At 69.7% G+C, this 55,895-nt stretch carries 40 protein-coding genes and 5 pseudogenes; 23 read left to right on the top strand and 22 right to left on the bottom strand.

Annotated elements, in window-relative coordinates; translation table 11 throughout:
• Positions 1-102 precede the first annotated feature (102 nt).
• Positions 103-993, top strand: a complete 891-nt coding sequence (locus tag ACWGR4_RS28870) for an IS5 family transposase (RefSeq protein WP_452134264.1) — start codon at positions 103-105, stop codon at positions 991-993.
• 341 nt (positions 994-1,334) lie between these two features.
• Positions 1,335-3,173, top strand: a complete 1,839-nt coding sequence (locus tag ACWGR4_RS28865; RefSeq protein WP_452133387.1) for an NHL domain-containing protein — start codon at positions 1,335-1,337, stop codon at positions 3,171-3,173.
• A gap of 476 nt (positions 3,174-3,649) precedes the next feature.
• Here the strand turns inward: ACWGR4_RS28865 and ACWGR4_RS28860 are convergent, their stop codons facing one another.
• Positions 3,650-4,099 carry a DUF5959 family protein gene (locus ACWGR4_RS28860; RefSeq protein ID WP_452133399.1) on the bottom strand — a complete coding sequence of 150 codons (450 nt, stop codon included), beginning with the start codon at positions 4,097-4,099 and terminating at the stop codon, positions 3,650-3,652.
• A 339-nt stretch (positions 4,100-4,438) separates the two neighbouring features.
• A pseudogene (locus ACWGR4_RS28855) lies at positions 4,439-4,768 on the bottom strand (DUF6193 family natural product biosynthesis protein); the annotation flags it as partial.
• Positions 4,769-5,138: 370 nt separating this feature from the next.
• On the opposite strand from ACWGR4_RS28855, the gene ACWGR4_RS28850 reads away from it, so the two are divergent.
• Positions 5,139-5,498, top strand: coding sequence for a hypothetical protein (locus tag ACWGR4_RS28850; protein WP_452133388.1), 360 nt, complete (start codon positions 5,139-5,141; stop codon positions 5,496-5,498).
• A gap of 261 nt (positions 5,499-5,759) precedes the next feature.
• Here the strand turns inward: ACWGR4_RS28850 and ACWGR4_RS28845 are convergent, their stop codons facing one another.
• Positions 5,760-6,524: a class I SAM-dependent methyltransferase gene (locus ACWGR4_RS28845; protein ID WP_391589345.1), complete on the bottom strand. Its 765-nt coding sequence runs from the start codon at positions 6,522-6,524 to the stop codon at positions 5,760-5,762.
• Between the two features lie 963 nt (positions 6,525-7,487).
• On the opposite strand from ACWGR4_RS28845, the gene ACWGR4_RS28840 reads away from it, so the two are divergent.
• From ACWGR4_RS28840 to ACWGR4_RS28830, 3 genes are all read left to right on the top strand, one after another.
• A complete protein-coding gene (locus ACWGR4_RS28840; RefSeq protein WP_452133389.1) occupies positions 7,488-8,012 on the top strand; it encodes a DUF6193 family natural product biosynthesis protein in 525 nt (174 codons plus the stop codon).
• 640 nt (positions 8,013-8,652) lie between these two features.
• Positions 8,653-9,294 (top strand): hypothetical protein, encoded by a 642-nt coding sequence (locus ACWGR4_RS28835; protein WP_452133390.1) that lies wholly within the window; start codon positions 8,653-8,655, stop codon positions 9,292-9,294.
• A 584-nt stretch (positions 9,295-9,878) separates the two neighbouring features.
• Positions 9,879-10,328 carry a hypothetical protein gene (locus ACWGR4_RS28830; protein ID WP_395799850.1) on the top strand — a complete coding sequence of 150 codons (450 nt, stop codon included), beginning with the start codon at positions 9,879-9,881 and terminating at the stop codon, positions 10,326-10,328.
• Positions 10,329-10,374: 46 nt separating this feature from the next.
• Here ACWGR4_RS28830 and ACWGR4_RS28825 read toward each other — a convergent pair whose 3' ends face one another.
• From ACWGR4_RS28825 to ACWGR4_RS28810, 4 genes are all read right to left on the bottom strand, one after another.
• A complete protein-coding gene (locus ACWGR4_RS28825) occupies positions 10,375-10,647 on the bottom strand; it encodes a hypothetical protein (RefSeq protein ID WP_452133391.1) in 273 nt (90 codons plus the stop codon).
• A 117-nt stretch (positions 10,648-10,764) separates the two neighbouring features.
• Complete coding sequence (locus ACWGR4_RS28820) at positions 10,765-11,028, bottom strand: hypothetical protein (RefSeq protein ID WP_452133392.1); 264 nt, start codon at positions 11,026-11,028, stop codon at positions 10,765-10,767.
• A 1,645-nt stretch (positions 11,029-12,673) separates the two neighbouring features.
• Positions 12,674-13,495, bottom strand: coding sequence for a replication-relaxation family protein (locus tag ACWGR4_RS28815; protein WP_452133393.1), 822 nt, complete (start codon positions 13,493-13,495; stop codon positions 12,674-12,676).
• Between the two features lie 304 nt (positions 13,496-13,799).
• On the bottom strand, positions 13,800-14,828 hold the full coding sequence (locus ACWGR4_RS28810; RefSeq protein WP_452133394.1) for a tetratricopeptide repeat protein: 1,029 nt from the start codon (positions 14,826-14,828) through the stop codon (positions 13,800-13,802).
• A gap of 619 nt (positions 14,829-15,447) precedes the next feature.
• Here ACWGR4_RS28810 and ACWGR4_RS28805 point away from each other — a divergent pair.
• The 6 genes from ACWGR4_RS28805 (at position 15,448) to ACWGR4_RS28780 (ending at position 18,966) form a co-directional block, all read left to right on the top strand.
• Positions 15,448-15,648: a hypothetical protein gene (locus tag ACWGR4_RS28805; protein WP_452133395.1), complete on the top strand. Its 201-nt coding sequence runs from the start codon at positions 15,448-15,450 to the stop codon at positions 15,646-15,648.
• A complete protein-coding gene (locus ACWGR4_RS28800) occupies positions 15,641-16,147 on the top strand; it encodes a hypothetical protein (RefSeq protein WP_452133396.1) in 507 nt (168 codons plus the stop codon). The genes ACWGR4_RS28805 and ACWGR4_RS28800 overlap by 8 nt, the downstream gene beginning before the upstream one ends.
• Positions 16,148-16,177: 30 nt before the next feature.
• Positions 16,178-16,624, top strand: a complete 447-nt coding sequence (locus ACWGR4_RS28795) for a hypothetical protein (protein ID WP_452133397.1) — start codon at positions 16,178-16,180, stop codon at positions 16,622-16,624.
• Positions 16,621-17,463: a hypothetical protein gene (locus ACWGR4_RS28790; protein ID WP_452133398.1), complete on the top strand. Its 843-nt coding sequence runs from the start codon at positions 16,621-16,623 to the stop codon at positions 17,461-17,463. The genes ACWGR4_RS28795 and ACWGR4_RS28790 overlap by 4 nt, the downstream gene beginning before the upstream one ends.
• Before the next feature lie 97 nt (positions 17,464-17,560).
• Entirely contained in the window at positions 17,561-17,914 is a 354-nt protein-coding gene (locus ACWGR4_RS28785) for a hypothetical protein (protein ID WP_452134263.1), read from the top strand.
• A 323-nt stretch (positions 17,915-18,237) separates the two neighbouring features.
• Positions 18,238-18,966 carry a hypothetical protein gene (locus ACWGR4_RS28780; protein WP_452131673.1) on the top strand — a complete coding sequence of 243 codons (729 nt, stop codon included), beginning with the start codon at positions 18,238-18,240 and terminating at the stop codon, positions 18,964-18,966.
• Between the two features lie 146 nt (positions 18,967-19,112).
• Here ACWGR4_RS28780 and ACWGR4_RS28775 read toward each other — a convergent pair whose 3' ends face one another.
• Positions 19,113-19,676, bottom strand: a complete 564-nt coding sequence (locus ACWGR4_RS28775; protein ID WP_452131672.1) for a helicase associated domain-containing protein — start codon at positions 19,674-19,676, stop codon at positions 19,113-19,115.
• Between the two features lie 915 nt (positions 19,677-20,591).
• Between ACWGR4_RS28775 and ACWGR4_RS28770 the strand changes: the two genes are divergently transcribed.
• Positions 20,592-20,966, top strand: coding sequence for a hypothetical protein (locus ACWGR4_RS28770; RefSeq protein ID WP_452131671.1), 375 nt, complete (start codon positions 20,592-20,594; stop codon positions 20,964-20,966).
• Positions 20,966-21,298, top strand: a complete 333-nt coding sequence (locus tag ACWGR4_RS28765) for a hypothetical protein (RefSeq protein WP_452131670.1) — start codon at positions 20,966-20,968, stop codon at positions 21,296-21,298. Before ACWGR4_RS28770 ends, ACWGR4_RS28765 begins: the two co-directional genes overlap by 1 nt.
• A 1,061-nt stretch (positions 21,299-22,359) precedes the next feature.
• Here the strand turns inward: ACWGR4_RS28765 and ACWGR4_RS28760 are convergent.
• Positions 22,360-22,467: pseudogene (locus ACWGR4_RS28760) on the bottom strand (helicase associated domain-containing protein); the annotation flags it as partial.
• Between the two features lie 1,271 nt (positions 22,468-23,738).
• On the opposite strand from ACWGR4_RS28760, the gene ACWGR4_RS28755 reads away from it, so the two are divergent.
• Together ACWGR4_RS28755 and ACWGR4_RS28750 are read left to right on the top strand one after the other, a co-directional pair.
• Positions 23,739-23,963, top strand: a complete 225-nt coding sequence (locus ACWGR4_RS28755) for a hypothetical protein (RefSeq protein WP_452131669.1) — start codon at positions 23,739-23,741, stop codon at positions 23,961-23,963.
• Between the two features lie 258 nt (positions 23,964-24,221).
• Positions 24,222-24,548 (top strand): hypothetical protein, encoded by a 327-nt coding sequence (locus ACWGR4_RS28750; protein WP_452131668.1) that lies wholly within the window; start codon positions 24,222-24,224, stop codon positions 24,546-24,548.
• A gap of 103 nt (positions 24,549-24,651) precedes the next feature.
• Here the strand turns inward: ACWGR4_RS28750 and ACWGR4_RS28745 are convergent, their stop codons facing one another.
• Positions 24,652-25,038 (bottom strand): hypothetical protein, encoded by a 387-nt coding sequence (locus tag ACWGR4_RS28745; RefSeq protein WP_452131667.1) that lies wholly within the window; start codon positions 25,036-25,038, stop codon positions 24,652-24,654.
• 173 nt (positions 25,039-25,211) lie between these two features.
• Here ACWGR4_RS28745 and ACWGR4_RS28740 point away from each other — a divergent pair, with 173 nt between their 5' ends.
• From ACWGR4_RS28740 to ACWGR4_RS28730, 3 genes are all read left to right on the top strand, one after another.
• Positions 25,212-25,703, top strand: coding sequence for a hypothetical protein (locus tag ACWGR4_RS28740; protein ID WP_452131666.1), 492 nt, complete (start codon positions 25,212-25,214; stop codon positions 25,701-25,703).
• 64 nt (positions 25,704-25,767) lie between these two features.
• Positions 25,768-25,968, top strand: coding sequence for a helix-turn-helix domain-containing protein (locus ACWGR4_RS28735; protein ID WP_452131665.1), 201 nt, complete (start codon positions 25,768-25,770; stop codon positions 25,966-25,968).
• A gap of 574 nt (positions 25,969-26,542) precedes the next feature.
• The gene (locus ACWGR4_RS28730; protein WP_452131664.1) at positions 26,543-27,331 is read left to right on the top strand and encodes a hypothetical protein; all 789 of its coding nucleotides are present in this window, start codon (positions 26,543-26,545) and stop codon (positions 27,329-27,331) included.
• A gap of 480 nt (positions 27,332-27,811) precedes the next feature.
• Here ACWGR4_RS28730 and ACWGR4_RS28725 read toward each other — a convergent pair whose 3' ends face one another.
• Both ACWGR4_RS28725 and ACWGR4_RS28720 read right to left on the bottom strand, forming a co-directional pair.
• Positions 27,812-28,177: a hypothetical protein gene (locus tag ACWGR4_RS28725; protein ID WP_452131663.1), complete on the bottom strand. Its 366-nt coding sequence runs from the start codon at positions 28,175-28,177 to the stop codon at positions 27,812-27,814.
• Complete coding sequence (locus ACWGR4_RS28720) at positions 28,174-28,437, bottom strand: hypothetical protein (RefSeq protein WP_331769276.1); 264 nt, start codon at positions 28,435-28,437, stop codon at positions 28,174-28,176. Before ACWGR4_RS28720 ends, ACWGR4_RS28725 begins: the two co-directional genes overlap by 4 nt.
• Positions 28,438-29,266: 829 nt before the next feature.
• Between ACWGR4_RS28720 and ACWGR4_RS28715 the strand changes: the two are divergent.
• A pseudogene (locus ACWGR4_RS28715) lies at positions 29,267-29,449 on the top strand (helix-turn-helix domain-containing protein); the annotation flags it as partial.
• Positions 29,450-29,684: 235 nt separating this feature from the next.
• Here the strand turns inward: ACWGR4_RS28715 and ACWGR4_RS28710 are convergent.
• On the bottom strand, positions 29,685-34,700 hold the full coding sequence (locus ACWGR4_RS28710; RefSeq protein WP_452131662.1) for a hypothetical protein: 5,016 nt from the start codon (positions 34,698-34,700) through the stop codon (positions 29,685-29,687).
• A 358-nt stretch (positions 34,701-35,058) separates the two neighbouring features.
• Between ACWGR4_RS28710 and ACWGR4_RS28705 the strand changes: the two genes are divergently transcribed.
• Positions 35,059-42,069 carry an RHS repeat-associated core domain-containing protein gene (locus tag ACWGR4_RS28705; RefSeq protein WP_452131661.1) on the top strand — a complete coding sequence of 2,337 codons (7,011 nt, stop codon included), beginning with the start codon at positions 35,059-35,061 and terminating at the stop codon, positions 42,067-42,069.
• 1,131 nt (positions 42,070-43,200) lie between these two features.
• Complete coding sequence (locus ACWGR4_RS28700; RefSeq protein ID WP_452131660.1) at positions 43,201-43,671, top strand: hypothetical protein; 471 nt, start codon at positions 43,201-43,203, stop codon at positions 43,669-43,671.
• Between the two features lie 600 nt (positions 43,672-44,271).
• Here ACWGR4_RS28700 and ACWGR4_RS28695 read toward each other — a convergent pair.
• From ACWGR4_RS28695 to ACWGR4_RS28680, 4 genes and pseudogenes are all read right to left on the bottom strand, one after another.
• The gene (locus ACWGR4_RS28695; protein ID WP_452131659.1) at positions 44,272-44,472 is read right to left on the bottom strand and encodes a hypothetical protein; all 201 of its coding nucleotides are present in this window, start codon (positions 44,470-44,472) and stop codon (positions 44,272-44,274) included.
• 41 nt (positions 44,473-44,513) lie between these two features.
• Positions 44,514-45,239: pseudogene (locus ACWGR4_RS28690) on the bottom strand (TniQ family protein); the annotation flags it as partial.
• 143 nt (positions 45,240-45,382) lie between these two features.
• Positions 45,383-46,391: pseudogene (locus tag ACWGR4_RS28685) on the bottom strand (TniB family NTP-binding protein).
• A 211-nt stretch (positions 46,392-46,602) separates the two neighbouring features.
• Complete coding sequence (locus tag ACWGR4_RS28680) at positions 46,603-46,953, bottom strand: helicase associated domain-containing protein (protein ID WP_452131658.1); 351 nt, start codon at positions 46,951-46,953, stop codon at positions 46,603-46,605.
• Positions 46,954-47,351: 398 nt separating this feature from the next.
• Between ACWGR4_RS28680 and ACWGR4_RS28675 the strand changes: the two genes are divergently transcribed.
• A complete protein-coding gene (locus ACWGR4_RS28675) occupies positions 47,352-48,257 on the top strand; it encodes a serine hydrolase (RefSeq protein WP_452131657.1) in 906 nt (301 codons plus the stop codon).
• 290 nt (positions 48,258-48,547) lie between these two features.
• Here the strand turns inward: ACWGR4_RS28675 and ACWGR4_RS28670 are convergent, their stop codons facing one another.
• From ACWGR4_RS28670 to ACWGR4_RS28650, 5 genes are all read right to left on the bottom strand, one after another.
• Positions 48,548-49,189 (bottom strand): ATP/GTP-binding protein, encoded by a 642-nt coding sequence (locus ACWGR4_RS28670; protein ID WP_452131675.1) that lies wholly within the window; start codon positions 49,187-49,189, stop codon positions 48,548-48,550.
• A gap of 617 nt (positions 49,190-49,806) precedes the next feature.
• A complete protein-coding gene (locus ACWGR4_RS28665; protein WP_452131656.1) occupies positions 49,807-50,535 on the bottom strand; it encodes a hypothetical protein in 729 nt (242 codons plus the stop codon).
• A gap of 269 nt (positions 50,536-50,804) precedes the next feature.
• A complete protein-coding gene (locus ACWGR4_RS28660) occupies positions 50,805-51,422 on the bottom strand; it encodes a hypothetical protein (protein ID WP_452131655.1) in 618 nt (205 codons plus the stop codon).
• Positions 51,423-51,678: 256 nt separating this feature from the next.
• On the bottom strand, positions 51,679-54,792 hold the full coding sequence (locus ACWGR4_RS28655; RefSeq protein WP_452134262.1) for a Helicase associated domain protein: 3,114 nt from the start codon (positions 54,790-54,792) through the stop codon (positions 51,679-51,681).
• 226 nt (positions 54,793-55,018) lie between these two features.
• Positions 55,019-55,474 (bottom strand): hypothetical protein, encoded by a 456-nt coding sequence (locus ACWGR4_RS28650; RefSeq protein ID WP_452129835.1) that lies wholly within the window; start codon positions 55,472-55,474, stop codon positions 55,019-55,021.
• Between the last annotated feature and the right edge of the window lie 421 nt (positions 55,475-55,895).

Genomic DNA, 55,895 nt, shown 5'->3' with positions numbered 1-55,895 from the left:
GATGCCCTCAACCAGGCCATCCGACTGTTGAGCCTGCGGCACCGGGCCCGGGCCGGGGGGGGGGTGGCGCCCCCCGGGCGGCCCCCCCCCCCCGACAAGGCCATGCGCACCAGACCCGGACTGCGGGAGGCGGCGCGGATGCGGCGGCGGCGCTACCCCTCCGACACGACCGATGCCGAATGGGCCGTGCTGGAGGCGTTGTTGCCGGTGGCCGCCTGCCGGACCCCGCGTGGAGGGCGTCCCGAGAAGCACCATCGCCGCGACATCGTCGACGCGATCCGCTACGTCACCGACAACGGGATCAAGTGGAGGTCGCTGCCGGCGGACTACCCGCCGTTCCAGACCGTGTTCGGATTCTTCACCCGGTGGGCGGCCGCCGGGGTGGTCACCCACATCCGCGATCAACTCCGACGCCGTCTGCGGATCCGGGCGGGCAGGAGCCCCCGCCCGGCGGCGGTGATCCTGGACTCCCAGTCCGTCAAGGCGTCCGAGACCGTCCCCGATGCGACACGGGGCTGGGACCCGGGCAAGAGAATCAACGGCCGCAAACGCCACATCGCCGTCGACGACCTCGGCCTCCCGGTCTCGATCCTGGTCACCGGCGCGGACGTCCGCGACGCCGACGCCGCCCGCGACCTCCTGCTGCGGCTGCGGCTGACCAATCCCGGCATCGTCGTCGCCTGGGCCGACTCCGCATACGCCGGCCCGCTCGCCGACTGGGCCGCCACCCTCGGCATCACCCTCGAGGTCGTCCCGCGACCGAGGAACGCGAAGGGCTTCGTCGTGCTGCGCAAACGCTGGGTGGTCGAACGTACGAATTCGTGGACGCTGCGGGCCCGTCGCAACGTCCGGGACCACGAGACCCTGCCCACCCACAGCGAGGCCCACATCGGTTGGGCGGCCATCGCCGTGATGACCAAGCGCCTCACCCGCAAGGGCGCCACTGCCATCCGCACCACCCCCTCCTGGCGAAAGCACGAACGCGCGGCCTGACCCCCGGATCCGCGAGCTCGGGACGACCTCCCCCGCGACCGGGACTCGTTCGTTCGAGGACGGTCTCGCGCCGATCCGCGCAGCCGCGTGGCAAGCGCGTCGTCGTCCGGCCCGTGCCCCGGAGTTCGGCTTCGTCGTCGGGCCGCCGGTACTCGCCCGGCACCGTGTCTCGCTCGTTCCGTGGCCTGCAATCGCCCTGCCCACAGGGGTGGTTGGCGTATATCGTCGCGAAGGACGACGAATCCGCGTACCTCGGCGTCCGTTCGCCGCCTCGCGTCGGTACCGCGAAGCGGTCGGGTTCTGTGATCTCCGGTCTTCCTCACGACAAGGGAGCAGCAGTCATGGCGAACGCGAGCACTTCAGGAACCGGCCCGCAGGCTGCGGGCCTCGCGCGGGGCACCATCACCACGGTGGTGGGCACCGGGCAGCGGGGATCCATTCTCGGCGACAAGCCCGCCACGCAGACGGCGATCGAATCGCCGTTCAGTCTGACGGTGGACCGGGACGGCAACGTGTATGTCGCCGACAGTTCTCTTCACCGGGTGTACAAGGTGTCCCCCGGGGGTGCCATCGCCGTGGTCGCCGGGAACGGTACCGCCGGGTACCCGCCCGACGGCGGGGCCGCCACCGCCGCCCGGCTCAACTTCCCTCTCGGCCTGGCGGTCGACGACGCCGGCAACCTGTACATCGCCGACCAGACCAGCCATATGGTCCGCAAGGTGGGTACGACGGGCATCCTCACCACCGTCGACAACCCCGGGAGCAACCGCCCGAGCGATGTGGCGGTGGACGCGGACGGCAACCTCTACATCACCGAGTACGGCATCAACTCCGTCACCAGGGTGGACGCCAAGGGCGTGGTCACCACCATCGCGGGCGGCGTGAAGCCCGGACCCTCGGGTGACGGCGGACCCGCCACCGCCGCCTGGATCCCCTATCCCATGGGTGTGGCGGTGGACGGCGGCGGAAACGTGTACATCGCGGAGTACGGCGGACACCGCGTGCGCAAGGTCGATCCGAGCGGCGTCATCACCACCGTCGCCGGCACCGGCATGGCGGGGAACGGCGGTGACGGCGGCCCGGCCACCGCCGCCTCGCTCAACGAGCCCAAGGGCCTGGCGGTCGACGACGCCGGCAACCTGTACATCGCCGACTCCTGCAACCACCGGATCCGCAGGATCGATCCGAGCGGCGTCATCACCACCGTCGCCGGCACGGGCACCGCGGGGTACGGGGGCGACGGGGGGCCCGCGACGTCCGCCCGGCTCAGCTACCCGTTCGGGGTCGCCCTGGACCGGGCGGGCAACCTCTACATCGCGGACACCAACAACTATCGCATCCGCGCGGTGGCGTCCGTGGCGACCATGGCCCCGCCGACGGCGGATCTGTACGGCGAGGTCGTCGCCCCCGCCTCCGTGACCCCCGGCGAGGAGTTCGACCTCGGCGTCCGGGTCAAGAACCACGGCCCCCGCCCCGCGGCCCGCGAGGACATCACCGTCGTCCTCACCCTCGCCGACCCCCTGCGCGGCCCCTCGGGCACCACCGCCCGGCACGTGACCCTCACCTTCACCGGGGAACGACTCCGGCCCGAACAGAGCTACCTCGACGCCACCACCCACGTCACCGCCCCCGCCGACACACCCCCCGGCACCTACACCTGCACCGTGGAGATCCGCTACGCCGGCGACCCCGACCTGTCCAACAACACCTACACCCTGCCCGTCACCGTCGTCGCGGCAACGCGCCCCGAGGACACCCCCCTGCGCGTCGTCCAGGTGAACGTGCCCCGGGCCGCCCCCGACCGGTTCACCCTCCTCAACCTGGAGATCCGCGCCCTGGGCAACCGGCCCGCGGGCACCGCCCCCGGCCCCGTCGAACACCGCCTCACCGCCCCCACCGGCTTCGTCTTCACCGGCGGCGCCTCCCACGGCTGGTACTACGACCGCAACACCATCACCGGAGGCCACGACACCCGCCTCGAGGACGACGGCAGGACCCTCGTCTTCTCCTTCGACCCCTACTACGACCCGTACGCCGGCACCGAGACCACCCACCGCCACGGACTGATCCTCACCATCGGCATCCACGCCCTGCCCGACGCACGACCCGGCACCCACGACGACGGGAGCATCGCCATCGGCGACCTGCCGCCCGTACCGTTGACCGCCACGATCGACTGAGCCGACACCGCGGATCGGGAGGCGGCACGGGCCCGGCCCCCGATGCCGCCGTGCGGGCCCGGTTCTCCCGAAGCCGCCGCGGCACGACGGGTGGCCGTCCGCGGCGACCCGTCGGCGCGTGCGTCCGGTCCTCGGGAGTCCTCCGCCCGTGCCGGCGATCCGCAGTCGCCTTCGTCGTGCAACCGCGACGGAGGCGGTGCCGGTGCGGACCCGGGTGAACCCGTACGGACACGTCGAGACCGACACGGGCCCGCGCCCGGGGATCGGAGCCCTCGCCGAGGTGCCCGAACCGCGGGCGGCGCCCGTCACCGGCGATGCCCCGGCACGCGAATGGCGTCCCTCTCCTCGCATCGGCGACGGGAGCGGCCGGACGCGACGTCCGTGCCGGTCCCGGCCGGGCGACGGTGTCCGGTGGCCCGGCCCGACCCGCAACCGCGGGCGTTCCGTCGCGGGGCGCGGGGCGCGTGTGGTCACGTCTACGGGCCGCCGTGGGGGAAACCGAAATCGGCGCGGTTGGCGTCCCAGCGTTTCATGGACTCGGTGATCCACGCCTGGCCCTCGAGGAGCGGCACCGACACGAACACGCCGGTGTCGGTGCCGTCGTGGATCTCGACGCGGGATGCCTCGCCGATGACGAATCGCAGCCGGGCGGTGTCGGACGAGCGGGGCCAGTCCGCGGTGAACGCCTGCTCGGGTTCGGGGTCCTTCTCCCCCTCGTAATAGGTGATGGCGCGCAGGATCAGGCGCCAGGCCTCGGTGTCCCTCCGGTCGAATCGTGTTTCGACCGTGCAGTCGACGAAGCCGCCGGCGACGGCGAACTGCGCGTCGTAGTGCGAGTCGGTGGCGCGTATGCGAACGGTGACGCCCGAGGCCGGCTCGGCCAGCGGGATCCACGCGACGGCGTCGGGCCGTGTGTTCGTGTCCATGGTCGGCAACCTACCGGCGCGACGCGTGCCCGAGGACGGGTTCGGCGAGCCCGCCTCCCACCGCCCCACCGACACATCGGAGGCGCCCGATCCCGGCGAAAGACCCGAAACCAAGGCACACTCCGCCTCACCGTGAAGCAAGACGTCGAACAACACCTCGCCCCCGGGACCCCCGAGACCACCCACGACAGCCTGGCCCCGCCGCCCAACTGCCCACTCGCTTCGAAGCCTTCCCCCACACGGTGAGCGCCCTTTGAGGCAGATCAAAGACAACCTCTCAGGGCTGACGGACTGGTTCGTGGCCTCGTGGAGGGCAAGTTCCTCGGGAGTTCCGACGAAGGCGGGGCCACAGCCGGGAGGGAGGCGTTCGACTACCATCGTGACGGCCTGCTCCGGCGTCGCCGCCGGTCCCACGAACTCACCGCGTAGGGGGCCGGAGACCCGGTAGCCGCCTCCTGTCGCGGGCTGGATGTAGGGGATGTCCCACGTCCATCGCTGCTCTGTGCAGCGGCTGAAGTGCAGCTCTCCCATTCCTGTCCAGGGGAACAACCGACGCAGGTGGGGTTCGGCGTAGGCCGCTTCGAGCAGTGCCGGGCGGATCCGCCCGTCGGCGCGAACCTTCTGCCAACCTGCTTCGACGAGCGCCCGGCTCGGAGGGGTTGTGTCCATGGCGACATCATCCCGGTCCTTGATCGGAACCGGTTCCGACAAGCTTGGCAACTCATCGCAGGTTCCTAGAAGCCTGACCATTTGGTTCCAATCAGCGTGTCCCGCGAGCCTCGAACCGCCAAGTGACCATGTCATCGCGGTTCCAACTACCGTGTCCCGGCACAGGTGAGCCGGGACACGGTGGTGGGAACCCGATTGTCCCGTCCGTGATGATCTGGACCCAGTCTCAGTTGATCTGGTCCGATTCGCTCGTCGTCTCGGATGATCTGGTTCGCCAGATCGTTCTCGGGCAACCCGATCCGATTCGCTCGTGGTTTCCGAAGATTCGGTCGGTTGCGCTGCTGTCGGTAGGGGATGGCAGGTTGCGTCGATGAGCTACGACCTTGCTGTGTGGGAGGGCGAGCGGCCGGCGGACAACGCCGCTGCGGCCAGGTGCTTTGTCGATCTGTACGACCGGTACATGGACACGGAGGGGCCCGCCGTTCCCCCGGTGGATTGCATCACGGCCTTCGTCGCCGCGCTGTTGGAACGGTGGCCGGATCCCACGGAGATCGACGACGATGACTCGCCCTGGTCGGCGGGGCCGCTGATCGGCGCTGCCTGCGGCCCGCTGATCTACGTCCCGATGAGCTGGAGCAGGGCCGAGGAGACATCCGCCTACGCAGCGGAGGTTGCCGCGTCGCTGGGTCTCAACTGCTTCGACCCGCAGGCGCGGCAACTCCGGCCCTGACAACGGCGCGGGAGCGATCAAACTTCGGCAGTGGCCGGGCTGGCGGGCGCCCCCAGGTCTGGTGCCCGCTCGAAACACGGCCGACCCGATCATTCGTGAACGCAGACGAACGAGACGCCCGTCGATCGATCTCCGGATTCACCCGTTACGGAGTTCGGCTTCGGCGCTGAGTGTTCTCATCCGACCTGGCAACCCCGCAGCTCAGCACGAGATCCACAGACAAGCTCAACGAGACAGGACAGCTGGTCAGAGGAGCCGAGCTCACCGAAGGCCGAAGACAGCAACGTCGTAGCGCTCGGTGACGGATAGGGGCTGGTCGAGTGGCTCGCTCTCGGCCGCGCGGGCAAGGCGCTCAAGTCCCTCGTGGAACTGCTCTGTCGTCAGGTGGGCAAACTTCGACTGCGGTTGGGTAGCCATCCGGGCGTGGTAGTCTCGCAGGTTCCGGGTGACGGGCTGTGCGAACGACGTGGTCCCCCGAAAGGCGAAGCCGGCGGCGGCGAATTCCGCGGCGACTTCCTCCTCGCCGGGAAACCTGTGTGCGTCGACGGCTCGCAACCGGGGCCAGTAGTCGTAGACCACGGCGTCCAGCCGCTCCTTGAACGTCGTGCGGACAATGACTGTCCCGCCGGCACGCAGTACGCGGGCAAGCTCGCGCACGGCTGCGGGACGGTCGGGTAGGTGATGGATCACCCGGGAGAGCAAGGCCATGTCGAAGGCGTCAGCCGGAGCGGGCAGGCACTCTGCGGATCCGGACGCATACTGCACGGCCGGATGCGGGTGATGACGGCGCGCTTCGGACAGCATCGGTTCGGACGGCTCCACTGCAAGCACGGTGGAGCCCGTGATCCAGCGTGCCATTGCCGCGGCGAACATCCCGGTCCCGGCTCCGACCTCGATGATGGCCGGCGACGGACGGTCCAGGTGTGATGCGATCAGCTCGACCCAGGCCCGCAGGGCACTCTCGGGCATGTCATTGCCGCGTTCGTAGGAGTTGGCCAGTCGCTCGTTGTCGTAGGCACGGTTCACGCGAACCGATCCTCGTCGATCGATCGGATTCCGACAAGGGTGGGTCAGGTCGCGCATGCCTCAAGGGCACCACGAGGTCGAACTGCGGCCCGGCGTCCTGTGGTTCCAACGATCATGGCCAGGTTCCAACCGACGTGTCACGACTCATCGGTCGCTGTTTGTCGTCGGGGCGGGCTATGCAGCCAGCCAACTCCGGCTGAGCACCCGTCCGAGCCACCTCGATGAGGCGAGGGCCCGCACGGCGAGCAACGGCGAAGCCGAAGCCGAGGACTTGAAAAGCACTCAGCGCGCTCCGGCCGGGCGTCTGCACCAGATGACCCGCGACGACCTCGCCGCGATGCTCCACGCACAGACCAGCGCTTGCCGGCCCGCGCGCCGCCCCACTCGCCGACGGCGCCTTCGTCGTCTGGGACGGCTTGGTTCCGGCCGAGCAACTCGCACACACCTACCGAACCCGGCTTCGCCTCGCCCAAAGGCGCGGCCAGGCAACTCTGGCCCTTGCCGCCGCCGTCGACCTCCTCTTCCAGGCGGCAAAGGAACCCCTCCGCATCGGCCAGATCCGCCCATCGGATACGTCATGGACGTTCGTGCTCTTCCTCAACGCCGACGCCACTTCAGTATTGGCCTGCACCGGAGTTGCCAGAAGCGATCTCCCGGCAGCGGCGGGCTCCGACGCGAGGTGACACGCCTGCCTTCGTGACGGCTATCAGGCTTCGGCCTGAGACTTTCGCTGCAGTCCCGGAAACTGCCACGTCCAGCGAGAATTGCCTCTTCGGCGTCTCAGTCAAGCTGACGAACCACAGCTCAGCGCCTGGGCTTCAACCATGCTCGATGAGACTGCCGGCACCATCCGGGCAGCGGTCCGTGGCCCAGCAAGTCACCCACGAGACGAGTCTCACCCAGACCTGTCAGCCCGCATCTTCATGACATGGTCAATGAGACGGGACAGCCAGGATCACGAGAGTGGCTGACCTTCTCCGGGTGGTGGGTCAGCATCACAATGGGATCGTGAGCTCAGACCATTTCCCCCGTGTCGAGGGCGACTCTCTGCCGCCCAGGCCCGCCCTTCCCGATCTGGCCGCGGCCCACGAACGCGGGCCGGCCGCTGCGGTCGAGGTGAAGTGGCAGCGGTTGATGCTGAGTTGGCAGTGGATGCGTGAGCGCCATGAGATCCTCCGTCCGACGCGGCCGTACCCGGGCATCGTTCCACTCCTTGAGGCGGCTTTCGCGGAACCCGGTCTGCGACAGCTCTTTCCTTTCACCAGCCACCACACCTTGTGCTTCAGCAGCTCCACCGAATACCCGTACGTCCCGCGGGTCCCGTGCGTCGACCCCTTGTCCGATGGGCGGTTCCGCGTCCGGCGGCCGCGCAGCTCCACCGTGATCGGTTTCGCCGACACCGCCGAGGAGGCCGTCGCTCTGGTCACCGCCCATTTCCCGGCCGCACTCGAACCCGCCGGCACGCGAGCCGACCGCCTCGGGCGGTGACATCGGAGCCGGCAGAGCACCTACTCTTCGCCGTCAAAGGCAAGGCCCGGTGAGACCGAACAACGGACCAAGGGCGTTGCCCAGCACGAACGTTCCACCCGCTGACCACCACCGAACTCGCTCGCCGCTTCGCACGCCATCACACCATCCCAGGGGCGGGGCCTCTCTATCGCCACTTCTGCAAAGCCACGTCGTTTGAGAACAGCGCGGCGGGCGTTCTCAGTCGACATGGCAACCGCGCTGCTCACGCCTGCTTGGTACGACATCTGCATTGCGACAGGACAGTTCGAGGCGAGGCTTCGTCTCTTTTGGGTGACACCTGGTTTCTGGGTGACGCGGTGGCGTGGGCGTTCCACGCTCGTATGTACGGACCAGGCCCGGTCCTGGCTCTATCCACGGCAGGATCTGCGCGCCGAGATCGAACGGCTCCGTCGACGTCACCCCGGCCCGCCGTCGGCAGCGATCCCGCCCGACCGGCAACGCGCCGCCGACATCTCGCCGTTGCGCACCTGGAAACCGCCACCTCGCGCATCCGCCGCTCGGAGGCGGAGACCCGGGAACTCCGCACGGCGCCGGCCCCGGGCGAACGCCGGGCCGCCGAAGTGCCCGGACAACCGCGGCCTCCTGGCATCATGCCCTCATGAACGTCTGGGCTCACGACGGCCTGCTCTATGAGGTGGATTCGGGCTACAGCCTGCCGGACGACGCCTGGCGGTACGAGTTGGCAGGCATCGCCGGCGCGCCCGGGACGGGACCGTACCTCGTCGTGATCATTCCCGACGCCACGCCGGACGACGGTCCCTTCACCCCGAAGCAGGCCGAGCACGTCCGGACGGTGATCCACGATGGACGGACCCCATGGCCGGTCCTCCTCCGCTTCGTGGACCTGATCGAGGGCTCCGGCGACGTTACCCACGGGCACGAGGCAACCTCGGACATCGGCACCCTGGCCTCGTCCAACAACGAATGGCAGTTCGCCGACCGGCGATTCGAGGTGAACTCGTTCCACATCGGCGACCGGGGTTCCTGGTGTTACGAGCTGTATGAGGTCGCCCCCGAGACGTCCGAGAACAACTACATCGAGGTACAAATCCCCGATGCTCAGCCGGCGGAGGGTTCGTTCGTTGCCGCGACGGCCGATCAGGCGACGTTCACGGCCCACGGGGCATGGACGCTGCCATGGCCGGTCTTCCGACACTTCCTCGACGTCATCGAGACATCGGGCGACATCGTCGCGGACACAACGACAGCCGGCCATCCCAAACCTACGCCGACACCGTGATCGACGAAGTCGGGACCGCGTCGTCGATCGACACGCCGAAGCGGAGTTCGCAAAGATTCGCCGGCCATTGCTGAACGCCTCAGTTCTTTGCCCCGTCCGCAACACCCGTCCACAACGGATCACCGCGGCTCGTAGCCGTGATCGAAATCGGAGTGCAAGACAACGAACGTATCCCCGCCACCTTTTCACCCATGCGGGAGTGGACATGGAAGTGATCGGACCGTTCGACGGCACCCGGGGCCGACGGATCGCCGGACGGCTCCGGGAGGATCACCTGCCGAGTCGTTGCAGAACGTGAAGCTCGACCTCGTGGCTCAGACTCCCAGGGCCATCAGTTCGAGGCCGGGCGGAGCCAGATCAACTGAGACACCAGCTGCCATCCGCGCGCCCGGGACCGGATCGACTGAGATTTCCGGCAACCCGGCGTCTCAATCGATCTGGTCGCCGCAGGTCACGGCCACGCACCCAGACCAGATCACTTGAGACGGGACACTGGTGACACCTATCTCGACCAGCCACACCTCGGGTGACCGGTCGGGATTTCTGTCACCGGTGACGGTTGCGCGGCCTGCGATCATGTGGGGATGGCATGGGACGTAGTGTTCTTCCTCGCTCCCGACGACGAAGTCGCCGCCGCGACGCAAGGGACGGGGCCCGGGCGGGCTTTCGAGTCCGTGGCATGCCGTTTCCTGGAGCCGGACAGTGCGATAGCCGAGTGGGACATGTACTTCTCGGAGCCGTCCGCGGACATCCCGGCGCCCGAACTCCTGCACCGGTGGTGGCCGGAGTGGGTGGTCGGCCCCTTCAATGACGGCGTCGAGGTGTTCGCTCTGCCTCAGCGGTTGATCCGGGCCCTGGCAGATGCCGGCCCCACCGAGTTGGCGGAGTTGGCGCATCGCTGGACCGCGAGGATCAGGCCGACCGACGGGGACGACATGACCGACGAGGAACTGCTCGGGGTCGTGCGGGGAGTCGCCCGGCTCGCGGTGTCCGCGGTGGACACGGGTGGCGGCCTCTACAGCTGGAGCTTCTGACCCACCGATGGAACCCCTTCGGGCCACCGGATCCCGTCGGGCCGCGCTACTCCGGGGTGTCAGCCGTCTCGTTCGCGAGCGTGGCCATGGCGGCGACCTTGAGGGCCTGGCGGTCGGGGGCGCTGTCGGCGCCGGCGTCGGCGCGGGCGGTGATCAACGCGCGCATCGCGTTCAGGCGTTCGGCGCGGCAGTCGTTGAGAGTGTCGTCGTCGCCGGCCTCGGCGGCGCACAGGCACGCGAGGTGGGCCCGCTCGAAGCGGAGCTGGTACTCCAGCAGCGGTCGAAGGCGGTCGGGCAGCGACGACGAATCTTCGGACATGTGTTCGACCATACGGGATGGCCGGGGCGAGCCGATCGAGGCACCCCGCCGCCCGCGCGCCTCGTTCGAGTGAATCCCGAACCCGCGCACCGCGCTCTGCGGGCCCGGCTGCGCCGGCTACCGCGGGTTGTGGCCGATGATCTGCGCGACGTGGCCTCCGGCGACGGCGACGACGAATCGGTGGCCGAGGGTGGTGGGTTCGGTGTCGAGGTGCAGGACGCCCTCGACACCCGTCTCCAGGACCGGTGTGCCGTCGACGATCGCGGTCCAGGCATGGGGGAGGGCCTCGTCCTCGGTCGGCCAGTCGAACAGGTCGAGGGTGACCTCGACGTCGCCGAAGCCGGGGAGCACGAGGTACCCGTGCGTCTGAGGCACGTCCATGTCCCGATTCTGCGGCGACCTGCGGGATCCCGCCGGCGACGGCGCTGCGTCGGGTGGTCGGCGTCGACCGGCGGAACGCTGGAACCCGCACAAGACTGTGCGGATGCGGGCCGAGTTGGCGATCTAACCTGCTGTCGTCCTCGTCGGTCCCGGTACCGCCGAGGAGCGGCGGTGGTCTAGGCGGGGCGGACCGTGTGCGGCGGGATGCGGCGGGCGGAGGGACGCCGTTTTCCGACGCTCGGGAAACACGCATATTCACTCGTGAACAAGACATATGAGGAGTAATGGAAAGCCGGCTTGGTCGCCGTTTCGTCAATTTTCGAGTTTTCGACTGTGGTGTGCGCCACATCGGAAAAGCCCAGTTCAGGAGTGCGGCGCGCCGCGTCGCCGGTCGCGGGTTCCTCGTTTCGGTCACTCGAAAGGATGAACTCACCGTGACGAGCCAGCGTCGTTGCGTACCCGTAGTGCCGTAGATTTTGTCCGCCGACCGCCTCTCGGGGGAGGTCCGATGCTCCCGCGGGGTTGCGGACACGTCCGGATCTCGTCCGGCACGTGACCCGGGAGGGCAGGTGGTTCCGCGGTGTGGCCCCGATAGAGGGAACGACTGAGGAATCTCGGCAGGGTCGTACGGAAGAGTGGTCCGCACGTCAGGGACTGGTCGCCGACGGTCATCGCGCTCGTCGACGAGCTGCGACGCCTCGGTCTCTTCTGAGCGTTGGGTCGAGGGCCCGGTCTCCACCGACCGGACTCCCCGTGACCCAGCACTCTGCCGGACGGTAGGGCGGAAGGCTCCTGGCTCGCGACCTCGGGGCCTTCCGCTCACACGCTCACCCGCGGGACGACCCTCCGAACGGGCAACAACCCCGGCGTCGGAAGGTCCGGTCGAACGAACGGCAGCCCGCCCATCATGCCCACGATCGCGTTCGATGCGCCACGACCGATCGACGCCGATTCGCGTGTCCACAGAGCCGAAACGGCCGATTCGCCGGCCTTCGAGCCGTCATCCGTGCAAGTGCATACCCGCACGAAGGAAGCCGTTCCCTCACCCGAAAAGGCGTATCGACGGCCTGTCTCATGCAAACGCCGTCCACCCACCCCCCGGTATTCACCCATACGAGTGAATCAGCGATGCGATTCGTCCCGCGATGCGACCGGTCCGGATCCGTGCGTTTCACCCGAACGAGGTGAACGCGGCACCCGAACGAGAAGCCACCCCACCGCTCGCCGGTCGCAAACGGCGCCGGTGCCGCGCGGACCGGCGCCGTCCGAGAGGTGAAACCCAGCGGCCACGGGGGAAGGGCCGGCCGGTGCGACGGCGACGGGGACACACCGGACCGCCACGCCGGGCCTCGTCCCCCGTGAACCTCACGCGAATCCGACGAACCACACATCGACCCGGCAAGGCTCCGGCGCGCTGTTGCTCCTGGTCCTCCCTGCCGCGCACGCGCCCGGCCGGGGCCGCCGGGATGGAGAAGGGCAGGGGGAGGGTGTCTCTCCCGGTGCGGGTACACACCAGGGAGAGATGTCGGCGTCCCGGCGACCCCTTGACCATGGCCCCTGACCAGGCACGATGCGGCCGGCCCCGTTCGAGCACGTTTCACCCTCGAACGCACCGCCGGCCGCACCCCACGCCCCACCCCTGCGGCTACCGGTCGGTGCCCCGACGCAGGATCTCGGCGGAGTTCGCCCAGATCGTCGCGTCGGGCCCGTGTTCGCGCAGCGCGTCGAAGCGGCAGATGTTCACGATCAACACCCCGTCGCGCACCGCCGGCACCTTCAGCGCGGCGCGCATCACGCGGTTACTGTGTCGGTCGAGTTCGGCTCGACCGGCGCCAGCGAGGACGACCAGGAGCGAGGGGCACAGCGGCCCGGGGTAGGCGGCCTGCCATGCGGGCCGGGTCGATCCCTGGAGCCGGCGCGGTCCGACGTGTACGCGGTGGGTGGCGTACCGGCCGTAGGCGGCGACCTTGCGTATCAGGCGCCACTCCGCCATCGACTTCCGATCGACCTCCACCCGCAGCCACCGCTGCTCCAGCGTCAGCACCGCGTCGGTGGTGACCCGCCCGCCCTCGATGGGGTGCGCGACCTCCACCGCCCAGTCCGTGATCTCGCCCCATCCGTGCCGGGCGAACTCGATCGCGGTCGCCGTCACCGTGAGCGCGTGCGCGGCCAACCCGCTGCGCAGCGCCGCCTCGCCGGTGGCGGCGCGCCGCCGCTCGGGCGCTCCGGCCTCGACCAGGGCGCGCCGGCCGGTCTCGGTCAGGTGCCACACCCACGCGCGCCCGCGAGGCACCCGGCCCACCAGGTCGGCGTGGAGCAGCTGCATTACCACCCGTCGCACGTACGCCGGCGACGTCAGATGCGGTGTCAGCGCGCGATGCAGCTGCGCGGTGTCGGCCACCCGGACCGCGCCCAGCATGGACAACACCCGCGCCCGCAACGGATCGTCCTCGAACTCGAACTCCATGGTCGACCTCCAGCCGCGCGGGCCCCTCCCGCGCACGCCGGGCATCCTGCGCGCACCCCCCTTGTCCGGCGTCTGTTCGCCCCGGTTCGCCCCGATCCCGCGGACACAGGTCAAGGGGTCGAACGGGCACGCCCGGTAGCGGTCAAGGGGTCGGGTGCGTCCCCCTTGACCGGCGTGGGCAGGGTGACGGTCCCTACCACCGGGCCGTGCCACTTCCATGCCACCTCTGCGTCACCTTCGTGCACCTTCCATGCACCCCGGGCGCGTCCATGCGTTCGCGGCCCCGTGTCGATGCCCTCTGGGGTCAGGTGGTGTCCGGTGTCCAGGTGTGGTGGGCGCGGTGTTCGAGTTCGTCGGCGCCGGGGATGCCGTCGGCGCGGAGGCGGTGCAGGCGGGCGCGCATGTCCTGGCCGGCGGTGTCGACCTTGAGGGAGCGCACGCCGTTGGCACAGGTGACGAATTCGTTCCAGGTGGTGATCGCGGTGTCGGGGTCGCCGCGGCGTAGGTGGAGTTCGCCGAGGTCGGCCAGGACGATCGCGCGGGTGCGCCTGCGGTCGAGGCCGTGGATGTCGAGGGCGTGGTGCAGGTGGGCCTGTGCTTCGTCGAGTTCGCCGAGGCGGGCGAGGACCATTCCGCTTTCGTGGGCCCAGCGGCCGATGCTGTAGTGGCTTGCCCAGGACGTTCCCGTGGTTTGGGCGGGGGCGCGTTCGATGTGGGTCTGGGAGGAGGTCAGGCATCGGGTGGCGGTGGCGTGGTCCTGGTCGAGGGCTGCGGCCTGTGCCAGGGTCGTCTCGTAGTAGGCGTGTGCGCGGGGGTCGGCGAGCGGTTGCGCGTGTCGTACGCACTCCTCGGCGAGGCGCACGGCGGTGGCGCGATGCCCGGCGTCGATCGCCTGCACCGCCATGCCGCGCAGCGCGGTCGAGGCGAGTTCGCGATCCGCTCCGAGGTCGCCGAGCCGGTGGGCGCGCGCGAAGTACCGTTGCGCGAGGCCGGGGGCGCCCTCGTCCTGGGCCATCCACGCGATCAGGTGCGCGAGTTCCCCGACCGCCGCGTGGAGTTCGCGGCCGGTGGTGTCGGTGTAGGTGCCGTCCAGCAGCGGTGACGCCTCGTCGGTCAGGTACCGGACGGCTGCGGTGCGCGCGATGGCGCCGCCGAGTTCGGCCGCCGCGTTGCCCAGCGCCGTGGTCATGGCCCGCACCCGAACGACGTCGCCCGCGCCGACGCGGACCGTGCCGGTGCGCGCGAGCGGCGCCGCGGATGCGGAGGGCGCGTCCGACAGGGACAGCAGCCCCGGGACCGCGCCTGTCGCGGCAAGGAATTCCCGCCGTTCCACGTCCGAGCCTCCCGCCGCCGGCGACACCGCCACGATATCCGCGCCGTCCCGCACGCCGAAGACCTTCGCGGGCTCTGCCGCATGCCCGGGAACGCCGTCGTGTCGGCGCACATGGGCGAGACGAACCCGAGTTCGGCGCCCGAGAGTCCGAGGATCCGTTCCAGCGCCAGCCGGTGGGCGCGTTGGGGCCAGCGGCTGTGTCCCGACAACCAGCGCCGCACGGTGCGTTCGTCGAACACGACCCCCAGTTCCAGGCGCCGCGCCTCGGCGTCCAGACCGGCGGCGAACTCCCGGGCCGAGGACCATCCGCGGGCGCCGGCCTCGCGGCGCAGGCGCGTGTTCGGGACCCGTTCGGTGATCGGTGTGGTCGCGGTGGTGCTGCCCATGGGCGCTCCCGTGCGGCTGCGGCGAACCCGACCTCCACGGTAGGACCGCGTGCGTCCGGCCGTCACCGCCTTCGCGGTCGGGCGGGGAATGTCCGCGTGATGTCCGTGAAGTGTCCGCCGGTTTGACCTCCCCGGCCCGCCGCGCGCGGTTGGACCGTGGGGTGCGGGGCCACCGCGACACACCGACGCGGTGGGCCCGACGCCCACACGGACGGACGAAGGAGAACCTTCACATGACGCGACCGTTGATCCTCGACCGCGCGCTCACCGCTCCCACCGGCGCGGTGCGGCCGCTGCCCGAGCACCATTTCGACCCCGACCTCGCCGCGAACGTGACCGCGGACGGGACGTTGCTGATCCACGCCGCCGACCCGTCGCTGGTCGCCGACTACACCGGCACCCAGGAGCCGAAGGGCATCAAGACGGATGACTGACCGGCCCTCGGTCGTGGTCGTGGCCGCCGAGCACGATCTCACCGCCGACCTGGTGGTGGACCGGCTCGGCGGTCGCGCCGCCGTCGTGCGCCTGGACCCGGGACGGCTGCGCGACGACCTCGAGATCGACGGGCGGTTCCAGGCGGGCCGTTGGCACGGCGTCCTGCGCCACGGCGACCGCATCGTCCCGATGGACCGCACGTGCGCGGTGTACTGGCGCAAGCCCACCCGACCCGAGACGATCGCCGCTTCCGTCGACCGGTGGCGCGCCCACGAGAACACCACCGCGCTCCTCGGAATCCTGAAGGCGCACCGGCTGAAGGTGTGGTGCAACGACCCGCTTGCCGCGGCATCGGCCGCGCTCAAGCCGGCGCAGCTCGCCTCCGCCCACCACAGGGGACTTGCCGTGCCGGACACCTTGTTCACCAGCGTCCCCGCCGGCGCCCGCGCGTTCATTCGCGATCACCACGACCGGGTCGTGGTCAAGGCGCTGACTTAGCGCGACCTCCCCCTGGTGCCGACCACCCGGGTGAGACCCGACGATGACTTGGACCGCGTCGCGGGCACCGTCCACTACCTCCAGGCCCTGGTCGAGGACCGCGTCTTCGATGCCCGGGTGACCGTGGTCGACCGGGCTGTGTTCGGCGCCCGGATCACCACCAACGATCGGGCCCTCGACTGGCGCACGTCACCCCGCGGTGGCTGCCACCACGCACCGCTCGTCGTGCCCGCCGCAGTCGCCGACGCGTGCGTGGCGCACGTGCGCGACCTGGGACTCGTCTACGCCGCGCTCGACTTCGTCGTCACCGCGCAGGGCTGGTGGTACCTGGAGACCAACCCCAACGGCGAGTTCGGGTTCGTCCAGGCCCTCGCCGACCAGCCGATCGCACAGGCGATCGCCGACCTGCTGCTCCACGGCCGGGTCGGACCGAACGACACCGACACCCCGCCCCCGCACGCCAGGATGGGGACATGAACCCGCTGCTCGCCGCCGCGATCGAAGCCCTCGCCCTCACCGACACCCCCCAGCCGCTGACCGAGCATCACACCCTCGCCTGGCGCGTCGGCGACTGGAAGATCAAAGCCGCCACCGAAGCCGTCCCCGTCGCGAACCTCCTCCACGAGGTCCGCGCCGTCGACCTCCTGCACGCCCAGGGCCTCCACCCGGCGACCGGCGCCCGCGGACGCGTCGGCGACGGGGTGTGGACCGCGCTCCCGTGGCGCGCCGGAACCACCCTGTGGATGTGGTGCCTGCCCACCCGCGAGGGCCGCGCCACCCCGGACACCGGACCGCGCCTGCGCGCGATCACCCACCACGCGTTCGACGCCCTCCACGCGCTGCACGCCGCCGGATGGCACCACGGCGACATCCAACCCACGAACATCCTCATCGCCGACGACGAGACGAGCGTCGCGTTCATCGACCACGACCTCGCCCAACACGCCGACCTGCCCCCGACCGTGCCGTACCGGGGCGGCATGCACCAGCCCACCGCACCCGAGATCGCCCGACTGATCCTCGACACCCCGCCCGAGACCCACATCGAACTCACCGACGCCGCAGAGCGGTACAGCCTTGCCGCGGCGATCCGCTGGGCCTGGACCGGAGCCTCGCCCGCGGGTACCCGAGACATCGGGGGCGACGTCACGGTCACCGACCTGTACGAGGACATCGCCACCGGCCACCGGCGCCCCACCTGGGCCGACACCCGCCCCTGGCCCGACCCGGTACTCGAAACCCTCCTGGACGCATACATGTCCCTCGACCCCACCACCCGAGCCGAATCCGCCCCGACACCGCGCGTGCGCGCGTGACCCGATCCCGCGATCGCGACGCCGCCGGACCGATCGCAGCGTGCGCCGCGCATCGGTCGGCGCGGGCCGAGGCACGCCGCCCGGATGGCCTCGGGGCGTGCGCCCGCCCGGCGACCCGGGATGGAAGGACACCGCCGTCGCGTGGCTGCTCGACCTGTGTCCACCCGGGTACCGCAACCACGACGTGCTGCGGAAGTACCCCGTGATCCTGGCCCGCATGGCCCGCCGACACGTCCAGGCCGCGCCCGCCGCCGCCCGCGACGGCTACGGCACCGCCCGCCTGGGCCTGCGCGACGCCATCCCCGTCCACGCGATCGACGGGGTGCTGAGGATGTACGAGTACGAGGGATCCCACGCCGCGGCGACGGAGCGCGCCGTGGGCCTGGTGGAGCGGGCGCTGGCCGGAGAGCGGTGGAACGCTCGGTCGCGCACACCCGACCCGACCGACTAGCCGGAGCCGCAGCGCATCGCGCAGTTCTTGAACCGTGTTCTCGTGGTGGTGCCGGGCGGGGGTGGCGGTAGAGGTCCGGGCGCGGTGGTGGACGAATCCGCTGCGGCAGGCGGCGGGAAGGTCCGTCAGGACAGCGGTCCTGTGCCGGCACGCCTCGGCACGTGACGCCCGCCGGCATGGGGGAGGATGTTCGGCCAACTGCAGAACGAGTTCAAGGCAGGTTCCCGCGAACAGGCGCCGTGCGACGGCCCACCGTGAACATGCTTGGCCCGACCGTACCTGCGGCAACGTCCGGGGCCTGCCCGGATTCGAGGGAGATCTCGATGACGCTTCTCGAACAGCAAGCGGACAACACCCAGGTCGACCATTGGCTGCGCACCAGGGGCATTGACCCGGCCCGGCTGTACGAACAGCGCGCGCTCGACCTTTCCGACCCGAGGTTCGCCGAATCATTCGGCTTGAACCTGCGGGATCGTCCGAACGACATCATCGCCCGTTCGGAGCGCCAGTCGTTCGACTATGCCGCACCGATCTCCGTGGGGCCGGCCGTGTTCAACGACACCCCCGAGACGATTTCACGGGAGGTCGGTGGGGAGGTCACTGTGGGGACCACCAAGAACTTCTCCGTCTCCACGACGGTGGAGGCGTCCCTGTTCTCGGTGGTTGACGTATCCGTCACCGCCTCCTACGGCCAGGAATGGCGGCGAGAGGAGAAGTTCTCGGACCGTCTGACGATCCCGATCGGCCCCGGGTGGACCTCCTGGCTGGAACGCGAGACGGTGATGCGACGCATCACCGGCGGAGATTTCATCGTCATTTTTGACCTGGGGAGTCCTCCTGTTGGAGCTACCCGCTTCACCGGGACGATCACCGGTCCCGGTCTGGCGGGAACCCTCACGGACAGGATCACCGTCCGATCCCGGCAGATCTCCGCAGCGAGCTTCGCCCCGGTGGCCGACATGATCAAGAAGGCCCAGGGCAGGGGTGCGACGGAAATGAGCGCCGTGGACGGGGTCTACCAATATCCCGCAGCACTGACGGCCATGCTGTAAACGTCGTGGTCGTCACCGTCGTCCAGGTCGTCGCCCCCTTCGGCTGATCCGAAACACCCCCACCGCCCCAAGTCCCGGCCCGGACACGGTCGATGGCGGGTCAGCCCTTCGGATCACACACGGATCCGACACGAGCCACACATTCGTCATGTCCAGCGCATGCCCAACACGTCCAGCTCCGCGATCCGTTCGCCGGACAGCTTCGCCCGCCTGCTCCTGGTCGTGGTCACCCACACGCCCAGCCGGACGTTCTCGGGCCGTCCGTCGAACGCCATCACCGTCTCGACGTGCCCACGCGGCACTTCCAGGTTTCCGACGCGGGCCCGGTAGGCCGCCGCCGCGCTCACCGCGATCGTCCACGCCTGTTCGCGCGTGCGCTTCGGTTTGGGCCCGTCCGGCATCGGCACCGGCGCCGAGTCGGCCCCTGCCTCGGCCGCCGTGTCGGTCACGGCGGGTGGTGTGAGCCCGAGTGCGCGCAGTTGTTCGCGTTGTGCCTGATTGAGTTTGTCCCATCCGGCTTTTTGTCGTGCGATCCATCGGCCGATGCCGGTCCCGCGGTGGACCACGTTCGGGCCGACGTCGTCCAACCGGCCTGCCCCGTCGCCCTGTTCACTGTGTTCGCCCTGTCGGGTGAGGTATTCGGTCGCGTGGGTGAGGTGGCGTTGCCATGCGATCGGCCAGTGCGGTGGGTGCCACGGCTCACCCTCCACCAACGCATCGAGTGCCGCGCTGCGCCCAGCGTGCAGTTCGCCGCGTCGGTCCTGCGCTCTGCGGTTGTCGAGCCATTTCCCGATGGGGTATCCGTCGACGACGGCGTCGATGGGTGCGGCGAGTGCGGCGAGTGTGGCGTGTCGGCGGTCTCCTCGGTGACCCAGGCGCTGCTCAGACCGCCCTCCTCGACCAGCGCGGTGCCGTCCGCCTTGAGGATGCCGATCCGATCGCCGGCGATGGTGATCCGGACCACGTCGTGCTCGTCCTCGACCCAGGCGGCGTGCGGGCTGCCCTGCTTGACCAGCGCGGTGCCGTCCGCCTCGAGTACCGCTATCCGATGGAGCCATTGGTGGCCGTCGCCACCGCTCGGGACGGCCGAGGCGGCCGTCGGGATCGAACTCAGGGCGGCGCCGAGTACCAGGCATGCGCACAGCGCCGTCCGGGTGGGGCGGGGTGTGCGAGTCGTCGTCATCGGAATTCCCTATTCCCTTCAACCGAGGAGACCACGGCGAGAAGTCGGCAACTTCCTTGAGCGCTACGGGAGGTAATCCCAGAGGGTCGGACCGCTCGATGGCTATGGACAGTCACCGGATTGGCTACTTCCAGTACTCGAATGACTACTCAAGGTGCATCGAAGAGACGGAAGACGGTGAGCGGACGGTGTCGGCGGCTTCTCACGAGCGACGGTGAATCCGGCGTTCACCGCGGCGGCCCTGTCCCGAACACGTTCCGAACGAGGCCCTGACCAGCGCGGACAGCACCTGCCCTGTCCGGAACAGCGGTGGAGCGTTGCCCTCGAATGAGGAAGTCCACAAGCTCATGGACGAGCCAAGGCGGCCCGTCCGGTCCAACGGCTCGTCGCCGGAGTCCTCGTGGGAGGACCCATCTCTGCTCCATCAAGGAAAGGAATACCCATGCATCGCATCGGCACGAGCAGGCGCCTGAAGTCGGCCGCGGCAGCGTTCTCCCTGGCTGCGGGTATCGCGCTGCTTCCCACCGCGTCCGCCTCGGCGGCTCCGATGACCGTCGACCTCGGTGGCGTGAACCTGTCGGCGTCGGCGGGTGCGGTCTACGAGTGTCCCCGGATCCACACCACGGACAACTACGCCTACACCTGGTGCCGCGTCTACAGCGGCAAGGTGCGACTGATCGCCGACTGCGCCAACCCGTTCCCGGACAGGGCATCCGACTGGATCACCCCGAAATCGGGCAATCCGACGCAGCGGCTGCAAGCCGGTCCGTGCGTCAACGGGATGGGCCCCAACAGCGGGCCGCAGGGGGCCAACTGATGGCCCGGCAATCCGTGAAGCGCATCACGTTGGCCGGGCTGACCGCGGCGGCGCTCGTCGGTCTGCTCGCGCCGAATGCTTCGGCGGCCGAGCCGGGGCCGCTCGCCAAGAGGTGGAGGGCCGTCGTGCAGTGCCAGCTCGTCCGGATCGATCCGTACGGTGTCCAGGGCTACATAACCGGGACCGGGACGGGCACGACCCAGACGAGCGCCGTAACCAACGCCAAGCAGCAAGCCGACACAAAGGTGCCGGTGGGTCACTACAAGCGGCACTGCAAGACCGTGCAACTGGGGCCCGCGTTCGCCCCCGCCCCTGTGGTCCCGGCCGCCTGACACCGCCGGCGGTACCCGACGCGGACCTGTTCGGCATCGCCGGCGCCGCACCACAGACCTCGGCCGATGTTTCGGCGGCACCACCGCGCACGTCCTGCCCGACGGCGTCGAATCTCGTCGGAGGCCGTGTTCGCCCCTGGGCGGCACGGCCTTCGGCATGGTGGGTGTTCAGCGTGTCAGAGCCCTTTCCAGGGCGTCGAGGCCGTCGCGGTAGCTGGTCGTGAACAGTTCGACCGCCTCGATGTCGTCGACGCCGTCCGGGGCGAAGCGGCCGGACCACTGGACCTCGGCCTCGTTCCGCGGCCGGGAATCGCGTGGACCCGCAGCGTGGAGAGGTAGCCGGTGACCGGGAAGGGGGCCTCCAGGATGGCATAGGTGTAGTCGGTGCCATTCGGCGATCCCCACGGCGCGCGGGGGGAAGTCCTTGGCTCACGCGCATTCGCAAGCCGAACGAAAAAATCTCCAAGGATACCTCGATCGCTGTTTCCCAGTTCATCAGCAGCCTCAAGCCACTACAGACCGCGCAAATGTGAGCCAAGCCCGCAGGAGTGGGCGCTGATCATCGATGCATTCTGGGAAGCCATTGCCCGACTGCTGCCGACGCCATTCGACCCGACCGAACAGCCCGGCGCGACTGGGTGTTGCTCAAGGCCACCGGTGTCGACACGATGCACCGTGTGCTCGCTGACTGCCTGCCGATTGTGATCCAATGTGGCGCTCGGCTGTCAGATGCGCAGCAGTACGAGCACCTGTTGGCTGACTTGCCCACCCTGGCCGGCATCGGTAGCGATCCGGACAGCGGTGAGAACTACCAGATTGACGGGGCCGAGTTCTGGCGCTCCGCTTCAAGCGCCTCGGAGTACACCGGCCGTTACGGCACCGACCGCCTTGTCGGCAAGATCCGAGGTCTCATCGCCAAGACGAACAGTGCAAACACCATCCAACCGGTACACATATTTGGGGCGGTCGAAGCCATTGGAGCCGGCTTCGACCGCCCTTTGACTGTACGGCGCGCATGTGTGGACCCGTCTCGAACCTCACGCTCGATCTCACACCGGACCTCACGTCCACCGCATCCCGACCGCGTCCAACGCAGCGACCCGCTCCGCCGACAACTTCCCGCGCCGCGTCCGGGTGTTGGTGACCCACACCCCCAACCGCACCTCCTCGACCCCACCCGCCCCGGGGAACCCCGACGACCTCGACGTGCCCGCGCGGCACCTCCAAGTGCCCCTCCCGCGCGAAGAACGCCCCGGCGGCGGTCAATCCGACCGCGAACGCCTCGTCCCTGCTGCGCCCCGCCTTGGGTCCACCCGACACCCCGGGCCGCTGCGCCACCGTCCCGGCGGCCGGCGCCGCGACGCCCACGGTGAGCAGCGCCTCCCGCTGCGCCGGGTTCAACCGCAACCGTTCCCACCCCGCGACCTGACTCGACCCACCGCCCGATCCCGACCCCGCGATGCACCGTCCCGGGCCCGGGAACGACCACGTCCCGCACCGCCACCGCGCCGCCGACGTCGACCACCGCATCGACACCGGCCCCCACGCCACCCGCCTCGACCCCGTCTGCCACATCCGCCGCTGCGCCGCGCGGCCCGGCCGCGCCCACCTCACTGCTCGATCCATGCCCACCCGCCGCTGCGCCTTGGTGTGCGCCTGTACACACCCGGCGCGCACATGGTGTCGACGCGCCAACTCGGCGAGGTCACCGAAGCCCTCGTCCATACCGTCGCCGCCCACGGGATCGTGTGCGTGTACGGCGATCCCGGCCACGGCAAGACGGTCGCCGTTCACCAGGCGTTGCGTCTGCTGCCCAGGCGGGTCCCGGTCCATCGAGCACGGGTGGCGGTCAAACCCGCGCTGCCCTGGTTGCGCGTCGGGTTGCTCACCGCGTTCGGCCTGCCGGCCACCCACCTGACGAATCGCACCGAAGCGGCCGACCGCGTGCTCGTCGACGCGCTGAAGGAGCCGGGCGTCCTGATCGTCGACGATGCCGGCGCATCGCCGCTCCCGAACTGGACTACCTGCGCCTGCTGGTCGACGCCCCCACGACCCGGACATCGCTGGTGCTGTCCGGAGCCGGAGCGGAGCGCACCCTCGCCCGGGCTCCCGCACCGGCCTCCCGCGTCCTCCCCCCGGCAGCAGATGCCACGCCTGGACACGCCTCAAGTCCCGGGCGTGCTGCGCCTGTTCCATCCGCTGTGGGATGCCGTGGCCGATGAAGACGTGGCCCATGCGGACCAGACGTGTGCCCGGGGCAACTTCCGTTCCCGGGCGAAGATCACATCCCACCTGTACGCCGTCCGTCACCGCGACTCGGGCAAGGACGTGGACCGCGCCCTGCCGGCCTGGGCCTGCTCCCGCCCGTACCGCCACCGGTCCGGGGACGCCGGCCGGCGACCCCGCCGCACCCGCCTCACCACCGCACCGCCCGGGCGGCATGCCGCTCCCGGGTGGTGCGCCGCCGGCCGCCGTGCCGCTCCTGGATCCACTCCCGTCGTTGTCGACGTTCCTGCGCGCGCTCCGCCGGGACCTGACCGCGGAGGAGCGAGTCGGCCACCGCAAGAGCCCCGAGGCCGCCCGCGAACCCCGGCCGCCGCAACGCCCCGCCTACGCGCGCGTGCTGGCCGGACTTGCCGAGCACTACGCCGCACCCCCCCGATGACCCGGACCCGCCCGCCGAAGGCGCCCGTCAAGCCATTTCCGCGCACGGCCGCCGCGCCGTGGAGCCGCCTCTCCGGCCGCAGCGGCACTGGGCTGCTGCGGCTGCGCTTGCTGGCCCGGCTGCTCCGGCCGCGGCCGCCGTTGTGCCGCGCGCCACCGCGACCGCCGCACCGCGGGCCCCCAGGGCCGACGCGGACCGTTTCCCGGCCGGTCCGCTCGCCGTGCTGGATACCGCCCCCGGCAGGGCGCTGACCGCGCCTTGGGCGACGGCCGTGCCCTGCCGTGCCCGGCGAAGTCGCTGCACGCCGTGGTCGCCTGGGCCCTGGACGCCGGCCTTGGCGCCGAGCGGCTGCACCGCGCCAGCCGCGACGCCGACCCCCTGCTCGTCGTCACCGCCGCGGCCGCCGATCGCCTGGGCCTGCCGTCCCACCTGGAGGACCGGCGCAACCTGCGGCTGCTCGACGACCACAAACTCGTCCGGCAGGTCACCCAGGATGGCCGGCGGCTGACCCGGCGCGGCTTCGGCCCCTGGACCAAGGTCTACCGGCCCGTCACGGACGGCGGCCGCCGGCAGTGCGTGCAGTGATCCAGAGCCACGATTCACGCGTTGCCGACAGCCGCACATGCGGCATGCCCGCTCACACCCCACCGACGGCCCCGAGCCGAGCGGCCTGGGACCGTCGCGAATTTTAGTAGTGCGGCACAACCCAGAACGCTTCGAGCCACCTACCCTCGCCCGTGGTGCCGATTGTGATGTCCGACAGCAATCCCGTGCCCACCCAGTTCGGGTTGTTCATGATGTGACCCGCGCCCTCGAACGTGCCGTTGGTCGACCGGAAGCTGATCGCCTCGATTGCCGGTCCAGCCGTACCGGGTGCCCCGAACCTGATCGAGTAGTTACTCTTTACCTCCTTCCAACTGCCCCAGCCCATCCCGGCGAGGTGAACTCTGACTTCAGCCTGCATGACCGTTGGCCCGCTGAAGATGAACTCCAACGACTCGAGCGGCTCGCCCAGTCCCGTGGTCCCCGTAAAGCCCGACTCGGCCGGACTGCACAAATAAGCATTCAGGCCCACATTGCGAGTTTCAGACCCATAGCAAAGATTTACGGTAGAATTGGCCAACTGCTGCCGTTTGGCAAGTATCTCGGGCGGTACCGGCCCTGTATCGGCGGGCCCGATTCGGCCCCGCGGTACAACCTCCCGACCGCGCCGCCGGTCTACCAGGGAACACACACCCTGGGGGCACAGTGCAGCGCATCACCCAACACGTCACCACCGCCGCCCTGGCAGCGGCACTCCTGCTCGCCACCGGCTGTAGCAGCGACGGAGACGACGACAAAGCCGACAAGGTCAAAGCAGCGGGACCCGCCACGGTCGCCCCGGACACGCCGAAGCCGGGTGCTCCTGCCGCTCCTGCCGCGCCGGCTACTACGGCTGGCCCCGGCACGGCTGCCGCCCCTGGTGCAGCGGTCGCCGTGCCCAAGCCGGACCCGGCCACCCAAGCCAAGTACGTGGCCGACCTCGACGCCATCGACCCGGCCATCGTCAACGGCAAAGCAGACCGCGCGGTCAGCCGCGGACGCGACCAATGCACCTCGATCAAGCAGTGGCCGGGGGACCAAACTAAGTTGATCGGGCTCACCGACCAACGATTCACGACGCCCAACGGACCGATCGGCGCCGCGAAAGCCGAGCGGGTACTGGCCGTCGTGCGCAAGCACATCTGCCCGGACTTCTAACGGCAGGCACACATCCGGGGCCCCGCCGCCGCGCGGGGCCTCACCCATGCGAGGAGGTGACCATGTGCCGCCCCGCATCGACGACACCGTGCGCGCCGCGATCCTGGCCGACGTCGCCGCTGGCACCCTTTCGTGCCGGGTCATCGCCAAGCAGCATGGCGTCAGCCCCAGCACCGTCTCGAAGCTCGCCGCCGAGGCCGGCCCTGCGGACGCGTTCGAACGTACGCAGACCCAAAAGGCCACCGCCGCCGCGACCGTCGACTAGCCAGTCGCTCCTGGATTGTTTGGAAGATGAGTTGCGACCGTGCGTGGCGGTCGGAGACGAGACCGCACGATGCAAGGGACGAACACCGTCTCAGCCGGCAGGCCGACCAGACCGACGTACCGGGCAGTAAGTGATCGCGATTACAGGACCAACTGCGACATCTGTTCGAGTTTCCCCATATGCGACCACAGCTTGGCATGAGGCGGGCGAGGCATCGCCCCTCGCCACCTCATGCCGGGGTCGGCGACACCGCTCCGTCGCGGCGCCTGCGGATGACGGCGCCCATCCACGCGAGCATGGGCCCGCTGACCCTCGACCGCGACTACCGACCCTGACCAGGCGAAATGCTCGGCCGGGGGATCGAGCCGCGCCGGTGTCGACCTCGCGTCGATCGTCGTGGGGCTCGGCCGTGCCGTCTTTCCGACGGGTGACAAGTCACGCGGCCCCGGTTTTGGTCGGCTACGCCTTCCGGCAGGCTCCCGTGCGACGCCTTCTCGGCCGATTTGCTCACGTCGTCGGATTCCGGCCGGTATGACAGAGCGAACGCGTCGGAAGAGGATCGAGGAGGGGTTGGGTGGAAGGCGTGCGCGTGGTCGTATTCGTGTTGCTGGGCGGTGTGGCCTTCGTGGTCTGGAGGCGGAGCAGGTATCCCGGGGGGTGGACGTTCGCTTTCGGCGCGCGCCACGCGGGCGATCGGGAGGATCTGGCCCGGGCACGGCGGGAGTTGCGTGGGGTGGAGAGGAAGTCCGAAAGGCTGGAGGCGGCCGCGCGGGAGCGGGTCGCGTCGGAGAGCGCCGAGTACGACCGACGGGTGGACGTGTTGAAGCGGGCGGTCGAGGATCTCCGCGATCCGGGTCTGGGCGTGCGGCTGACAGGCCGGGTCGGCGAACTCGTGCTCCACGAACACGCGGTGGTCTCGTCGGGCGCCGGGACCATTCCGCTCGCCGGCCTTCGGGCCCGTTTCGAGTCCGGTCGGCAGACCCATTCGATCTACCTGACTCGGCCCGATGGCAGGGTGTACCGGGCGAAGTACCCCCACCGTTCCGTGCCGATGGCGACGGACGAGGCGGAGAGCGGGCAGTTCTTCGACGAGGACCGGGTGCGGGACTTCGCGGTGGAGATCCAGAATGCCGTGGCGGACGAGAACGCTTTCCGATCCCACCTGCCCGCGTGGCTCGAACAAAGGCAGGAGGAACTGGCCGGGGCCCGACAGGACACCACCTCCCTGGATGCGGCCCGTCGGCATCTGTCCCGGGTACTCGCCCATCAGAGCCGCGACCCCTACCGGAAGGCGGCCCTCGTCGAACTGAGCGAAGCGTGTGACCGATGGCAGGAACTCACGGGTCACCGACCGTCGGAGTAGCGGGTTCCTGCCCCGCGCCCAGCCGGAGCAGGACGGACACGCCCTCAAAGAAGCACGTGATTCACCCGCAGGAGCTCCGGCAGGTGGATGCCGAGATCGCCCGCCGTGCCGAGGCCCACTGCGGGACCGCCGGTGAGTGACCCGCCCCGGCACCGGTGTGCGACGTCCGCGCGATGCAGGCGAATTGGGCCCGCTGGGGAAGGCATTTGAGGGCAGGGCCGTCGGTCACGCGAGAAACCCGGCGGCACGGTGTGAAGTCTTCGGGCTTCGGCGCCCCATCTGAACGCCCCTACGTGCGCTGCGCCTTGCGCCGGTCGGCCGGGTGTGAACGCGGGGAGGCGGTGAGCCGGGCCGAGGCATCCGATTTCGTCGAAGATGGCGAGACCGGCCCGCGATGGCCTGGTCCGTCATTCGGCCGGGTGGCGGTCTTCCTCCGGGTGGGTGTGCGTCGGAGGGTGGCGGGTGTTCGCGGCGGGTGGTTCAGTTCGTCCAGGTTTTGAGTTGGGTGGCGACTTCCCGTACCGGGAGGCCTTCGCGTGCCGCGCGGGCCAGGGGCACGACGGTGTCCAGGCCGGGGCTCACCGGGAGGCCGCACGCGGCCAGGTACGCCGCGGTCACCGTAGCCGCGAACAGCAGGTTACCCGCCTCGAGACTCGGGTTCCTGGCGAGCTCGCACAGCAGCGCGGCGGCCTTGTGGTGGGGCTCGGGGTAGACCTCGTGGTCGAGGATCTCCGCGCGGTGGCGTGCGTCGGCCGCGATCGGCACGCCGTAGTCGACGACCTGGGGGTCCCCGGGGATCTGTTGGGCGACGGCCAGGATCCACGCGAGGTCGATCCGCAGGTTCACGCGGCGTCCCGCGGCGCGGTGCGCGCCGACTCCGCCGGGAGGCCCGGGTAGCGGTCCTCGCCGAACTCCGCCTCGAATCGGTCGGCGTAGGCCGCCAGGAACGTCGCGGCGCCGGCCATGAACGCGGCGCGGGACTCGTTCACGTCCTGCTCGATCAGATCGGCCACGTATCCCTGCAGGCTCAGGCCACGGCGCTTCGCCCGCTCTTCGGCGGCCGCCTTGACGGCCTCGTCCAGCCGGATGTTCGTCTGCTTACTCATGCCCACGAGCATAGCTATATCCCGGTACCAGTGACTAGCAAAAGGCGTCGCCAGGGCCCGGCCTACGGGTCGTTCGAGGATGGTGTTCCGTCGGCAGACGCAGTACGGGATCCGCTACGAGGACGATCGGGTCCTGGACGTGTGCTTCCGGGATGTGCGGAGGATGAGGGCCGCAGAGCCGCGTAGCGGTTGAGCGGATCCGCCGTGAAGCTGGAAACACGTGCCGGAGCGTTGTGGAAGCCGGTCCCGACGTACGCGGTCGGGCCGGCCGGCTTCGATCGGCCGTGGAGCAAACCGGGGCACTTCGGGATCGGCCGCCAGGCGCAACAGGAACGGCAGCACCACCGGCATCGCCGGGCCGATGCTCATCACACCCGACATCACCACCCGACCCAGCGCCCGTGCGGCCTCCTCTGCCGCCCCGGCATCCATCAGACCGCGCGACACGACCGGGATTTCCGCCGGGCAGTCGGGGATCGCCGACCACGCCACCTCCTCACATTCCGCCAACGCCGGGTGCGCACACGACGGTCCGTGGGATGTGGGATGTGAAACGGTGATTTGTCGTTGTCCGTGGGTGGGTTGGTGATCTCGTCCGAGCCGGGTGGGTGGGACGACGCCTCGGGATCGGCGGGTTACACGAGGGGAATGCACCGACCGGCAGAACGGGAAGCGTCACGTCGGGTGGCCCGCGCCATGCCGCCATCGCGGAGTCGTTGTGTCCGTGTGTGTCGTCTCGGGTGGCCTGCCGGTTCGGTATCGGAATGCACCCGGGCGGGGTGAGTCGCCGCGGCGAGGAACGCGCCCGGGAGGGCCGAGTTCGGATCGACTGTCACGGCCGCCGGCCCGTCGAGGGACGCCTTGCCGTCCGCCACTGGATGTTGCGCGACGACATCTGCCCGCCGAGGGTGCCCAGCGGCTGTCGTTGCGTGCGGTGGCCCGTGAGCTGGGGATGGCCTCGTCCGCGCTGTATCGATACTTCCCGAGCCGGGACGAGCTGCTGACCGCACTTTCCGATCTCTGGTGCGTGGGGTGTGTCGTACCCCCGGAACGATTCCGACCACCAACCGGTCCCCGGTGTGGTCCGTCCGGGGAGTCCGAGGCGAGTCGCCGGTGCCCGGCAGGGTAATCCGCCGCCGGTCCGACGGGTCCTCGTGGTGCCGCGCTTTGGACTGGTCGCGGGCCGAACGCGCGGGCGGGGCCCGGCGCATCACGTGCCGGGCCCCGCCTCGTGGTCGGAGGTCGGTTTACCAGATACCCGCCGCAGCCTCCCAGCTCTTGGTGTAGGTGTTGAGTCCACCATCGGCCTTGGCGGTGAACGTGTAGGCGGCCCAGCGGGTGGTGCCGTAGTCGTAGACGGCGGTGATGTCGGCGCGTCCGTCGCCGTTGACGTCCCCGGCGAGCGGCGCCGCCCGGGGCGCCTCCCAGTTCCCGGGTCCGCTGTCCCAGCTGGCGAACGGCGCGTTGAGTGTCCCGTCGTTCTTCGCGAGGAGCGTCCGCAGTGTCGTTTGTGCGCCGCCCTGGTCGAACATCAGCACGATGTCGGCGTGTTTGTCGCCGTTGGTGTCGGCGGCGACGGCCTGGATGCCGGCGATGTTCCACCCGGCGCCGGGTGCGTTCCACGACGCCACGGGTGCGGGGATGGTGCCGTCGGGTGCGGTGATGAATCCGAAGGCTTTGGCCTCGCCGGTGTCGTGGACGTACACCGCCCCCAGGTCGGCGCGCCCGTCGCCGTTGAGGTCCCCGAGGGTGTAGCGGGCGTTCTGGTAGCGCCACCAGTCGGGGTGGGTCTCCACCCACCCGTTCACCAGGGTGGCGAACACCCCACCCGCGGCGGCGGGGAGGCTGTGTGTGGAGATCCGCCCGTCGGCGTACCCCTGCACCAGCACCAGGTCGGCGCGCTTGTCCCCGGTCGCATCCCCGGCCAGCAGCGTGGTGCGGTCGAAGTCCCACCCGGCGGGATGTTCCCATCCGGCGCCGCCGGGGTGGAATCCGCCGTCACCGCCGGTGTTCGCGAGGAAGGTGAACACGCGTACGTGCCCGTTCCCGTAGTGATACAGCGCCGCGATGTCCGCGCGCCCGTCCCCGTCGAAGTCCCCGGCGACGTACTTCGCGTCCCCCTGACAGAACGTCCCCGCCGGCTGCACATGACTCTGCCGAGGCTCGGTCAACGACCCGTCCGCCCGCCGCAGTTGCGTGAACCACCCGGTCGCACACCCCCCGAAGTCCACCACGGTGGCCACATCGGAGCGCCCGTCGCCGTCGAAGTCCCCGGCCAGCATGGTGCGCCCCATCGGCGTCTCGTCGACCCCGGGATACACGGTCGTCCCGCCGGTGTGCATGTTCCACCGGACGTGCCCGCCCTCGAAGTTGCTGCTGGCCCCGGCCATGACGCCGTATTCGGCGCTGGTGGGGAACCCGAGCGGCCCCGTCTCCCATCCTTGCGCGGCCCAGGTCCCGCGGATGGACCCCCACACCGGCCATGCGCCGGTGGCGTCGGACCGGTAGATGGAGGCGGTGTCCCCGTTCGCGCCGGGGATGCGGAAGTGCGCGTAGGTGCCGGGTTTTTGGGGTGCGGTGGGCAGGATGTCGGTGGTGGGGAAGCCGAGGACGCCGCGGGGGCCGTTCATGGCCTGCCAGCGTTGGAAGATGTCTCCGTTGAGGGTGTGGGCGCCGCCGGTGGGGGTCCAGGTGACGACGCCGGGGCCGGTGGCGGGTGTTCCGGTGAAGCGGGACATGCTGCCGATGTGGGTGCCGGCGCCGTCCTTGACGATGTCCTCGTCGGAGACGGGGTAGCCGAGTGCTCCGCCGGTGCCGCCCTGGGCGAGCCAGGCGGCGCGGATGTCGCCCTGGACGGACCAGGCTCCGGCCAGTGGCGACCAGTGGATGGAGGCGCGGTCGGTGGTGTTGCCGCTGTCGCCCTGGAAGTTGACGTACTTGCCCGTGCCGTCGGCGGCGATCGGAGCGATCGGCAGGTGCAGGCGACCTGTCGTCGCGCCGAGTGCCTGGTATTTGGCGAGGATGGGTCCGCACAGTTCGATCTGGACGGCGGCGTTGCCGGCGGAGGGGAACTTGGCGCATTCCGCCCAGGGTTTGGTGTCGGCGATCAACGCGGCGGGCGCGAAGAGGCTGCCGGTGGCGTCGGGGGCCTGGCCGCGGAAGGTGTAGAGGGTGCCGTCGGCGGCCTGGGCCCACAGGTCGGTTCTGCCGTCGCCGTCGAGGTCGCCGTCGGAGGAGACCTTGGGGTAGAGCGCGGGGTCGAATCCGATGCCGATGCGGGTGCGGGCGGCGGCGTCGCCGAGCGCGGCGAGGTCGATGGTGCCGTCGGGCTTCTTCCGGGAGGCGTACTGGTAGAGGAAGCCGGTGGCGCGGTCGCGGGCCCACAGGTCGGGGTGGTCGTCGCCGTTGACGTCGCCGGGGGCGATCAGGTCCAGGCCGGTCCAGTCCGCGTCGCCGAGCGGGCGGGCGTAGTCGAAGGAGCCGGGGGAGGTGCCGCCGTGGAAGAGCCACAGGCGGGGTTTGCCGGTGGTGTCGTTCTCCAGGGTGAGCAGGTCCAGGCGCGCCGTCTGGCGGTCGAGGTCGTTGTCGACGTTGCCGGGCGCGAGGATCTGGGTGACACGGGTCCAGTCGTTGTCGTACCGGGCGCAGACACTGTTCGCGCGGGTGGGGTCGACGCAGGTGGTGGGTCGGATGACGGGGCTGCGTTCGCTGCGCACGAAGTACTGGCCGTTGGTGCCGGGGCCGCCGCTGCGGTACAGGTAGAGGCTTCCCTTGGCGTGGGCGTAGAGGTCGTCGCGTCCGATGCCCTGTCCGCCGCGGTGGGTGAACAGGGAGCCGTTCCACGTCGGGCGCCCCGAGGGTTCGGTGGCCGGGCCCTGGGTGGTTCCGGAGACGAGGATGCCGCCGGGGGTGGGTGCGGTGTTGGCGCCGTACATCCTCAGGGCGCCGGCGTTGTCGACGACGACGAGGTCGGGGCGTCGGTCGCCGTCGATGTCGCCGAGTTTGGTCTCGTGGTTGGGGTCGGCGGGGACGTAGAAGGTGTAGGCGGTCTGTTGGGAGGTGTTCCCGGCCTTGTCGACGGTCTGTGCGAACAGGCGTTGGCCGCCCCAGTCGAGGACGGGCAGGTCCTTGATCTTCCAGACCTTCTCCACCGGGTCGTACTGGGCCTGGGCGGCGCCGCCGACGGGGATGGTGCCGCCGAGGGAGTATTCGACGCGGTCGACGCCGGATCCGATGTCGGTGGCGGTGAAGGTGAAGGTGCCCTTCTCGCCGGCGTGCCTGCCGCCGCCGTTGACGGGGAAGTCGATGCTGGGGATGGCGACGGGCGCGGGTGGGGGTGTGTCGTCGACGGTGAAGGTGCAGCCGTTGATCCAGTTCGACTCGAGGTCGTCGTCGTCGGAGACGACGGCCCACTTGTAGGTGCGACCGCCCAGGAGTGTGCCGACCGGGATGTCGGCGCGGGCGACGTGGCCGCTGGGTCCGGCGGAGACCCAGTTGCTGTCGTAGACGAGCGGGTCGCCGTTGCCGACCTCGTTGACCGCGAACCTGGCGACGACGTCGTGTCCGTCGGGATCGGACAGGGTGGCGAACAGGCTGACGCCGCCGCGGACGGGGTTGACCGCGCCGACGTAGCCGCAGTTCCCGGACGCTTCCCCGTTGACCGGCTCGGGCGTCATGCGCAGGTCGGTGGGGGTGTTCGGCTTGGTGTTGTACTCGATGTAGATGAAGTTGTCCGCGGCGGTGCGGGAGAACCGCTTGAAGCCGTTGTTGGTCGTGGTCTGGGGGCTTTCCTTGCCGTAGACGCCGAAGGTGAGGAATTCCCAGTTCTGGTGGCCGGCGAGGTTGGCGGTGATGTCGAAGTCGACCAGGCGGTTGCCGCACTTGTCGTCGACGCTGGAGCTCGGCACGTTCGCGGTGCCCCACAGACCCTGGTCGGTGGGTTGGTTGTTCCAGTTGGTGCCCTGGGTGAGGGTGTCGCTGGTCAGGTGCAGGTAGACGGGTTGGGTGACGGTGGGGCTGCAGTCGTGGACGGCGGAGTCGACCTGGGTGGTGTTGAAGGTGACGCGTTTGATCGACTTGCCGTTCAGGCGTCCCTGCCAGTTGTAGTCGACCCGGTAGAAGGTGCGTTCCAGGCCGATCGGGGCGCGCCAGTGCTGGTAGCCGACGCCGGGTTGGTAGTCCGTGCGCCCGTAACCGACGGTGGTGCGGGAGCCGTCCTGGACCCAGCCGTACAGGCTGACGTTGTCGCGCAGGGGTATCCAGGCCGGGTCGATGTAGAGCGGGAACACCGTGTCCGGCGCGTGCAACAGGCCCGTGTCCGGGGTGAGCGTGAGCGACCCGGCGGCGACCGCCGCCTCCAGCGGCGCGGTCGTGGCGTGCACACCCGGGCGCCTGTCGGTGGAGATCAACTCGCCCGCCGGTATCGGCGCGGAGGGATCCTCCGCCGTGTTCACGGCCGCCGAGCCCTTGGCGCTCCCGACGGGGGCCTGCTTCGGGGTGGTGCGCGAGTCCCACATCGCCGGCGCAGGCGCGGTGAACACGGCCTTGCCGTCCGCCGTCCTGGCGGCGAGGGTGCCGTCGCCGTTCTCGCCGACGCTGAGGCCGTCGGCGCTCATCCCGAGCTTGAGCGTGGCCAGTTGCGGGTTCTTCGCGGCCGCCGCGGTCTTGACGATCAGGGTGTGCGAGAAGCCGCCCTGCTCGGTCGCGGACACCTTCAGGTCGACGTCGGGCAGCACCCCGGGGTAGAGCGCGCCGTCGCCGGCCAGGACGGGTGCGGGCAGTGCGGTGGGCCAGGTGAAGGTGAGCTTGCGCCCGCCGTTGGTCATCGACGCCAACAACCGACTGCCGCCGCCGCCCAGGGCAAGGTCGGTGGTGGTGCTCGCGGGGCGCACGGTGCCGTCCCCGGCCCGGGTCAGCGTGGGGTCGAGATCGCGCCAGGTCCCGGTCTTCTTCGTCCGTGACGGTTCGACGGTGCGTTTGAGCGCGAGGGTGCCGTCGGGTTTGGCGGTGACGGTGTCGGTCTCGGTCGTCAACTCCGGTACGGGAGTGTCCTGTCCCGTTTGTTTCGCCTGCGCGGTCGCGGCCTTCTCGGCGGCGACCCGGGGATCGACCGGCGGGGTGGCGGCGGTGGGCGGGGCGCCCGCGCGCGGCGCGGCGTTGGCGGTGCCGGCAAAGGCCCCTGCGGCCAGGGAGAGCGCGACGAGCCCGCAGACCACCGCGGCCGGACGGGATCGTGGGCGGGCATGGGCGGGTGGTTGTCCCATGACGGGTACTCCTGCGGGAACGGGGATGCGGTGGCGCGAGTGCGCACAGGTGCGCGGAACCTACCGGTTGGCAGCAGTCCGCGCGACGTGCCGCAGATCACATCGACCAAGTGATCTTGTCGACATGCATCCGAATCCCCGCACCACGCGAGCGAATTGCCGAACTATGAATCCCAGCGGGTGATTTGGCCTCGATCGGGACGATCGAACAGCCCCCGAAGTTGTAGTGACGAAGCACACATCAACCACCGGGAACCGCCTTTACCCACACGGGATTTACGCCCTACCGTGCGCTCCGTCTGTGATCTCTCGCCTGCTCGGGGGCGGGGTCCGTCCTGCCTGGTGGGGGTTGTTCGAGATGCGTAACCGGCCTTGGGGAACGAAGAAGAAGCGGTCCCGTCGCGAACACGGCGCGGGCCCGGCACGAATACTCGTCGTCGGGACGCTGCTGCTGGCCCTGACCGCGAACGTCGCCCCGGCCCAGGCCCTGGACTGGCTCGCCGACCCCCCGGACCCCAACGCGTGGTCCCCCAGTCCCCTGCCCAAAACCCCCTCCGTCCCCGGACACAAGGCGACCACGCCCAAGGCGACACCGCTCACCGGCGACGGCCACCCCACCTGGAACCCCGCCAAAACCGAGTGGCCCAAGGCCGCCGAAACAGAGACCACCCCCGCGCTGGCGTCCGGATTCGTCGCCCGGGGAGGATCGTCCCTGCTGGCCGCCCCCACCGGCGGCAACGCCCCTGGTACCCCGGTCTGGATCACCACCCCCGACACCACCCCCGGCCCCCTCCGCACCGGCACCCCCACCGCCGCCGCGACGAACACCCCCGCCGCCCGCGTGAAGGTCACCGTCGCCGACCACGCCACCGCCGAGAAGGCCGGCGTCGACGGTGCCCTTGTCACCGTCCGCCGCACCGACACCACCGCCACCCCTGGCAGGGTCACCGTCGGCATCGACTACACCGGATTCCGCAACGCCTTCGGGGCCGACTGGTCCACCCGCCTGCGCCTGGTCGCCATGCCCGAATGCGCCCTCACCACCCCCGACATCGCCGCCTGCCGCGTCAAGACCCCCGTCACGGGCGCCCGCAACGACCGCACGAAGAACCGCGTCCTCGCCGACGTCGACCTGGCCCCGGCCCCCGTCGCCGCGTCGAACGCGAAGAACGCGTCCGCACCGGTCGGCGGTGCGATGGTCCTGGCCACCACGGCGGACGCCTCGGGCCCCTCGGGCGACTACAAGGCCACGTCCCTGTCCCCGTCGGGCCAGTGGTCGGCCGGCGGCAACTCCGGTTCGATGAACTGGTCCTACGGCATTACCGTCCCGCCCGTGGTCGGCGGCACCGCCCCGACCGTCAACCTGGCCTACAACTCGGGCGGCGTCGACGGCCGCACCACCTCCACCAACAACCAGGCATCGTGGATCGGCGAGGGCTGGGAGTACTCGCCCGGCTTCGTGGAGCGCTCCTACCAATCGTGCGCACGCGACGGACGGGACAAGTCCGGCGAGAAGTGCTGGTCCAATCAGAACACCCAGACCCTGTCCCTCAACGGCAAGTCGTCCGTCCTGATCCAGGACGACACCGACAAGAGCAAGTGGCGCCTGGAGAACGACGACGACTCCCGGATCGAGCTCCTCACCGGCGCGGACAACGGCGACAACGACGGCGAGCACTGGCGCCTGACCACCGGTGCCGGCGTCCAGTACTACTTCGGCGTCGGCCACAAGCCCGGCACCACCACCGGCCCGGCCACCAACGCAACCTGGTCCGCCCCCGTCTACGGCAACGACCCGGCCGAACCCTGCTACAAGGCAGCCGGGTTCGACTCCTCCTGGTGCCAGCAGGCGTGGCGGTGGAACCTCGACTACGTGATCGATCCGCGCGGCGGCATGGTCACCTACACCTACAACCCGGAGACCAACCGCTACACACGCGGCGCGGTCCTGGTCGGTTCCGGCACCCTGACGGAATACACCCGCGGCGGCACCCTCGCGAAGATCACCTACGGCTCGAAGAAGACCGACACCGGGCAGCCCACGGCCCAGGTCCTCTTCGACACCGCGGAGCGCTGCCTGAAGAAGGACGGGTTCGACTGCGACCCGGCCAAGATGACCAAGGCCAACGCGTCGAAGTGGCCGGACGTCCCCGTCGACAAGCAGTGCGCGACCTCGGGCAAGTGTGAGGAGTACGGCCAGACGTTCTTCTCCACCCGCCGCCTGACGAAGATCACCACCCAGTCCCTGGTCGCCGGCACCTACCAGACCGTCGACGAGTTCGCCCTTGACCAGGACTACCCCGACCCCCAGGACGGCTCCTCCGCCACCCTGTGGCTGAACTCGATCACCCGCACCGCCTGGGACGGCACGAAGAAGATCGATGTCCCCTCGGTCGACTTCGCCGGCACGTTCAAGCACAACCGCGTCGATGCCGGAGGCGATCTCGCCCCGCCGATGAACCGCCGCCGGCTGACCGGCATCACCAACGAGACCGGTGGCCAGACCACCGTCACGTACAACACCCCCGAGTGCGCCCCCACCACCCTCCCCGCCCAGGACGCCAACACCAAGGCGTGCTACCCGATGTGGTGGAACTACGACGACGCCTCGGACCCGGTCCTGCACTGGTTCCACAAGTACACCGTCGCCGCCGTCACCGAACACGACATCGACGCCTCTGTCCCCAACCGCTCCACCCGCTACGAATACCTCGGCGGCGCCGCCTGGCACCGCGACGACGCGGAACTGACCGAGGACAAGGAAGCGTCCAAGCCCAAGAGCAAGGACCGCCGCACCTGGAACCAATACCGCGGCTACGGCCAGGTGGTCACCCGCACGGGCGCGGCCCCCGACGCCGTCACCCAATCCGCCACGTTCTACCTGCGCGGCATGGACGGCGACGTGAAGAAGGACGGCACCACACGCGCCGTCACCCTCACCGACTCCACCGACACCCCCCTCGTCGACGCGGACCAGCACGCCGGATTCGCCTACGAGACCCAGACGTTCACCGGCGACGGCGGCACTGTCGCGACCACCACCCTGAACACCCCGTTCTCCTCGCCCGTCACCGCCACCCACACCCGCGCCCGCGGCCTGCCCCCACTCACCGCCCGTCGCACCGCCACCGAGCAGACCCGCACCCGCAGCCTTCTCGCCGACAACACCACCTGGCGCCAAACCTCCAAGACCACCACCTACGAACCCGTCCACGGCCTCCCGGAGACCGTGTCCGACAAGGCCGACGGCCTTCCGGAGTACTGCACGAAGACCGCCTACGCCCACAACACCGCGGCCTGGATCATCGGCAAACCCGTCGAGGTCCAATCACTCGTGGGCGAGTGCGACACCGCCGCGACCAAGGACACCGTCTACGCCTGGTCGCACACGCTCTACGACAACAAGCCCTACGGCGAGGTCGGCACGATCGGGGACGTCACCTCCAGCGACGCCGTGATCGACTACAAGGCGGACGGCACTCCGAACTGGGTCACCACCGCCAAGTCGGAGTTCGACGCGTACGGCCGAGTTGTCAGCGCCACCGACGCCGAGAACCGCACGACCACCACCGCGTACGCTCCCGCGACCGGAACCATGCCCACCACGGTCGCAGTCACCAATCCCAACAACTGGACGTCCACCACCACCTACGCCGGCGCCCGCAACCTCGCGATCAAGGCCACCGACGCGAACGGTGTGGCCATCGAGCAGGAATACGACGTCCTCGGCCGGCTGATCGCCGTCTGGAAGCCGGGCAACGCCAAGCCGAACGATGCCGACCTCCAGTTCGCATACACGATCAGCAAAACCACTCCCTCCGTGGTCACCACGCGCACGCTGCAACTCGACAAGCAATACGCGGTCTCTCATCGAATCCTGAACAGCTTCCTACAGGAGCGCCAGACCCAGTCCAGCCTCCCCAACGACGGCTACGGCCGCGTCGTCCAGGACACGTTCTACGACAGCCTCGGACGCCCGTACAAGACGAACCAGCCCTACCTCAACGAGGACTGGGAGCCCGAGACCGCCGTCTTCGTCGGTGACGACGCCCAGGTTCCCGGCCAGGACTCCGTCGTCTACGACGGCATGGGCCGCACCACCGCCCAGGTCTTCTCCTCCAAGGCCATCGAACAGTGGCGCACCACGACCACGTACGCCGGCGCGGACGAGACCCGCGTGACCCCGCCGAACGGCGGCACCGCCACGCTGTCGATCAATGACGCCCGCGGCAAACCGAAGGAACTACGCGAGTACAACGGCGGCAAACCCGAGGGCGACGGCTACACGAAAATCACCTATACGTACACCCCGCGCGAGGAACTCAAGACCGTCACCGACGCGGGCGGCAACACCTGGACGTACACCTACGACTTCCTCGGCCGCAAGACCCACGTCGAGGACCCCGACAAGGGCCCGTCCGACACCCGCTACGACCTCGTCGGCCGTGTCATCGGAACCACCGACGCCCGAGGCCAAAAGCTCGCCTACACCTACGACGCCCTCGGCCGAAAGACCGCCTCCTACAAGGACTCCGTCGCCGACGCCAACCTCCTCGCCGAGTGGACCTACGACCGCTACGCGAAGGGGCAGGCCGACGGCTCCTCCCGCTACGTGGGCGGCAAGTCGGGCGCGAAGTACACCAGCGAGATCACCGGCTTCGAACCCGGCACCTACCGCCCCGCGGGCACCCGCACCACCATCCCCGCCGTAGAGGGCAAACTCGCAGGGGTCTACACGACCAGCACCACCTACGTACCGGTGCTGGGACTGCCATACAAAACCGAACTGCCCGCCCATGGCGGACTCCCCGCCGAAACCCTCCTCCACGCCTACAACAACGCGGGCCTGCTCACGTCCCTCGGCGGCGCCAACGGCTACCTCAACCGCGCCAGCTACGACCCCTTCAGCCGCAACGTTCGCGCCACCCTGGGCAACACCCCACTCCAGGCCGCATTCACCAGCATCTACGACCCCGCGACCGGCCGTCTCCTCAACACCGAATGGGCCAAGGAGACCGGCACCACCGCCCGGGTCGACGCCACCGCCTACACCTACAAGCCGTCCGGCGACGTCACCTCCATTCGCACCCAACGCGACAACAACACCACCGACACCCAGTGCTTCGCCTACGACGCCAAACGCCGCCTGAAGGAAGCCTGGACGGACACCGCCGGCACCACGACCGCCCCCTCCCCGAAGGTCCCCGGCCTCGGCGGCTGCGTCACCCAAACCCCCACCAAGACCACCCTCGGCGGCCCCGACACGTACTGGCAGTCCTTCGACTACGACATCGTCGGCAACCGCACCAAACTCGTCGACCACGACGCGACTGACGACCCGACCAAGAACGTCACCACGGAGTACGCCTACCGGGCGGGGGCCAAGCCCGAGGCGCGCACCCACCGCCTGGACTCGGTCACCGTCAAGACCGGCATCGCCCAGACCGTCACCACCGGCCTGACCTACGACCAGTCCGGCAACACCAAGACCCGCCCGGGCGCCGACGCCAACCTCCAGACCCTCACCTGGGACGAGGAGGACAAGCTCACCAAGGTCGCCTCCGCCACGAACACGAGCGAATACGTCCACGACGCCGAGGGCAACCGCATCATCCGCCGCGAGGCCGGCAAGACCACGCTCTACCTCGGTGGCGACGAACTCACCACCAACACCGACCAGTCCGGCCCGGTCGTCGGCACCCGCTACTACCCCACCACGGGCGGTACCACGGTCGTCCGCAACGGCAATGGCCCGCTCACCTACATGGCGGCCGATCACCACGGCACTCCGGTCAGCACCCTCGACTCCACCACCCTGACCGCGACCCGCCGCCAGTCCAAGCCCTTCGGTGAACCCCGCGGCGCTCAGCCGACCCAACCGAACGGCCAATGGCCCGACGACAAGGGCTTCCTCGGCAAGCCCATGGACTCAACCGGCCTCACCCACGTCGGCGCCCGCGAATACGACCCCACCCTCGGCCGCTTCATCAGCGTCGACCCGGTGATGGACCTCACCAACGCCGGGCAGATGCACGGCTACACCTACAGCAACAACAACCCGCTCACCTACAGCGACCCGTCCGGACTCCGGCCGCTCGACGACTGTGAGCCCTTCTGCCAAGGCGCAGACACCCCTGACCACGGGACGCGACCGAATGACTGGGCCACCCCACCGCCGGCCCCGGACGATCCCTGGGTCGGCCCGGACGGCCGGGACCTGCCCCTCCCGGTGAAGAACCAGTTCGAGTTCAAGCAGCGCTACTCCAAGAACTACGCGTGGAACACCAAGCACTACGACAGCCCGGACCTGAAGTACAAGTGGACTGTCCAGGCCATGTCGCTGTTCCAAGCATGTGCCAAGACCGCCGGTTGCCTGGACTCCGAACTCGGCGAGGTCTACTGGTGGTGGAACTCCCTGTCGAAGCTCCAAACCGGCGAGATCGGCCCCACCGGCTCCAGACTCGTCCCGTTGAACGTGTCCCCAAGTACCGCCAAACTACTCGCTGGAAAGACCGGTGGAGGCTGCAACAGCTTCCTGCCCGAGACCCTCGTACTACTCGCCGACGGCTCCGGTAAACCGATCGGCGAGGTCAACGTCGGCGAAGTCGTCATGGCCACCGATCCCGAGTCGGGCCAAACCTCGCCACAGCAGGTCACCGCGCTGATCACGGGAGTCGGCAAAAAAACCCTCGTCGAAATCACTGTCGACACGGACGGTGACGACGACACAGCCACCGGCACGATCACTGCCACCGACCATCACCCCTTCTGGCTCGAAGACCGGCAAGACTGGGTTGATGCCGAAGACCTGACCCCCGGCGACCTGCTACGCACTTCTGCGGGTACCTACGTACAAGTCACGGCCACCAGGAAGTGGACGCAGCACCGACAGGTGAACAACCTCACGATTGAGGGGTTGCACACCTACTACGTACTGGCAGGCAGCACGGCAGTACTCGTCCATAATTCGCTTCCATGTCAAGCGGATATGGAGGATGGCCTCAAAAGGGCTCATGACGCGGCGAGCAAATTCAAGAACCCGGGTGGAATGTCTGGCCACGTCGTTCTTGACGATGGCACCAGGTATGACCTTTCATCCGGTCCGGACGGCCGCAATCTCCGCCCAGAGCATATCGCGCCTCCCGGAACGACGCCTGAGAACTTCCATCACCTGGAGAATCAGACTGCAGCTATCATGCGCGAGAGCAGGCAGAATGCGACTCTCTATATCACCGGTACCTACGGTGCGTGTAAGTATTGCATTCCGGAAATGGGGGCAATGGTTCCACAGGGTGGACGATTGTTGGTGATCTGGCAGAATGAGAGCGGAGTGATCAAGAATCGAATGTTTATTGGAAAGGCCGATTAGGTCGACTTCAGATGCGCATCTTGGTCATATTCATTCGCCGATGGTGGTGACGGTGCCGGTGGCCCGATTAGCGTACGGCGAGCCTCGGATTGCGGGCGGATTGGAGAAACACGGCGTGGATTCGTCCTGGCAGTGGCGTGTTGGGCCCAGATCCGGATCAATGAGGGCCACACCCCGATCCGGGCCGATCACGCCGCGGCCCGCCTGCCGGTATATCCGCTTGGCGCACGGTGCGGCGCTGACGCCAAGGTGCCGTGCATGTGCGGTGGGAGCAAATCGCGTTGGACGAAACGGTGACCGCCGTCAGCCGTTGATTCGCCGACACCCGACCACGCGTAAGTAGGCGTTCTACTGCTGTTTTACCTCCGGGCAACCCCGCTCGCCACGCTGGTGCGGGTCACCGGGATCCGATGGTCGATCCAGGAATTGTTCCGGGCGGGGAAGGGCTGCGCCGGCCTCGGCCATCACCAGGTCCGACATTCTCACACGCGGATCAGACGCCCGTACCCAACGGCACCGATTCCGCTGACGTCAACGAGAGCCGCCGTTTGATCCCCGCCGCGGTACTCACTTTGCGCTGCGTCCCGGCCACGTTTTTCACTGGCCGCACTGGCGCAGAAATAAGCCCGAGGTGCCCACCACTACCGACGATGGACCCAGCCATGATCAACGAGTGCGGCTGGAGCACTACGGACCTTGGCGAAACGAGGGAAGGCGCCGCATGGTCTGGTGGTGACGGTTCCAATCGCGCTCACCTCGGATGGGAAGTCTGGTGCTGGGGAGCTTCCGCTGCCTCTGATTCGTCCGATGGGTCTTCTGCGTGGGTCCCTGTGCGGCCTGATAAGGACGGCCCTACATCGCAGTGGGCCCAGGCCTCTTGCTCCCTGGCAAGTGGGTAGGATGGGATGCCATAATAGCTAGATGATTAATCCTGCGGACATCGATGTTTCCGATCTCCTTAGTCGTTGGCTGCGTCCCGCGCAGTTTCCTGCGGTTGGCCTCATGGACTTGCCTCTCGGTCTACCTGTACCGCTCAAAGAGTGGTACACACTCACGTCTTGCTGGCCAGAGATTTGGTCTGCCAGCATTAGGGTTTATGAGCCCACACGTATTCGAATGGGATCAGATCGGGTGGCATTCATGGAGGATCCTACTGGGGATTGGATTTGGGTTTTTGATCCGAGTCAACCGAATGTTGTCTATGAAGGAGAGCCGGGGGGCGGCTTGCAGCGAACCACTGAGGACCTCATGGAGATGCTCGTGCATGTGACAGTGAAGTCGGTTATCGTTTTGTCCAATTACGGTAGGCTGGGTGCTCAGGTACCCAATGAGTCATTGCCACGGATTCTTGATTCAATGGAAAGAATTGGTTTCAGTGGATGGAAATGGCCTCGTCCTGGATATCGTGTATTCGCCAAAAATGGCCTTCTGGTGGAAGTTGGTCCAGCGGTTGATCCGCAGGCGCCATGGCTCGATAGGGGCGGATATTCTACTGTGCGGATCGCGGCCCTGAACGACTCGGACCTGGCTTATCTCGATGTGTTCTCGACGGTTGCGTGGATCGATACCAGCCGAAACATCCAAGGCTTGTCCCGTGAGTGATCTTGAGGTGTGTGGCTGCCATCCGTCGTCGTGTGGCGGAGCATCGCTGTGGTAGGTGGGTTGATGGCTCGTCTGGGTTTTCGTGTGTTGGTTGGGAATCCGGCGGTGTGGGTCGGTGGTTGCGGATTGTGGTGGCGAGGATTTCGCGGGATTGGCCCGGGGGCCTGGGGTTTCGTAGTTTTGTGATGTGGCTGGCGTTTCAGTGGTGGGGTGAATTGGTGGCTGGTCTGGGTTTTCGTGTGTTGGTTGAGAATCCATCGGGTGGGTTGGTGGTTTCGGGTTGTGGTGGTGGGGGTTTCGCAGGGCCGGGTCGGTGGTGCCGGTCTGGGGTTTCGTAGTTTCGTGAGAACTGTTGTGGGTTTCTCGTTGATGTATTGATGCGTCGTAAGGCAACCGCGGGTTTTTCTCGGGTTTCCGGATGTCGGTACGGGGTGTCCGCGGGTGTCCGCTGGCCTGATCGGCCCTGTGGTCTGGTGTTTTGCGGGGTTCGGCGATGGTGTCGGGTTTCCCGCTGTTGTGGTGAGGTGCCGTGGGTGGGGCTGGTGTCGGGGTTTCGTCGGGGCCGGCGCCGGCCCCTTTCCGGGGGCGGGTTGTTACCGGTCAGGCCGGGCCGTGGTGGAGTCTCGCCCACAGGAGGTCGTCGGGCGGGACCAGCAGGCGGGGGAGTTCGAGGCGTTCGGCGATGTGTTCCAGGGCCTGTGCGTGTCGATACGCCGCCGGCCCGCGGGGGGTCCGGGAGACGGCCCGGGGGAGTGTGACCAACGCGCGGGCGAGGGTGACGGTTTCGGGATAGGTGACCACGGTGCGTGCAAGGAGAGCGGCCGAGACGCCGCTTGTCGCGGTCAGGGCGGGGTTGCCGCGGTGAGCCGGCCCAACCGTCCCTGCCAGCGCCGCGCCAGGTGGCGTCCGCGGTCGTACCAGCGGGTGGTGGCCGCCCCGGCCCAGGCGTACGCGGTCGTGCCGTCGCGGTGTCGTGCGAGGCGCCGGTGGACCCGGTACGCGAGGCCGATCCCGGAGAGCCCGCCCGTGTCGAGAGGACCCGGCAACCGGACCCCACTCGCCCGATACCGGTGGCGAGGGCACCACATGCGGTCCGCGGGCGGATACGTCCACGCCACGACGCCGACCCCGCAGGTTCGGCGTCGTGCACACACCGGGCAGGCCCGGACGGGTCGCTCGTCGGTGGCCAGGACGCGTACCCGCGCGCCGGCCGTCCGTCTCCGCGCCGTGTTCTCCTCGCCGACGCGGGTCGGCCCCACCGTGGCGTCGATGCCGGCCGGCTGTGTCCGGCGGGGCAGGCGCAGGCCGGATTCGGATTCGGCCGCAGTGGTCGGACGCGGCAGAGCCTGCGTCAGGTGGTCGTGGGGGATCCGGGTGAACGCGGCCAGGCGGTGTAGCGCCGCGTGGTCGAGGTGGATCTCGACGCGAGGCGCTGCCGCTCCCGGTCCTGTTCGCCCTCCCGGGCCGTGGAGTTCGATGCCGAGGTCGTCCAGCAACCGGGGCACCTCCACGCGATAGGCGTTCCCGAGGCGGTTCAGGTATGAGGCGGTCGACTCGAACGCCACGGGCGCGATCCGCAGGGCGCCCGAGGGCGGGAGTTGCGGGTATCGCCACGTCGGGCCCGGGTCGGGGTGCTCCCCGCCGCTCCCGTCGCCTTCGTGTCTCCTCCCGCCGCGCGTCTTCCCGCTCCCGCGTGCCTTTCCGTTCGCGTTCACGGGACGCGTCGCGCCGTCGCGCGGGCGGGCGGTGTACGCGCCCGGGCGGGGTTGCGAGGCCGGTGGTGCTCCTCGGCGAGGTGGTCGAGGCGCACGGCGTCCAGGCCGCCTCGGGTGATGCGTTCGGTGCCGTCGAGGATCGCGTCGATCGCGGCCTGGCGGACGAGCCGGGCCAGGCTGCCGATCCGCCCGGCGGTGCGGGCATGCAGATACGACACCGACCGGGGCACCGTCCCCGCCCGATGCGCACGCAGATCCAAAGCGTTCTCCATGGCGGCGACCAGGTCCAGGAACGGCTCCGCCCCACCCACACGCGCGGGGAACGCCCCACAGTCGATCAACGCCGCCCGGCCCGCGAGTCGCGCCGCGTACCCCCGTGAACAACGGCGTGGCGGCCACGTCGATGCCCGCGTACACGAACGTCGCCCCGATGCGCTCGGTCAGGTCCTTCAACAGGTCGGCCGTCTCCGCGCCGGCGGTGGTGCGCGGGCCCCGCCGGTGGATCTCGTCGATCATCACCAGTCGCACCCCCGCCTCGCCGTAGACGTGGCAGACGGCGTTGGTGATCTGCGCCTGGGTCATCCGGTCGGTGGTCGGCACGCCGAGGTAGCGGGCGAACTCGGCCGCCAACGTCTTCGCGGTCGCCGCGGGCGGCACGAGGACGTACGCGACCGGCACCCCCTCACCGGCACCGCCGCCCGCGCGGCTTCGCGCGGTGTGGGCGAGGTGGCAGGCGCGTCCGACCTGCAACAGGGCCGTGGTCTTCCCCGCGGCGGCGGGCCCGGTGACGATCAGCCCGGGGCGCGCGGTGACGTCCTGGTGCCGGCCCAGGATCATCAGGGTGCGCACGTTCTTCGCGAGCGCGTCGATGACGGGGGTGCGCACGACGACGAACCGGGAGTGGTAGGCGACGCGTTCCTCGAGGCCCCGCGGTTCGGCGCCGGGCGGGGGAGGGACGGCAACGGGCGCGCCGACGAAGTCCCGCCAGCGCACGCCGCGAATCACACACCGACCGCACACCACCGCGCGCACCGGATGCCGACCAGGCCGACCGTTTACCCGTCGCCTGGGGTGTCGCCTGCCCCGTCGTCCTTGGAAACGACGGAGCCCACAGCGGTGTTCGGGCCGGTCGGGGGCCGATATGCACCCTCGAAAATGCGCAGGCTGTATAGGGGTTCATCGTGAGTAACCCCAATCCACCCCGTCGGCCCCCGGCTCACGTCCGGCGCATCCCCAACGCGTCCAACTCCGCGATCCGCTCCTCCGAGAGCTTCGCTCGCCTGCTCCTGGTCGTGGTCACCCACACCCTCAGCCGGACGTCCTTCGGCCACCCGTCGAACGCGGTCACCGACTCCACGTGGGCCCGCGGGACCTCCAAATGCCCGACCCGGGCCCGGTAGGCCGCCGCCGCGGCCACCGCGATCGCCCACGCCTGCTCCCGCGTGCGCCGCGGCCGAGGTCCGTCCGGCACCGACACCGCCGCCCCGGCCTCGGCCCCGTGGTGTCGGTCATCGCGGGTGGACGTCAGCCCGGACGCGAGCAGTTGGTCGCGCTGCGCCGCGTTCAACCCGTTCAGCCGGACCGCCGCCGAGCTACCTACCGCCCGATCCCGGCCCCGGTCCCACGGTGCACGACGTCCATGCGCACGTCGTCCGGCTGGCCCTCCGCGCCCTGCTCGGCCCGTTCCACGGTGCGCGGTCGCACCGACGGCGACACTTTGCGCCGCGCGGGCCCACGGGGATTCGGTCGAATCGGTTGCGGGTGGCGCCCGCAGGCCGGGGACCGATCCCGCTCGGGTGCGCAGGTCTTGTCGAAGTACTCGGCCGAGTACGCGTGACCGTGCTCGGCCGTCGGGTGGTTCGATCGGGGTGGGGCATGGGCATCGACCGCCGTCGCCCGGAAGCCTTCGCCCGGCGGTGGTGTAACGATCCATGCGGACCGAAGGGCCCTGACAGGATCGACGCCGTGACGGACGACATCCGAGAGATATTCGAACGGGCCGGCTGTGAGGGTGCGTTGTGTGTTCAACCGCTGGGAGGCGAGGTCGAGTTCGGCCTGTGTCCGGACGCGCCGGTGGTGTCGGCCTCGGTGGTCAAGGTGCAGATCGCGCTGGAGGCGGAGACCTGGTTCGCCGAAGGCCGGCTGGACCCGCGGGAGCGCGTGACGCTGAGTGTCCTCGACCGGACTCCCGGCCCGGTCGGGATCTCGCTCTTCGACGACGACGCCGTGCTCTCGTGGCGGGACATGGTCGTGCTGATGCTCACCATCAGCGACAACCACGCCACCGACACGCTGGTGCGGCGAGTCGGCGTCGACGCGCTCAACGCGACGGCGGCGCGGCTCGGGCTGACCGGCACGGTGATCGAGTCCGACCTGCGGACCATGCTCGATTCCATCGGCCGGGACCTCGGGCATCCCGGCTGGAAGGACGCGCTCGCCTGGGCGGCCGGCGCATCCCAAGACGAGGCGGCGCGGGCCGACGAACGGCTCCTCGCCTGCCGCGCGTTGGATCCGTTGCGGGGCACCCGAACCACCCCGCGCGACATGGTCGACCTGCTGCGGCTGATCTGGACCGACCGGGCGGCCCCCGCAGCCGCCTGCGCACGGGTGCGCGCCGTGATGGCGAGGCAGGTGACCCGGCACCGAATCGCCGGCGGATTCCGGCCTCCCGTGCGGGTCGCGGCCAAGAGCGGCAGCCTGGTCGGCGTGATCCGCAACGAGATCGGCGTGATCTCCTACCCCGACGGCCGCCGATACGCCGCTGCCGTCTTCACTCGCTCCCGACCGGGCTCGGACGACGCCGCGATCAACCGGGCCATCGGCACCGCCACCGCACGGGGCGTCGCCGCACTGCGGAACACAGGCGCCTGAAAGCCCGGCCGGCGCCGACTTCGGGCGAGGCCTTCGGGGATCTCCGACAGGCTCCTGTGATTTCGGGGGTGGTGGTTGGTGTGTGGACGGTGGCGTGAGCTGGGGTGTTGCAGGTCGGATGAGAACATTTCGGGGCTGTCCGGGTGGAGGCTGTGGGGGTCTGGCCTGGGGGTGTGGCGTTTTTGTTGAGAATGCGCGGGTGTGTTGCGCATAGCCTGTGTGTCTCAAGGCCCGGACCGTGTTTGCGCAGGTCACAGGGTTTTGTATGGCTGCAGGGCCCCGGGGTGTGTCTACTGTCGGGGTGTGCGGGACCCGGCGGTGGTGCCGGGACGGTGGTGTGTTTCGGCGGGGTGGTCGAGGCGGACCGTGTCGAGGCTGGTTTTGGTGATGCGTTCGGTGCCGTCGTCGATGGCGGTGATGGCGGCTTGGCGGATGAGGCGGGTGAGGCTGCCGATCCGTCCGGCGGTGCGTTGGTGGAGATACGACGCGAGGCGGCGGTGGTGTCCCCGCGTGGTGTGCGCTTCGGGTCGAGGGCGGTTTCCACGCCGGTGATCAACTCTTTGAATGGTTCGCGTGTGCCGAGCCGCGCGGGGAAGGCCCCGCACTCGATCAGCGAGGCCCGTCCGGCGAGTTGCGCCCCGCGTACCCCGGCGAACAACGGTGTGGCGGTCACGTCGATGCCCGCGTACACGAACGTCGCCCGGATGCGTTCGGTGAGGTCTTTCAGCAGGTCCGCGGTCTCGGCGCCGGTGGTGGTGCGGGGGTTGAGGCGGCGGGTTCTCGTCGATGAGGACCAGGCGGACGCCGGCCCGGTCGTACGTGTGGCAGACGGCCTCGGTGATCTGTGCCTGCGTCATCCGGGCCGTGACGGGGACGCCGAGATAGCGGGCGAACTCGGCGGCCAAGGCCTTCGCGGTCGCGCCCGGTGGCACGAGAACGTACGCCACCGGCACCCGGCCTTCCACCCCTGCACCCCCTGCGCCGCGTCGGGTGGCCTCCGCGAGGTGGCAGGCGCGTCCGACGCGGGTGCGGGGCGGTGGTCTTGCCCGCGGCGGCGGGCCCACCGGCGATCAGGGACGGTCGGGCGGTGGTGTGTTGCCGGCGTCCCCGGGCCCGGGAGCGTCGGCGTGCGTATGTTGGTGGCGAGGGTGTCGATGGTCGGGGTGCGGACGCTCGCGAACGCGGAGTGATAGGCCAGGCGTTCCTCCCGACTGCGTGGCGGGGGCATCGGGCTCGGGCTGTGTCGGGGCCGGTGCGGTCGCGAAGTCCTGCCGGCCCTGCCAGGTGGTGACCGGCCGGGATTGTTCCGTCGCGTCCACACCCTCGTCACTCGGGCCTTCGCCCGACTGCTCACCGGGGCTCACCATTTCAGGGCCTCCTCGTGTGCGTCGTAGAGCCCGTACCGCGTGTACGGCGGTGCGGGGGAGCCGGGGTCGGTTTCGTCGGCGCCCCACCCCCGCGGTGGTGACTCGTCGGGGTCGTCGTCGAGTTCGTCGAGGCCGTCCTCGCCCGTCCCCGGGACGGTGCCGCCGAGGTCCTGTTCCCGCCCTTAGCGCGCGGGGCGTCCCGGTGGGGGAATCCGGGTGGGTGTGCTGCGGGCGAGGAGGCGTTGTTCGGCGCGGGTGGCCCCTCCGGCGCGGGCACGGCGCATGAGCCGGTCGAAGGCTTCCGCGAGGTTCGCCTCGTGGATGTCGGCCTCGGCGTGGGGGATGACGGTGGCACGCACGTACCGCCAGGTGCGTTCGTCGAACGGGTGGTGGGCGTGGTCGCGGTGGATCCACGGGATCTCGGTCAACTCGCCGTCGGGCAGACGGATCCACACCCGGCGGCCGTCGTGCGGGTTGTGGTGGACCTCCCACTTCCCGCCCCGGGCGACGACGCCGGAGGACTGCCCGCGAAGCGGGCCCAGGACTTGGTGGTCGTAGGTGCGGTGGTCGATGCGGATCCCACGTTCGCCGGCGGCCTGCCATCGCACCGGCAGCAGTTCGAGGTAGTCGCCGCGGCTCAGTGGTACCGGCACGTATCCGCACGCCGCGACCAGGGCGGCCCACATCCGGTTCGGCGTCAACGCGACCTTCGGCATCACCGGATGGCGTAGTCCTTCGTGGGGGCGGTGGTGCCCGTGCACGAGCCATTCGTCGAGCAGGTCCTGCAACCGGGCGACGCTGAAACACGCCTCACGCTCTGCGTCTCTGCCGCGTCGGCCGGCGTCGGAGCCGGTGTACCCGGGAAGGCGTTGGCAGAACAGGGAGTTGATCGACCCGAAGGTGCGCTCCACGATGCCCTTCGCCGTCGGCGCGAATGGCGGGGCCGGCTGCACACTGATTCCCCAACGTCTCACAGGCCGCGGTGAACGCCCCCGACAGGAAGACCTTCCCCGAGCACCCTCCCCCCTGAACACATCCGCCGCTGCGCCACGTCCCCTTGGAGGTCCGCGATCACACCAAGACACCGACGTCTTCGAGGCAGCGGAGCAGGGCCGCCTGTGGTGCCGAGTTCGTCCTCGACGTGGGCGTTCGGAGGGACCGGGCCGTGCCGAGCCCGCGTTCAGGCTTTGTGTCTCCAGATCTCCTTCCACCGTTCCTCCCGTGCGGCCACCACGACGGGGTCGACACTGCGGGGTTGCCATCCGCGACCGGCCCCGCATCGTGCGCACAGCCGGTGAAGGCGGTAGCCGTCGCTCCACGGGGTCGTTCCGCCGTCGCTTCCACATGCCCGGCACACCGAGGGGACGTCCGTCGCCGTGATTGTGGAGTTCAGGATGCGTGCCACGACGATCGGGAGCGGCTCGATCGGATGAGCCTCGGGATCAGGGCAGTAGGCGAGACTGCCCTCCCAGCCCCGCCCCCGGTCCCGCCAGCCGCCGTCCGGCGTCCGGTGACGTCGCCCGCGAGACTTCTCGGCGCGACGCTGCTCGATGAACGCCGATTCGTCCGCCAGCCACAGCTCCCGGGCGTTCGCCAACTCCTCCACCGCCCGGACAAGAGCCGCCGGGTCCGTGTCCGGCAGCGCGGGGATCCCGGAGCTGCGGCACAGATGGTGGTATGTCGCCCGGAAGCCGTACGGCCTGAACATCACCACACAGGTACGGAGACTGGCGTGACGGGCACGCGCCGAAAGCCCGATGTCGTGCACCCGCCACCGGTGCGTCGCAAAGCCGCTCATCCGGCGAGGCTAAACCGTCGGTCGACCTGCACGCACTGACTTTCGAGCACGTTCGAGGCGTCCTTGATCCGACCCGGACACCACCGGTCGGCGGCGCCTTCCAGGGCCAACACCAAGCCGTACGCAGGGGCCGTCACCGTGTCGAACCGGCAAGAGCAGCGGTCGATCCCGCCGCCAGATTGTCCGACACCGACCACCGAGCGAAAACACCAAATCCGCGCCCTGAACCTCACTTCGGATCCCACACTCGACCGCCTCACCAGCGCATGCCGAGTTCGGTGAGCAACCGCACCCGCTCCTCGTTCAACGAGTTCCGCCGGGTGCGTTGGTTGTTGACCCACTTGCCCAACCGGACCTCGACCACCTCGCCCGTACCCGCCGCGCCACCCACGGCCCCTTCAACGTCTGCTGCGTCCACCGGCCCGATCACGGTCTCGACATGCGCGCGCGGCACGTCGAGGTGTCCTTCGCGTTCGCGGTAGGCGACGGCCGCGGCGAACCCGGTCTCCCACGCGCCCCGCCCGCGCCTCGGCACCGGGGCCGCCCCGGCGCCGTCGCCGCCAACAACCGCACCGCCCTCCTCCGTGCCGTTCCTCCCACCACGACCTCGCGCACCACCGACGCCGGCAGCCGCCGCCACACCGTCCTCGACACCGTCGCCGCCCGCTGCGCCGCCTTCGCCCGCCACCGCGCCGTGCCCGTGTTCGGTTTCGGCCGTGATGCCGAGTGCGTCGAGCTGCCGCACCTGTCCGGGCCGCAGCCCGGCCCTCACGTCCGCCCGCCGGTGCCGCTGCGCCCAGGCGCCGATGTCCCGCCCACCGGCGACGTGTCCGGGCACGAGTTCGTCGAGGGTCCCGCCCCGCCGCAGGTGCAGTCGTACTTCGTTGCAGGCTCTCTGCCAGGCGATGGTCCATCCGTCGGGCCTCCACCACGGGTCCAACTCCTCGAGGGCCCGGCGGCGTTCGGGGTGCGCGTCCAAAACACCCGCACGCCGTTGGTTGGCGAGCCACTGGCCGACGCGTACGCCGTCCTGGACGGCTCCCTGTGGTGCGGCGAGATGTCCGACGCGTTCGACGTACCGCCTGGCGACGGCGAGTCCGTCGTCGAACGCGGCGTCGGGATGCGACCACACCATGCCGAGCATGACGAGTTTCCGCGTGCGGCCGGCGTCGAGCCGCCCGGCGGCGTACTCCCTGCGCTGCACCGCGGCCCACTGCCCGACGGGATAGTCGTGGTCGTGCCCGTCGCGTGCGTCGAGGGGGATCCTCATGTGCCCGTGCGTCCCCAGGAACCGCCGCGCGGCGAGATACCCGCGGACCCAGTCGCGTTCGTCCGGGTCGATCACCCGCAACCGCACGAAGTCCGCCACCACCACCGGATCCCGCGGGCTGGAGAACCGCAGGAGGGGCCGCGTCTCGGTCCCGCCGCCGAGGCCCGATCCGTTTGCATCGACCGGCCCCGCCGCGCCCTCCACAACCCCGCCAACGCCCTTCGCGACCCCACCGACGTCCCCCTCGGCCGTCCCCGCGCCCCCCTCGACCGCCGTGTCGCCGTTCGCTGTGCCGTGTTCCGCCGTGCCGTCCTCGTCCTCGTCCCGGCCGGGCCCGGCTCCGGCGATCGTCCGTACTGCGCCGTGTGCCCGTGCCTGGGGGACGGCGAGTGCCTCGACGAGTTCGGGTGCGTGGGCGCGGAGCGCCTCCAGCACGGTCACGAGGTACCGGTGTCCGTCGGACAGGAGCATGTCGTCGGGCCGTTCGTGGTCGTCGAGGAACACCGGAACGACGATGGCGGCGACCTTGCCCTGTCCCGGCTTCTGGCGCAGTGCCCTGCCCAGGGCCTGGGTGATGTTCACGACGCTGGACATCTCGTCGAAGATCGCCACGGCGTCGACGGCGGGGCAATCGATGCCCTCGCCGAGGATCCGTACGTTCGCGACCACGGACAGGTCCCCGGGTTCGCCCGGCGCGGCGAAGCGGTCGAGGACGGCGCGCCGGTGTTCGCTCGGGTGCTCGCCGTGCAGCCACTCCGCTCGCACGTCCGCAGGGGCCCGGTCCGGGAGTTCGGCGCGCAGGCGCCGGCCGACGTCGGGCAGCCCCAACGCGAAGGCCTTGGCCTCGGCGACGCGGTGGTGGAACGTGATGACGGTACGCAGCCCGTTCTCGCGGGCGGTCTTGAGCAGCGCGGTCTGCAAGGCGGCGAGGCGTTTGCCGCGCCACGCCTCGACCAGCCTCGGCGCGTCCGGGCTCTCGTCGTCGAGGGCCTTGCGCGCGTCGCGCCGGGCCTGGTTCGACTCCTTGTCCCGGATGTCCGCCACCAACACCACGAACCGCGCGAGCAGACCGCGTCGGATGCTCTCGGCGAGCCCCAGATGGAAGATCCTCGGGCCGTAGACGTCGATCGCGTCCATGGACACGGCGAGTTCCTCGGGAAGCGCGGGAACGCGCGACAGCCCAACCGTCCGAGCCGGCGACGCGCCACCCCCACCACCTGACGACCCGTCAGATGAAGCAGGCATTTCACCGGTTTCATCGATCACCCCGGTTTGCATTTCCGATGAGAAATACTCGCCACCCGAATCGACCTCGAATGCGATGTCATCGGGCATCGGCGGAAGTTCGATGTGTGATCCGATGTGAGGTTCGACGTGGCGCCCGGCACCGCCGCCCACACCCCGCGCCCCGCTCCCGGACCCCACCTCGAACAGCGCCCCCTGCCCACCCGCGCCACTCCCGACACCGCCCCCGCCCCGTTCGCCGCGCCGCCTCCTGCGCCGCCCCTTGAACGGTTCGTAGATGCGGGGTGTGGCGGTCATGTACAACCGCCGCAGTGCGGGGACGAGGGTGTTGTCGTGGATGTCGGTCCAACTCTTGTCGACGTGCCCGGCCACGCGATGGGCCTCGTCGCACAACACCAGCGTCCAAGCCCTCAAAGCAGGGATCCCGTAGGGCCCGGTGTGCGCGTGAATCACCGCGCCGAGCGAGGCATAGGTGGCGAACACCGTGTACCGCACGTGCCGTCGGGCCCACAGGGCGAGACTGGGCCCGCTGGTGGTGGCGCGCACGCTCGCTGCGCCGAGCGCGTCGTCGCCCTCGAGGGAGCACACCGCGAGCATGGCCTCTTCGTGTCCGAGGGCGCGCCAGGCGGTGACGGTCTGGGTGAGCAGATCCAGGGTGGGGACCAGGACGAGGGTGCCGCCGGTGGGCGCGAGGCGTCGGGCGGTCTCGGCAGCGATCAGCGTCTTGCCGGTGCCGGTGGCCGACACCAGGAGCCCGCGGTTGCCGCCCGGGCGTACGGGGCCCTCCAGGCCGCGCACCGCAGCGTCGACGGCCTCGACCTGGTGCGGCCGCGGCCGTGGGGCGAATTCGCGCACCGACCCTCCTCGTCATCACTTCCGGAACACCCGACGGGGCTCCCGATATACGTCAAAGTCTACCTGAGTCATCCTTGAGTCACCTCGCTCTCCAATCCTGTCGAAGGAAAACATCAACGACGCCCCGGCCTTTGAAGCGACGCCCCGACCTTTCGATTCGTGCGCCGATCCTCCCGTCACGCCGCGGCCACATACTCGGGGCGGGGGAGCGGTACGCGGCCGTGTTTCACTGCGGTTCGGGTACGCCGAGTCTCCCCAGTCGTGAGCGGATCGCGCCCGGTTGGCGGTCGAAGCGTCGGGCGAGCTCGACCAGGCCGTGTCCTGCGGCGTGCAGTTCGAGGAGCAGCTGCTCGTCTTCGGGGGTCCATCGTTGGTAGGCGTTGGCGTGGCGGGTGCGGATCTCCTCCACGGAGTAGGCCTTGTCCGCGGCCTCGTCCTTGTGTGACGCCGGTTGTCCCACAGTCGTGTCCCGGGCGGGGATCAACTCCACCGAGCCCAGTGCGGACGAGGGGAAGTCGCACACCTCGACTCCCTCGAGCCAGAAGGTGGTGGTGCCGTCCTCGAACGTCAACAGATCCGCTCGCAGGTCGAGTTCACGGCACATGGCATCGGGGTCTGCGGGATCGGCGACGAACTCCTTGAAACGCAGGCGGAGTACCGTTCGGGGCTTCGGTTCGGTCATGACGGAAACGATGCCGGCCGAACCCACCTCCGGGGCCCGTCGCTTGTACCGATCCGCATCGCGGATCGGTAGCTCCCCGCAACGCGGGGAGCCCGCGCTCCCTCCTCCGACAGGGAACTCCCGTAACCCACTGCCCACTTCGCGCTGCCGGCGGGCCGCAACGCGGCCCCGGTCCGAGCCGCAACGCGGATCGGACGCCTCCCGCAACGCGGGAGGCCCTCACTTCGTTCTCGATCCGCACCGCGGATCGAGCTCCCCGCAACGCGGGGAGCCTCGGTGGCGCACCGCGCCACCGCGAGCCGCAACGCGGCTCCCCGAGCTGATTCCCAGGTGGGCCCATGCGCAGGAGCTGCTGCGGCAGCAGTAAGCGTCGGTGGGCGCGGCCGCGACCGCCCCGCAGCCCGGCGCCCGCGCCGCGCAG

It is taken from the genome of Embleya sp. NPDC055664 (assembly GCF_053618075.1).
This window is presented reverse-complemented; position numbering and strand designations above follow the sequence as displayed.

Excerpts from the sequence above, each read along its gene's own strand:
- ACWGR4_RS28825 (WP_452133391.1), bottom strand. The coding sequence starts at position 10,647 with ATGTCCGAAGATTCGTCGTCGCTGCCCGACCGCCTTCGACCGCTGCTG.
- ACWGR4_RS28815 (WP_452133393.1), bottom strand. The coding sequence starts at position 13,495 with ATGGAGTTCGAGTTCGAGGACGATCCGTTGCGGGCGCGGGTGTTGTCC.
- ACWGR4_RS28705 (WP_452131661.1), top strand. The coding sequence starts at position 35,059 with ATGCGTAACCGGCCTTGGGGAACGAAGAAGAAGCGGTCCCGTCGCGAA.
- ACWGR4_RS28800 (WP_452133396.1), top strand. The coding sequence starts at position 15,641 with ATGACTGACCGGCCCTCGGTCGTGGTCGTGGCCGCCGAGCACGATCTC.
- ACWGR4_RS28660 (WP_452131655.1), bottom strand. The coding sequence starts at position 51,422 with ATGAGCGGCTTTGCGACGCACCGGTGGCGGGTGCACGACATCGGGCTT.
- ACWGR4_RS28865 (WP_452133387.1), top strand. The coding sequence starts at position 1,335 with ATGGCGAACGCGAGCACTTCAGGAACCGGCCCGCAGGCTGCGGGCCTC.
- ACWGR4_RS28755 (WP_452131669.1), top strand. The coding sequence starts at position 23,739 with ATGCCGCTCCCGGGTGGTGCGCCGCCGGCCGCCGTGCCGCTCCTGGAT.
- ACWGR4_RS28870 (WP_452134264.1), top strand. The coding sequence starts at position 103 with ATGCGCACCAGACCCGGACTGCGGGAGGCGGCGCGGATGCGGCGGCGG.
- ACWGR4_RS28860 (WP_452133399.1), bottom strand. The coding sequence starts at position 4,099 with ATGGACACGAACACACGGCCCGACGCCGTCGCGTGGATCCCGCTGGCC.
- ACWGR4_RS28720 (WP_331769276.1), bottom strand. The coding sequence starts at position 28,437 with ATGAGTAAGCAGACGAACATCCGGCTGGACGAGGCCGTCAAGGCGGCC.
- ACWGR4_RS28820 (WP_452133392.1), bottom strand. The coding sequence starts at position 11,028 with ATGGACGTGCCTCAGACGCACGGGTACCTCGTGCTCCCCGGCTTCGGC.
- ACWGR4_RS28805 (WP_452133395.1), top strand. The coding sequence starts at position 15,448 with ATGACGCGACCGTTGATCCTCGACCGCGCGCTCACCGCTCCCACCGGC.
- ACWGR4_RS28765 (WP_452131670.1), top strand. The coding sequence starts at position 20,966 with ATGGCCCGGCAATCCGTGAAGCGCATCACGTTGGCCGGGCTGACCGCG.
- ACWGR4_RS28770 (WP_452131671.1), top strand. The coding sequence starts at position 20,592 with ATGCATCGCATCGGCACGAGCAGGCGCCTGAAGTCGGCCGCGGCAGCG.
- ACWGR4_RS28710 (WP_452131662.1), bottom strand. The coding sequence starts at position 34,700 with ATGGGACAACCACCCGCCCATGCCCGCCCACGATCCCGTCCGGCCGCG.
- ACWGR4_RS28650 (WP_452129835.1), bottom strand. The coding sequence starts at position 55,474 with ATGACCGAACCGAAGCCCCGAACGGTACTCCGCCTGCGTTTCAAGGAG.
- ACWGR4_RS28780 (WP_452131673.1), top strand. The coding sequence starts at position 18,238 with ATGACGCTTCTCGAACAGCAAGCGGACAACACCCAGGTCGACCATTGG.
- ACWGR4_RS28835 (WP_452133390.1), top strand. The coding sequence starts at position 8,653 with ATGAACGTCTGGGCTCACGACGGCCTGCTCTATGAGGTGGATTCGGGC.
- ACWGR4_RS28830 (WP_395799850.1), top strand. The coding sequence starts at position 9,879 with ATGGCATGGGACGTAGTGTTCTTCCTCGCTCCCGACGACGAAGTCGCC.
- ACWGR4_RS28850 (WP_452133388.1), top strand. The coding sequence starts at position 5,139 with ATGAGCTACGACCTTGCTGTGTGGGAGGGCGAGCGGCCGGCGGACAAC.
- ACWGR4_RS28790 (WP_452133398.1), top strand. The coding sequence starts at position 16,621 with ATGAACCCGCTGCTCGCCGCCGCGATCGAAGCCCTCGCCCTCACCGAC.